Below are 57,671 nucleotides of genomic sequence, written 5' to 3' on the forward strand. Positions count from 1 at the left end.
ACCAGGTGGAGATGGCCGCGGTGCAGTGCCCGGCGGTCAGGATGTACGGCTGCCCGCCCTTGACCACGTTGAACCCGAGCGAGCAGCGCCCACCCGAGCCGCTGATCGCGTCGCCGCCGGCGATGAAGGGCTTGAACTCCCCCTTCGACCGTTTCAGTTCGGCCTTGGCGCCGAGCTTGTCGACAACCGTGCTCAGCTTGGCCCACTCGGCCCCGGACACGGTCTTGTCGGCGGTAACGACGACCTTGTTGCTGACCGGGTCGGTCGCCCACGACGTACCGGCGATGGTCGCGTCCTTCTTCAACACGGTCCGCGCGCCGTCGAGTTCGGCGAGCGAGTTGGTGACGACTCTGGCCTTGACGCCGGCCGCCTCGACGGTCTTCACCGCGCCCTGGTCGAGCACGTTGACGACGAGGTTCCGAGCCTGGGCGTCGTAGTAGCCGCCGGCAGCGTCGGAGCCAAGGCTCTTCAGCAGCGTCGAGGCGAGATTTTCAGCCGCCGGAGCGGACAGAACTCGCGCTTCTGGAGCGGACTTCACTGGTTCACTGGCGTTCGCATTCTGCAAGGTGAGACCTGCGGCGACCAGTGCGGCGATCCCCGCGCCGGCCACGGCAGCCCGCCGCCTGGGTATGCGTCGGTGCTTCAACTCACGTCCTCCTGTGGGGGGTCGGCCCGGGAGCTGTGGGGACTCGGCAGGCCGGAAGGCTGGTTGACGAGCGTCTACTCTCCCGAACAGCACAGGGAGCACACAAGGTCGACTTCAGGACGCACACGGAGAGGGCTTCAAGTACGCCTCCCGGCTTGACCGTTCACGGTCACACCAGGGGATTCGCACCGCAAACACCACGCGCAATCAGCCCACAGCGGAACGCGACGACGGCGCGTGGCTTGTTCTCGCCCCCTCCGGACAAGAAAGAGCCCCCGCACACACCTCGTGTGCGGGGGCTGAAGAAAGCCGAAGCCGCTGAGGCAGCGTGACCCCGAAATAGCTCAACACCTCGGTCACGGAGGGGCTGTGAGGAGTCCGGAGCCGACGTAGCCCAGATCGCCCCTGCCCTCGCGTTCGGCGAAGGCCTTGGGGAAGCCGGAGTGGCGCCAGGCGTGCATGTCGTGGCGGGAGCCCGGCACGGGGTCGGAGACCGCGAACAGGTCCCCGGCGAGAGGGGCGGCGACTTGCAGGGTGAACCCGGTGTCGCGGTGCTTGCCGGAGAACATCGTGGTGCCCTCGCTCGCCCAGTCCCAGGTCGTGACCAGGGTCGTTCCGTCGATCAGGACGACGGCCGGCCGACGCCTCGGCGGGATCGGGAAGGTGAGCGGCCAGGACCTTCTCCACCACCGGCAGCAGGGCCGCCCGCCGCCAGGAGACAGCCGCCTGGAAGACGCCGAACAGATCGGCGGCCGCCTCCTGGACCAGGTTCTGCCGCAGCAGGAACAGCATCAGCACCACCGGCTTGTCCAGCCCCATCGCCCGCATCCGCCTCGGCACCACGGGAGGGTCTGGATCCCCCACGCGCACTTGATGGACCCGTATGACCAGCCCATCAGGTGATCAGCGTCCAGCCGTGTCGTAACGTTCCAGCTCAACGACCTTGCTCCGGTGCTTCACTGACGCTCCCGCAAACGTCACGCTACCGAGCAGGGCCGCCTTCGTGATCAAGAACAGTGAGCCGAAAACCTCCGTGAATCGGGCTCCCGGTCCGTGCGGCTCGGCATTAGTCGCGCACAAGCGGCATCCATTCGTGCGGCAGACCCCTCAGCGTGCGGGCGGCTTGTTGAGGGGAGTACCCGAACGAACGCAAGACGGGCGTCCACGGCCCGAATCCTCGACGTGGCTCTGTGGGGTTGGGGCGTCCTACGCACAGGCGTGCCGATGTGCTGGCTTGCTTCCCGTTCGAGACGAATGTGTCCGTCGATCGCCGGTTTCGAGGCAGCCGACCAGCAACGTCGTTAAACGGTGCTTTGCCTGGCTGTGTTCATGCTTCCGCCGAGCAGGTGCCGGTCCGGGTCACCTCACGCAGCCGGACTTCGGCGTACGCATGGAAGTCAGCGCGGACGTCAATCCCGATCGCCCGGCGGCCCAGGCGCAGGGCGGCTTCAAGCGTGGTGCCTGAGCCGCTGAATGGATCGAGCGTGATGGCGCGGGGTGGGCAGCCGGCAGCGACGCATCGCAGGGCGAGGTCGAGGGGGAAGGCGGCTGTGTGCAAGTGACGGGTGGGTCTGGTCGGGATGGTCCAGACCGTACCCGGGTTACGGCCGTTGCACTGGCGGGCTTCCGGCGGGGGCCAGGTGCCGCGGGCGGTGTTGGGTTTGTTGGCGCTGTGGTGGGCGCGGCGGGACAGGGCACGGTCGCCGGTGTAGGGCTGGCGGATGATGTCGAGGTCGAAGTGGTAGCGGCCAGTCTTCGTGAGGAGAAAGACCTGCTCGTGTCGGCGAGCGAGGCGGTCGCGGCAGGACTCCGGGATTGCATTCGGTTTGGCCCACACCACCTCGTTGCGGATCAGCCAGCCGTCCTCCTGGAGGGCGAGCATGAGTCTCCAGGGCAGCCCCAGCAGCGATTTGACCGCGACCGGCGGCTGTCCCAGGACGGTGATGCGGCGTGCTGCGGGGCCGGTGGCGTACACGTCGGCGATGTTGACGAAGCAGGTGCCGTCGTCGCGCAGCACGCGGTGAACTTCATGGAAGACCGTGCGCAGGGCGTCGAGGTAGGCGGCGGGGGTGTCCTCCTGGCCGATCTGGCCCGCGCCCCAGTCGCGAGTCGCGTAGTACGGCGGGGACGTGACGACGCAGTCGACGCTGTTCTTCGGGAGCGTGGCGAGGACGGTGGCAGCGTCGCCGAGCAGCAGGGCGACGCGGTCGTCCTGGTACCACGGGGGCAGGTTCATCGTCCGGCCTCCGCGCGATGTGGTGCCTGGGATTCGGTGACGGGTTTGGCCGGGGCGGGCGCGGTTGGCCGTCGTGCGACCAGAGCGTCCTCATGCGTGATCACCGCGAGTGGGGTACCGGTGTGGCGGGCGTCGCGGATGTTCTTCATCTGGAAGAAGGAGGGGCGGGCGATGAGCTGTCCGTCGCGGATGCCTGCGAGAAGGGCGATGTTCCGCTCGGCGGGGACGAGCCCCGCCGTCTCGGCGGCGGCCAGCACGGCGGAGGGCAGGTCGATGAGTTCGCCGCGGGTCCGCCAGGGCCGGGCGGTGATCACCGCGTGGCCGCCGGGACGGAGCAGGTGGCGGCACTGGGTGAGGATGTCGGTGAACGCTTGAAGGAGAGTGTCGAGGCCGACGTGGGCCAGATTGCTGGGGTCGTGGCTGTAGCGGTAGTGCTTCTTGGTCACGCCGCGTTCGCCGCTCTCGCGGGTGGAGCGGACCTGGCCGTGGACGCTCGCGCCGTACGGGGGCGAGGTGACCACCAGGTCAACCAGGCCGTGAAAGGCAGCGGGCACGAGAGCAGTGAGTTCGCGGGCATCGCCGCAGTAGACGGCTCCCGTGCCGGTGGCACCCTGGGCGTCGGCGCGGCGCAGGTTCCGCTCCGCCACGTGGGCCCATTGAGGCTCGTACTCGGTGCCCAGCGCGTGGCGGCCAAGATGAACGGCCTCGACGAGGGTGGTGCCAATGCCGCACATCGGATCCAGGACCAGGTCGCCGGGCCGGGTGTAGGTGCGGATCGCATGCGCGGCGATCTGCGGGAGCATCTTGGCGGGGTGGGCGGCCGAGCCAGGCACGTAGCGGTCGGCACGCTGAGCGGGTGCGGAGGTCGGCGCGGTGTTCCACACCGAGTCACAGATGTGCACGTCGGACTCCTCTTTACGCGGTGTGGATGGCGGACAACACGAGCAGGTCAGAGTGGATAAGCCCGGGCGGCGCGCCTTCAGGTGGGGCGGGCACGATCCGGTCGTCGACCGCATGGCCGTGAACGACCACGATGTGCTGGAGATAGTGGAACCCCGCGGTGCGGGCGGTGGCGATGAGCAGGCCGAGCGGATCGGTCAGCTGCCCGGTGTCACGACGCTGGCCCGTGGCCAGCAGCAAGAGGCCACCTGTGCGCAGGAGACGGTGGGCGCGGTGGAAGAAGCCGGGCCAGCCGTCATCGATCGCGCCTTGCTCGTCACTGCCATAACCGCTGTGCGGCGCGGCGGTGGGAAGCGTGTCGGGGTGAAGCTCCGCAAGGATCACCGGCGTACGGCGTTCGTTGCCGACACCACGAATGCGGTCCACCGTGCAGGGCGTACGGGCGTCCATGGCGCCATCGGTGTCGCCAATGGCCAGGCGCCACAGCGGGGCATATTCACCGCCCGGCCGGTCCGTGAACTCGGTACGGATCCTGTTGATGGCCCAGTCGGGCAGGACCGCGGGGAAGATGGGCGAGGGGTTCACGTCGTGACGGCCGGGGAGCCAAATGGTGGTGGGCAGGGGTGACGGGCGTGTGTTCGTACGGGAGTTGGTCACGAGTAGGCACGCTGAGCGGGCCGGGCGTCGAAGAGTGCTGACACCCATCTAAGGAGAATTTCCGGGGACGATCGTGCCAGCCAGCCGCGCAAAGGTGACCGCAGGGTAGCGGCCAACGCCGGTATGGGAATCGCCAGGTGCTGGCGCCCTGGCCGTCGCAAGCTCGCCGCTGCTCTCATGCGCGAGTTTCGTAGTGGCCAGCGCTACAAGCGCGGTTCCTGAAGACCGATCGTTCCGGGCCGGTGACGTTCGTCGTCACCGGCGACGCAGGCCAGGCCGCTGAGGACCTGGCCTGCGCTGAGTGTATCGGTCGGCATCTCGCCGGAGGCGATGTCGAGGTGGTCCCGTATCTCCACTGCGCGAGGGCCTCCCGAGCAGCCACCGACCTGCGTTGCCGACGGGGGCGACGCGGATACCAGGGTGTTCATCCCGATGATGTCGACCTCTGCCTGGAGGTCGACACGTTCCCCTTCTCGATCGTCGCCCGCCAGGAAGACTCTCTGACGTCCGGGCTCCTCGGCTGGGCGCGTGGCAACGGCCATGTAATGCTGTCAGTTGGCCTTGTCGTAGGCCTCGCGGACTTCAGCCGGCACCCGACCGCGGCTATTGATCTCGTAGCCGTTCTCCTTCGCCCAGGCCCTGATCGCCGCCGTGTCGGTACGGCCTCCAGAGGCCTTCTGGGCGGTCCTTAGGTGGCCTGCCTTGATGCGACGTCCTGCCTTGGTGAAGGGGGCGACGGCTTCAAGCAGCTTGTCGTAGCTGTCCGGGCCAAGGTCGATCTCGTATCCCACGCCATCGACGACGAGGGTGTGCGTTGCGGCCTCCTGGGTCTCTTCGCCAGTGAGGTCATCGGTGTAGATGGTTACGATCTTCTGAGCCATGAGCGGAGTCTATGGCTGATTGAGGTTTTGAATATCCCGTGCTTTGGACCTTGGCCCTGCTAGATCCGCTGCCACCTTCGGGTCATCGATCTGAGGTCTGCCCACGGAGTCGATGTTCCACTCTCGCCGACTCATACCCTTCGGTCGACGCTGACCGATGGCTGCGGCGCGGACGTCGTCGAGGAACGACTTCGGAACGTCGAACGCGACGATCTGACTTTCCGAGCCGCGGAATGCCTCGGTGTGCTCGATGTTGCCGCTCATATTGACATGGATCATCGCATCACCGCTCGCCGAAACGTTCCCGTCGGCATCAATGTGTATCCGCTCACTATGCCCCCCGGCGCGCTGGGCCCGGTAGACCGTAACGTTGCAATTGTGCACGAGGATCGGGGTGGCGCCTGCGAGCACATAGTACGTGTGCTAAGCGACCCCTCTCTATCTGCGTATTCGCAGATCAGCGGCGGTTTCGGGTTCCGCTGGTGTCCGTGGTTGTGCGGGGAAATCCGTGGGTGTTGCCGTCGCTACTGCCGTCAGGAGCGCGGGGCGCATGGTGCTGCCACTGGTGGGGTGGGCGCAAGGGGACTTTACTGCCAGGCTCCGGGCTCGGCTCGGAGTAGGGCTCGGATGGTCTGCTCGTAGTCCTGGTGACCGGTCTGGGCGCAGTGTCCGGCGATCCAGCGCGTCAGATCGTCCGGGGTGTGCAGGGTGCCGGATGCGGCACCGCAGTTGTGTTCCTCGCCGGTGACGCAGACCGCTGCGAAGGCCGGCAGGGCCAGGGGGTCGGGGACAGTGGTCACGTGGTAGTCGCGGAATCGGTAGCGCCCCCGTGCGGAGTCGCGGACCGGTGCGTCGGTGTCCGCAGAGTCAGGCACTCTCGTCCGCCTCTTCCTCTTCCGGGTCCGGGAGGCGCTGCCCGCGCGAGTCGGCTACGCGGAGCGCGTCCGCCAAAGCCTCGGCCAACCGGCAAGCCAGCCAACGATATTCGGTCGCCGACAGGGTTTTCGCGCCGGGCGCCGAGGCGGCGCGGGCGTACTCCAACACCTCGTGGCCCATGCTGAGCTGTACCGTCTCAATGCTGTCGGCGAGGGCGGACAGGTAGCCCCGGCCATCGGTGCTCAGGTAGCAGGGCTTCCCCTCCGGGCTGGTCCACGGCAGTAAGCGGGGACCTCCCCCACCCGACGCGGCGTCGTGCAACTCTCTGCGACGCATGCGGTCGGCATCGCTCCTGGGCTGGCTCACTGGGCACCCCCGGCCTGGGTTACTGATCGTTGACACAGTGACCGTAGGCACTGACTGATCGTCACCCCAAGCTGTAGCCATGGCAGTTCACGACCCTTGGTTCACGAACTGCCACGCTGTGTGGCAGCTACCCGACAACGCCCAGGTAGTCCGCCATTTCGCGCATCTCCGTTGTGAGGATGCGCTTGCGCTTGCCCAGGATCTCCTGCATGGTCCCGGCGGCCCCGTTCTGGTGCCGCAGCCACTGCGGGGCGGCTTCCCTGGCACGGGTCAACTCGTCCATGACGGCGGACAAGTCGCCGGTCCGGGTGTGGGCGCGCGCCACATCGAGGGTGAAGCGGTTCCCGTCGTTGGTGTTGGGCCTGCCCAAGCGCTTCCACGCCTTGGGCGACAACTCCTCCTGCTCGCCTGCCTTGCGCACCACCGCGCGGGCGTCGCCGATGACCAGGGAGTCTTCGAGTGCCTTGACCGCGACGGTGACCGGCCCGAAGACGGACCAGTGCCGGGAGACATTGCGATGCGCCGTCCCGACTGCGGTTGCCGCGACCCGGGCGGCTTGACGGTACTCCTTCGCCTCGTCGGGACGGTTGTTCCTCGCGGCTGCGGCCGCGGCCTCCATCGCCAGGCCGCCCCACACCGCGTAGTGGTCCGGCTCGGCCCCGGTGATCTTAGGCTCCACCGCATCCATGCTCTGGGCGGCGACCAGTTCCGCCTCGTCCAACCGGCCCTGACGCACCAGCAGCCAGCACATGCAGCCGACGCCGGAGCCCGCCGCGAGCATGTCTCCGGCCTGGCGGGCGTCCATGATGGCGCCGCGCACAGCGGCGTACGCGATGTCCTACTGCCGCACCTGGGTGAGGTAGGTGCTGGCCAGACGCAGCGCCTCGGCGCGGGCCAACAGTGCCTGCCGGTGCTCGTCCCCGCTGTCGTAGTAGGCGACAGCTTGTGCGGCATCGCGCAGCAGGCCCGGCAGTTGAGCCGCGACGCTCTTGTAGCTGTCGGAGAAGTACAGCACCCGTGCGTCTTGCAGCGTCCGCCGGAAGGTGCGCAGGTTCGGTTCCTCGCCACGGCTTCGGCGTCCCGGTCCACAAGCCCGACGGCTGGGGTGAGGGCGGCGCGGAGCTGGATCAGGTTGACGCGGTTCGACTCCTCGGTCCGCCCGACGGGCTCCGGGGCATCGGACGCCATCAACGCGGCGGTGGTCACCCCCAGCGCGGGCGAGCGTATGCAAGGTCTCCATCCGGAGAGTGCCGCCCGGCTCGACCTTGCGTCGCCATCAAGGAGCTGCTGGGCCACGTCCACATCGGCGATACCGCCACGGTGTACGCCAACACGTCCGACTCCGCATCCAACGCGACGCTATCGACCTCCTAGGCAACGCGCTCCGCTACCCGGACACGGGGTCGGCTACCCGTGGCGACGGCGACGACCCACCGAGAAGTGGGATCTTGCTCCCCAGCCGGTGACGTCAACAGGTGACGTCAAACGATCGAGGACCGGGGGCCCGTCGGCCCGGGCAGCGAGGGTGACCTCCTGCCAGAAACCGGCGACAGCGGGGCGTGAGACGACCTGTGAAGGGTCCTCGTACTCCTCCGCCTCGGGCGATCCACCCCACGTGCAGCCCCAGCCGCTCGACGGCGTCGAGGGCCTTCGACGGCCTCTGGCTGGATCTCCGCCGACAGGTGGAAGTCGGTCTCGACCCCCACCCGCTGGGCTGCTCCGCGCTCCAGGACGCACGAGATCCGACTTTCCCGGAGCACTCCGGACCAGCCGCAGAGCGGTCCCCAGGTCGACCGTGCGACCTTCGTGCACGTCGCCCGCCCAGCTCGGTGCCGGCTCATTGAGGATGACGTTCCGCAGCTCGAACGAGCCGGCGCCGACCGCGTGCGAGAGCAACTCCAGGGCCCGGACGTACAGATCCTCTGTCGAACGGTACTCCTCGGCCGTCAGGACCTTGCCGTCGAACGACCTACCGATGTCGTCGAAGGAGGTCCAGGCGTCCAGCTCGCCGGCCCGCGTCGCACTTGGAGTTGAGATAGCAGACGGTCAATCTCGGATCTATTTCAGCACGGGCCTGACACTGAGGGCCCCGCATGGAGTGCGGGGCCCTCAGGCATTCTGCGGCCAAGGGTGCGGCTAGTCGACCACAACCCTGCGGAGACGGCCGTCCCAGCCACCCGGAGTCGCAAGGGTCGGGGACACTTGCTTCACTTCGATTCTCATCTCCATCATCGACTCGTCGGCTTCCACGAGTCGGACAGAGAATTGCCGCTCCGGGAATGCGTCGATAAGTCGCGCATGCCAGGACTTGACGAGAATAGACCCGAGTTCGCGGTGCAGTGAGTCGAAATCCTCACTGTGCACGGGCACCGCGCTGAACAGATGGCCCAGCTCGAACAGGTTGAAACTGTCAACCACCTCCACCCAGGGGATTTCCTCCCTGTCGGGGATCGCACAGCCGGTAGTGGCGGACAGCCTCTCCCGGATCTCCTCCTCGTCATTCCCGCTCAGGCCGAGGAAAACCGCGCCATGGATCTCGGCGAGGCGGGGCCAGTACAGGAACGAGTACATGAGGGCGTTGACCGTGTCGCCCGCCTCGCTCAGATACGAGACTGGGTCATCTGTCTCGACATCCGGAAAGAATCGACGAAGGTAATTGATCAGCATGTGACTACCGTCCTGCCTGCTTGGCCATTTCGAGCTCGTAGCCGAGCGGAATTTCCTCTGGGACCTCGAATCCCTCGAACGCCTTGCCCTTGCCCTTGGGGTACCAGAGCGGAGGGCTCATGTTGTAGTGAATTCCTCCGGTTCCCCTGAAGCGGGGACCCTGCACCCAACCGCCCGGGGCCCGCTCGTTCACCTTGTACGTCTGGTAGCGCGTCACTTTTCCACTGGCGTCACGTTCGAACACCGTGTGATCTCCGGTCGCACTTTCGTCCTTCGGCAGGTCCTGCCCACGCGAACGCTTCGCAGGTGCGGCGTCTGCGCCCGTCTCGGGGCAGTTGTGCACGAGGACCGGCGTGGACCCGGCCAGCACATAGTACGTGTGGAGTTGGTTGACGGTCAGGTTGTGGGTGGTGACGGCGTACTGGTAGTTGCGGACTGCTGCGACCGTGAGGGAGGTTCCGTCGGGCTGGCGGAGGCGTTCGCCAACCTGGAGTTCGCCGGCGTCGATCCACTGGTGGCGGGTTTCGCTCCAGTAGGGGTGGTGGTGGGTGGAGGTGATCTTCGCGGGCGGGCCGCGGGGGTTCGCGTCGTTAGTGAGGGTGAGGTCGGTGAAGTCCTTGTCCTCGGGGGTGGTGATGGTGGCCGTGATGGCTTCAGGTCGAGTTTCGCCGGTTTGCGGGTCGGTGGCCATCACCTTGTCGCCAGAGTGGAGATCTTCCAGCGCCTTGGTCGTGCCGTCTGCCATCAGCACCCGGGTGCCGGTGGGGAAGCTGTTGCATTTGGTGGGAGCGGATTCGCTCTCCTTGCCAGCGCCCTTGGTTTCCGCGTCGTCCGCAGCCTTCGCGGACTTTGACTCCGTACTTGCCGCGTCGCTGGCTGTCTCCTTGGCTGCCTTCTCTTCCGCCGCCTTGGCTGCCGCCTTCTCGGCGGCCTTCGCCTCTTCAGCTGCCCTCTTGGCGCGGGTTACCGCTTCGGCTGCTCTGGCAGCGATGCGTTCGCCCTCACGGATGGCGTCGTAGGCTTTGTCTATTTCCTTGTAGATCTTGAAGGCCTTGATGCCGATCTTGATGGCTTTGAAGATCTTGCCCCAGGGCACGGAGCCGAGAGCTGTGTTGATGCAGGCCATGACGTCGCCCTTGGTGAAGCAGTCGCGGGCGTCGTTGTAGCCGATCAGGTCCCCGATCATGTCGATGACCTGGTGCTTGATGTCGTCGCGCTTCTCTTTGGCCCGAGTGACGGTGGTGGTGGCCTGGTCCAGGGCGGTCTCGGCAGTGGTCACCGCCGCATCCGGTGTCGACGCCTTGTTCTTGTCCGCGTAGTACTGGTTGACCTCATCGCATTCGACAGCGCTGTCGCAGCCCATGCGAAGGCCGTTGGCGTCGGTGCGGTTGACCGGGCTGTTGTCGGCGTAGGCGTACGCGTTCCACTGCTGCGGATCCGAGCCGTCGAGGATGGGGTCGGGGCTGATGAAGCGTGCCGTCTTCGGGTCGTATTCGCGCGCCCCGAGGAGGGTGAGGCCGGTGGCCTTCTCCTTGGTGCCGCCGACGAAGCCCTTGTCGCCCGCCCAGGCGCCATCCGCCGGCTGTGTGCCGCGTTCGTTGCCGAACGGGTCGGTGGGGCGGCGGACCTGGGACAGATCGTAAGCATTGAACTGGACACCGTTGGTGCCGTGCGGGTCGGAGGCCTGGTAGGCGAGGGCCGACTTGCCGTCGGCGATCGTGCGAGTGATGGAGAGGCCGCCTGGGGCCGCGTAGGTGCGGACATCGGTGACCTTGCCGGTGGCGGTGTCCAGAGTCAGCTGGTCGGGGCCGAGGTTGAGGGTGGTCTTGCCCGGGTCGCGGCGGATGAGTTGGTTGCCGCCCGTGTCGTACAGGTAGCTGGTGCCCGCGCTTTCACCGGTGCCGGTGATCTTATCGAGCTTGCCCTGGCCGTTCCAGGTCAAGGTCTTGGTGCCCGGAGTGCTGGTGATCGACGCGGTGTTGCCGGTCGCGTCGTAGGTATAAGAGGTCACCTGCGTACCGGACGGACCGGTCTCGGTCGACGACATCAAGGCGTGCGGGCCGCCGGTGCCGCCACCTGTCTTCGGGTCGGAGGAAGGAGTGTTGAGGCCGGTGCCGAAGGTCTGGTTGACCGTCACGTCCTTGGACGCGTCACCAGTGACATCCTTCTTCACCAACTGCGTGCGGTTGCCGAGCTTGTCGTAGCTGTACTTCTGCCAGTACGGGGCGGGGCCGCCAACGCTCGGCTTGCCCGCGCCGTCGACCGCTGGACCGTCGGTGTTCGTGCAGGTACCGACACCGCGGACGCTCGGTTGCAGAGCGGTGGTCTGGCTACCGGTGTCGGTCCAGGCCTGAGTGAGGCGGCCGAGGTAATCGTGGGTGAAGCACTGCAGGTCGGAAGCCACGCCGTCCTGGGCGTCACGGACGGAGGTGACCTGGCCGAGCGGGTTGTAGGTGTAGTCACTGACGTCGACGCTGGCGGTCGGCGCGTTCTGCTTGTCGAGCGTGGAGCGAATGACCCGGCCGGTGGAGTTGTCGTAGTCCTGGGTGGAAACGATCTGGGCGCCGGTGGTACCGACCGTGGTGCGGATGGCACGCCCGTAGGGGTCATAGCGCAGGTCGACGACGTACGGCGTGCGGGTGAGGCCAGTCTTGCCGTCCAGGGACGTCATGTTGCCGCCGACGTCGACTCCGTAGTACAGAGTTTCGGCCGCCATACCCGCCACCGGCGGCAACTTGGTCGTCTGCAGGTGACCGAGCGCGTCGTAGGTGTTGCTGGTCTCGTAGGTGTTGGCGAGGCCCTTTTCGGAGGTGGGGATGGTGGTCTTGCTGCCGAGCGGACGGTATCCGCCGTCGTACCCCGTCACCTGCGAGACATACGCATCTCCGCTGGCTCCGCCGACGAACCGTGTGGTGGAGGACGGTTTGCCAAGAGCCAGCGTGTCGTAGGTAGTCGCGCCGACCTGCTTGGCCGGGTCGACCGCGTTGCCCTCGTAGGTCGCGGTGGTGCGGCCCAGCAGGTCGACGACGCTGGTAGCGCTCTTGCCCCGGGCATCGGTTGCCGTGACGAGGTTCTTCGTGTCGTCGTATGCGGTCGTGGACGTACCGGCATCCGGATCGGTCGACTTCACCATGCGGCCGAGCAGGTCGTAGGCGAACGTCCATTGATTGCCCGCGGAGTCCTTGCGCCACAGCTCCTTGCCCTGGGCGTTGTGGCCGTAGGTCGTCTCGTCGTAGGCGCCGGTGGGGGTGTTGGACTGGTACTGGCGCAGCGCGACCGTCTGGCCAGTACCGTCGGTGATGGACGCGCTCGCGTAGCCGCCCTTGGGCGGGGTTGAGCGGGTCTCGTCCGCGCCCGGGTATTCGGTCTTCGAGCGCCACTGCTCGACGCCGTAGGACTGGAAGACGGTGTCGGTGGCGCGCCCCAGGCCGTCGTAGACCTGGACGGTCTGGGCCGGGATCTTGCTGTCGGGGTTGACTCCGCCGTTGGGCAGGAACAGCTGCCCGGACGGCGCTGCTTCGTTGTTGTAGTAGGCCGCGCTGGTCTTGGTCTGCCAGCCGTGCGAGTCGAACAGTGCATCGGTGATGGTGCGGCCATACGCACCCGAGGGGGCAGTGGCCTGGGTCTGGCGGATGCGGCCAAGACCGTCATAGATCGTGAAGGTCGAGGTGTAGGTGGGTGCGTCGGCCGTGAGGGCTTGACTCAGCACGGTGGACGGGGCGTTGGTGCCGTTCATCGCGTACGAGAACTTGCGCGTGGCCGCTGCGCCCGCCGCGCGGTTGGCACCGGGCTGCCACACGGCGGTGACTCGGCCGAGTGCGTCGTAGTCCTGCTCGGCGACGTGGTTGTTCTCGTCGGTTTGCTTGACCGGGAGGGCACGGCCGATGTCGAGTGTGGTGGCCGCTTTCCAGCCCAGCGGGTTGGTGTGGACGACCTGGTTCGGGAGCGCTCCAGCGGCCGGGGTGTAGTCGGTCGTGGTGGTCGCACCGTTGGGGTGGCTGGCGTCGGTGCGGGTCGGGTCAGTGGTGCTGGTGACCCGGCCGTAGTCGTCGAAGGTGGCGGTGGCGTTCTTCCGGTATACCGGCTTGCCGTCGGCGTCGTAACGCTCCAGGACATCGGTTGCCGTCTGCTCAGCGGTCGCGCCGGCTTCGCCGAGAGGCTTGTTGTCGAAGTAGGAGTGAGTGTCGGCCACAGTGTTGGCGGCGTTCGGCGTCTGGTCGCAGGCGCCTGAGAGCGTGAGGGTGTGCGAGGCCAGTTCGGTGACGGCGCCACCGGGCCCATTGGCGTAAGTGAACGCGGTGCACAGGCGCTGCTCGGGATGGTCCAGATCGCTCTGGTCATCGACCTGGACCGGGCGGGCGGCGAGGGTCGTGTCGTAGCTGGAGGTGCGCTCGGCGGTGCGCCAGTCGCCGCTGGCCAGCTTGGAGTAGGTGGTGACCTTGCCGGTATTGATGGCCCGGGCGGTGATGGCGGGCATGCCGCCGGACTGGGCACGGGTAGCGGTCACCGCGCCCTGCCACGGGGTGGTGATCTCGCTGCTGACCAGGTCGCCGCCATCACGGTCGTAGGTCTGGGTCTGGCGGACGAAGCCGGACAGCACGTTGTCGTCGGTGATGCTCTGGACCTTGGCTGTGGTTCCCGGTGGAGCCACATTGACGGTGACGCTGCGCTTGGAGCCGTTGGCGATGATGTCGCCGTCCATGCCGCGCAGGTAGGTGCTGACACTCTTGGTGCGCGGGGCCTCGGTCAGGTTGCCGTTGCCGGTGCGGGTGGTGACGGTGGCGTAGCCGCGGAACTGGTCCCAGGTGCGGGTCTTGGCGTCGGTGAGCTCGGAGTCGTTGCGGTGCCAGGCGATACCGCCGCCGTACTCGTAGTCGGTGACCTTGGTGGTCGCGGTGCCGAACGTGTCCTGTTCGGTGACGCTCTGGACGATGGTCTTGTTGAACCAGTCGTCGACCGGATCGGGGTAGGACTGGCCCGGCAGGTACCACTTGACCGGCATGCACGCCATCGTGTTGGTGTCCGCGGAGGACGGCATCGTCTTGTTCGTGCGGGAGCACTCGGCCGGCCGGTAGATCACGTTGATCTTGCCGCCGGTCTCAGTGGTGATGGTCTGGATGCGCGGACGCCGGTAGTCGGGCGCCGAGGCCTCGGTGCCATCCGGGCGCACCACGTTGCCGTCGACCCGGTTCGCGATCTGAAGGGGCTGGAAGGTGACCGCCGGCAGGGTGACCGGGGTCTTGCCGTTGGTACCGGTGCGCTGGATGGAGTCCAGCCACAGGGACGGCGACGTGCCGTCCTTGGGATCCTGGAAGGACTGGTTGAGAGCGAACGAGTCGACGCCACGGTAGTCAGTACCGTCGAGGACCTCGGTGTCGATCCGGGTGAGTTGCTTGGTGGTCCAGAACGTCGGTGACAGATTGAGGCACTGCCCGGTGGCTCCGCAGTTCTGGTCGAGGGGGCTGTCGGGCCAGTACGTCTTGTTGGCCTTGGTGCGCTGGTCATCAGCACACGTGACGCTGCCGCTGGGTACGCAGCGCTCCTTGGTGCGGAACCATACCTGCGCGGCGGGCTTCGCCGCGCCCTTCGCCTTGATCTGGTCGGGCAGGCGCTGGCCGTAGCCGACCCACATCGGGTAGCTGCCGCGCTGGTAGACGGTGGGCGTGCCGTTGCCGTTGTTCTGGCCGCCGCCCTTTCCGTAGTAGTTGTCCTCCTGCGCGTAGCGGTAGGTGATCAGGTTCTGGTGGGCGTCAACGACGTAGTCGAGGTTCCACTGCCAGCCCATCTGCGACCAGGAACCCTTTGCCGGAGAGCCGGAGCCCAGGCAGTTGTCGGCGTCACCGGGCCAGTAGACGGGCACGGTGGAGACGGAGTTGGCGGCCGGGTCGCTGCCGTCGCCTCCGGGCAGGTGGTTGGCACCGAAGTAGAACTGGCTGCCATCGGTGGTGGTGACCTTGAAGCCCTCACCGCTCCAGGCCCCGTTGACCTGGCCGGTCAGTCGCTCGACCCTGGTGCCGTCCTCACCCTGCAGGTGCCACTCACACGACTTGTCGTCGCGTACGAGCTGGCCCGCGTGGCCGGCGAGCGAGAGGTTGAGCAGGTCACCGCCCCAGCACTCGTCACCCGAGTCCTTCACACCGGCACTGTCGCAGCTCTTGTACGTACGGGAGATGGAGCCGGGGTGGTAGTCCCAGCCGTCGCCGATCCAGCTGGCCTGGGCGTTGGTGGAGGCGGTCTTGCCGTCCACGGAGGAGGAGTCGTAGCCGAGCGAGATGCTCGGGGCGGGCCCGGCGATCGCGGAGGGGACCTCGACGGTGTAGCCGTAGGTGAAGTTGCCCGCGTTCGCACCAGCCTGCCAGGACGCTGACGGGTTCAGCGGAGAGGCCTTGTAGTCACCTGTTGAGCCGGACGGCCCCGGCTCGACAGCCAGCACCACACTCTGCGGTGCCGAAACCGCCATCGCCATCGGCGACTTGGCGGTGCCACGCGCCATGCTGAACGGGACCTCCACATCGGCCGTCAACCGGCCAGAGGCATCCCGGTGCGAAGCCACCGGCGTGCGCGTCCTACAACCGGCCGCCTGCGGCGTGGCCAGCGCACAAGCAGGAAGCTGCACGACCCGTGCCCGGTCTCCCCAGTTGGCACCTGCGGTCTTGGCCCAGGCAGAGATGTCCAGGGCGACCTGGACCTTGCCAGGAGCCGAACCGGAGCCGGTGTCACTCAGCGAGACGAGGGCGCCGTAGACGCCGGTGGCTGCGGCCTTGCCCGTGTCCGCCACCTCGACGCGCAGCTTGGCATCAGTCGTGGCCACGGACGTGGAACTTGATGCGAGGCCCGTTCGATTCGGGGCGTGGCTGGGGGCGATCCAGACCGGGAGGCTGCCGGCCTGGGTGGGAGTGGTGGATGTTTTCGACCGGGCAGCAGGTGTATCGACCAGTGGTGCGGTCACCGTGCCTGACGGTGTGTTCGCGCCGGTCGGCGGCGCCCATTTGCTTCCCGTGTCCGCTCTTTTGGCCTGCGGCTTGAGACTGCTGCCCTTGACCGGCGGTGCGTCCGGCAGGGGGGTGTTCGGTGGCGTCCAGACTTTGGGTGGCGCCTCCTTCGCCTCGACGGCCGGGAGCCCAGCCCCGGCGAACAGCACCGAGAGCGCGGCGATCACAGCAATCCGTGATCGCCCGGCACCCGAGCGCATGGCAAACCCACCCCGACGAGACAACTGGATCCCCCCACAGGACACAGAAAAACGAAGAACGCCGGGCCGGTGATCGACCCAGACCCACGGACCCTATGGAGCACACGTTCGATCCGTACAGCAAATTCTGAGAATTTCCTTAAGTGACCAATGTCACTCAGGGTGCGCGCGTCAACACAAGCGACAAATGGGTTGTTCGGCTCAAGAACTTCCTTGACAGTCACGATGACGTGAAGGAAATGTGCGCGTGGTCTCTGTCTGTTCACAGTTCACAGCGAGGACCTCCACCTTGAGGCCATCAACTTCCCTTTCGCGGATACCGAGGCCGGGGGCCTCGCGAAGCCGACGCACCTTCAGATCGTGGTTGCGGCCCGTCGCCGGAGCCGCCGTACTGTCCATGGGGCTCGGCTTCCTGGCCGTGCCGACAGCGGCGGCGGACAGCGGCGGCCACGACTTCGGCCCTGCTGACGCCAGTTGGGCGCCCAGCCCGGTCAAGACGCCCACCGGGAACGAGAAGGCACTTCAGGCTGCACGGGCGCAGGCGAAGAACAGCGGCACACCGGTCGTCGTGGACTACATGACGACAGCTAGTTCGCAGACGGTCGCCAACCCCGACGGCACCCTCACCACGGACAACTCTTCCGCTCCCCAGCGTGTGCGGCGGACCGACGGTTCCTGGCAAAACGTCGACCCCACGCTGCATGCCAATACGGACGGCACGATCACCCCGGTCGCCGTGCCCTCCAGCCTCCAGTTCTCAGGGGGCGGTGACGCCCCGATGGCCACCATGACCACTGCGGACGGCAAGAAGCTCGCCCTCAAGGCGCCCTTCCCCCTGCCCAAACCGGTCCTCGACGGAGACAGCGCTCTCTACAAGGGCGTACTACCCGACGTAGACCTGGAGTTGACTGCCACCGCACTGGGCGGCTGGCGTCAGGTCCTGATCGTGCGTACCGCCCAGGCCGCCGCGAACCCGGCAGTCAAGAAGCTTCACCTCGACGTAGTGGCCGACGGCCTGACGGTGACCGCCGATGCGGCGGGCAACCTCAAGGCCGCCGATGCGGACGGCAAGGCACGCTTCACCGCGCCCAGCCCGGTCATGTGGGACTCGGCCACCACTGCCGCACCTTCCGCACAGCCTAAGCAGCAGAAGGCGTTCAGCAGCCTCGCTGCACAAGCCAGCCCCACCGACGTGCCCGTGATCGGAACCTCCAGCACTGATGGGCCCGGTGCGAGCGCCACGGTTACGAAGGTCGCCGCCACCACCACCGCCCAAGGCATAGATCTCGTTCCCGACAGCAAGGTGCTCGGCCAGGGCCAAGGGCCGTGGTTCATCGACCCGGGCTGGAATCCGCCGTCGACGGACAGCAACGGCGTGCAGGCCTGGGCCCAGGTCCAGGAGGCCTACCCCGATACGAACGAATACAACGGCACGCAGTACGGCCAGGACACCCCTGCCACCGGCTACTGCGGCTACGTGGACACCGAGCATCCTTGCAGTCCTGAGGGGCGCACCCGCGCCTACTTCCAGGTCGGCATCGGCGGCTTCCTCCACAACCAGGGTGCCTACATCATTGAGGCTCGGCTGAAGGCCAGCGTCATCGCCGCTTCCAGCCCTTCCACGAAGACGCCGATGAGCCTGTACAACACGGGCACGATCAGCAATCCGACCAGCTGGAACCAGCAGCCATGCGGCACCAGCTCGGTCATGGCAGGCTGCAAGAACATTGGCACCGTGTGGATGTCGGGATCGGGCGACATCGACTACGGCGTCCGCGACACGATCAGAAGTGCTGTTGCCAATGCCTGGCCCAACTTCACCTTCGGCTTCGCCCCGGACGACGAGTACAACAAGTACTACCGTCAGCGGTTCAGCTCGAAAGCCGGGCAGGCGCCCCACCTCGTCATCACGTACGACATCAAGCCCACCGTCAGCAACCCGCGGACCGGCCCGACACCCGGGTTCGCCAGCACCAGCTCGTACTCCGCGTGCAACTCCTCCTGGGACAACGCCGGCTGGATCGGCGCCAATACCGACACCATGCTGACCATCGGCACCAACTCTCCCACCGGGGCGACTCTCAGCACCAAGTTCAAGCTCTGGGACAACGACAACGGCAACAGCACCACGAACTTCGCCACGGGCTGGGCTTCCGGCGGCGATGCGACCGTCAGCGCCGGCGCCTTGGTCGACGGCCACCGATACGGCTGGCAGGCTCTGACCACGGACGACACCCTCACCAGTGATGTCAGCGGAGCCTGCTACTTCCTGGTCGACCGCACGCCGCCCACCGCCACCGTCACCTCCACCGACTTCCCCGCCTCCGGCACCCTCAACGCTCAGCCGAAGTACGCCGGCCAGCCAGGTGTCTTCACCCTGACCGGCACCGACCCGGTACCCGTATCCGGCGGCCGTAGCTCCGGCCTGGCGTGTGCCCGCTGGACGACCGACCCGGTCAAGGCCGCGGCCACTGGATGGAAGTGCACCGACACCACCGCGGGGATCGTGAAACTCTCGGGCGGCAAGGCCGACGTCACGATCACGCCGCCGCACTGGGGTACCAACTTCGTCTACCTGCAGACCCAGGACGACGCGGGCAACATGTCCCAGCCCGCCGTCTACAGCTACTACGCACCGGTCAATCCGAACGACCCAGTCAAGCCCGTCTTCGGCGATGTCAACGGCGACAAGGTCCCGGACGTCCTGCTGCCCGACTCCGCCGGCGACCTGCGCCGCATCGGTGGCGGGACCGACCCCAACACAGCGCCCAACGCACCGTTCAAGACCGCCGACGACACCGACCCCCGGGCCGGCTTCCACGCTTCGCCCAACGGCAACGGCTGGAAGAACACCCAGACCACCCACCGCGGCAGCCTGGGCTACAAGACTGTCGACGACCTGATCGCCCACCAGCCTGGCGACAACAATCTCTACCTCTACCCCAACGACACGGCAAGCAGCCGCTTCGACGCCCAATTCAAGATCATCATGGCCAAGCCCACCAGCTGCGCCAAGTCCGACGCCTCCACCAGCATTTCCTGCGCCGACTACGGCTACAGCAGCGACTGGTCGAAGGTCACCCAGATTGCGGCGTTCGGCTCCCTGGCGGGCGACTCTGCCCGCCAACTGCCCGGCACCAACCAATACACGCTCAACCAAACCGCGCTGCTCTTCGTGGAAAACGGGCGGCTGTGGCTGGGACCGCCGGGGTCCATCAATCAGGTGGACTCCCCAGCCATCCTGATCTCCGGCAACGACCAGCAGTGGGACAACTATGATCTGATCACCCCGGGCCGGGCCAAGGGCAGCGACCTGCCCACTCTCTGGGCCCGGTCCAAGTCCGACGGCACTATCCGTGCCTTCCCCGTCAAGGGGACCACCGACGCGCCCGACCTGAGCGGATTCACCGCCCCCGGCCTGGGCACAGTCCTCGGCACCGTCGACCCTGCCCGCTACCCGCGCATCGGCTCCGACGGCGACCTCACTGGCGACGGCATCCCGGACCTGTGGGCCGTCGACACCAACCAGCAGCTCGTCTCGTGGAACGGCACCGGCACTGCGCCGACCACCCAAAACCCGCACCCGGACGTCACTGGCCTCTCCCCGGACCTGACGCCGCAGGGCAACCTCAACAGGCCTACAGCGGCCTGGAACCTGACCGGCCCGGCCGCCGACGGCACCGTCCCCAGCAGCACCGGCAGCTACCCCGTCACCCCGGCCAACATCAGCTGGCCGACCGGCATCATCGACGGCCGGCGCACTGACTACGCCGCGTTCAACGGGCCCCAATCGACGATCAGCACCAGCGCCTCCGTCATCGACACCCGCAACAGCTTCACCATCAGCGCCTGGGCGAAGGCCTCTGGCGCCGGCGGCGTGATTGTCAGCCAGGACAACCCTGCGGCCCAGCAGAGTGACTTCCTCCTCTACCCGGACCCCGACGGCAGCACCTGGCGCTTCGCCCTCAGCAACCGCACGAAAATCACGTCCAACTGGCAGTACGACAACACCGACACCGTCAACGCCCAGGCCCGCATCAACCCCAATGTCTGGACCCGGCTCACCGCCGTCTACAACGCGGACACCGGCCGGATGAGCCTGTACGCCAACGCCGTACTCGTGGGCTCCGGCAATCACAACAAGGCCAACAGTCCCGCGCCCACCGGCCCGCTCGTCTTCGGCCGCTACCAGGCCAAGGGCGCGCCCAACTCCATGAGCACAGGGCTGTACGGAGGCGTCAGCAACCTCGCGATCTACCCGTACGCCGCCTCACTCACCACCCCCGACGCCCGCGGCCCCGTCACCGTCACCAGCTCTGCCGCCACCTGCATCGACACCGACGGCGGGCAGAGCACCGACGGCACAAAGGTTCAGATCTACACCTGCAACCAAACTGCCGCCCAGCAGCTCGAGCTCCGCGACGACGGCTCACTGCGCGTCCAGGGAAAGTGCGTCGAGACCGTCAACAGCGGCACCGCCAACGGCACCCTGATCCAGCTCATGACCTGCAAGGGCACCGCGAACCAGCAGTGGCAGGCCCGTGCCGACGGCAGCTACCTCAATGTCAACGCCCAGCGCTGCATCGACCGGAACAACAACACCCTCGCCAACAAAACGCAGCTGCAGCTGTGGGACTGCAAGGGCATCGACTCCCAGACCTGGACCACCCCCAGCCTTGGCACCGCTGCCCTGCCCGCCCCCGCACCGCTGCCCGACAACGGCAAGGCGCCCACGCTGCCGGACAGCGGACTGCTCCACAACGCCAACAGCCGCTCCTGCCTGGAGATCAACAACTCCAGCAAGGACGATGGAGAGGCCGCCCAGCAGTGGGCGTGCAACGGACAGGCCGGCGCCAACTGGCAGTTCCACCCCACCGCCACCGCGGGTGTTTACGAGATCGTCAACGCCAATAGCGGCAAGTGCCTGGAAATCGGCAACGCCAACACGGCCAACGGCGCCCACGCCCAGCAATGGACCTGCGTCCACAACGCCGCACAACAGTGGACCATCCAGCCCATCGACAACACAGGCAACTGGAACATCACCAACCTCAACAGCGGCAAAGCCCTGGAAATCGACAGCTCCAGCAAGGCCGACGGAGCCCCCGCCCAGCAATGGACCCACACCGCCGACCCCAACCAGCCCAACCAGAGCTGGTACCTGTAGCCAGCACCAACTGACATAGCGTCACAGCACCACCTGCACCACCAACGGCCGGCCGCCTACCTCGCCACGGGGAAGGCGGCCGGCCGTCAGTCTGTCGAGCCCCTCCCCCAGGGCACTCCGATCGAGCAAACGGGATGCCGGGTGATCCGGCGGGATGTCAACGTCCATCTTCGGCGCGTCCGCGATGGTAGCGAGGAGCAGGACGCTTCATCAGTACCGCCGCCGCGGGAACGGCCACGACAGCGAGTTGTCGCAACCCAACGGCCCGCCAGAGGGCCAAGCGACGTACCCCGAACCTGCTGGTAGGGCAAACGGCGGACCGTGGCCCTCGCTCTCCAGCCCAAACTGTCCGCCGCTGGGAATCCCATCGTCCGCTCCGGCGCAGCAGGTGCCACGCACAGGAGACGGCGCTGGTCAGGGCCCGATCCGCCAGCAGCAAGCCCACCATACGAAGCAGGGCAGTGACTCGGCGGACACAACTCACTCACGGACACGCCCGCGCAGAACGTCGGCAAGTCCAGGGGGCCTTCTTAAAAATCTTCAGCGAGCTTTCGCGGACTGGGGTGAGAGAAAAAGTGCTGGTCAGCGCCCGATTCGCCCAGGGCTTGGCCGACACACGGCAGGGCTACAGCTCCCTGGCAGCAGACCGGTAGCGACCTGGAGGCAAGGCTGTGACGGGGGCGGCTGGCGCGATGGGCGGCGACCCCATCCGCCGCATCGAGGCTAGGAGCCGCCATGCGCCCCACGTCCCTTCGTCCCCACCGCCCGCTCTCGTTGGTGTCACCCCTGGACCAGGTCGAGTCCGCGTTCCTCTCGCTGGCCGCAGGGGCCAGCCCGCTCTGCGTGCCGGTGGCGCTGTCCGCCGACTCAGACACCGTCAGCTCGCTGTCCGTCGCCCGGGTCCGTGCGCAGATGGTGCACCCCAGCTGCACCGAGCGGGCCCGTGCCGCGGTGTGGAGTGAAATCCTGCGCCGACGGGCGCTGTTCGGGGAGCCGTGGGGCACCGTCGCCGTCGGCCTCACCATCCCCGCGCTGCGGCGCACCTTGTCCCGGCTGCCGCGACTGGTGGAAGTGGAGGCATGTGAGCTGGAGCAGGAGGTCCTGGCGGCGGTCATCGCCGAACTCGCCGTCCTGACCATGGATGAGCCGCAGGCCGGGCTGCGGCTGGTGCGGGCCGGTGACCGGGCCGCGCACCGTCTGCTGTACGCCGCGCAGCGCACACGGCGCATCGAGGCCCTGCCGCTCGATGAGAACGCGGTGCCGCAGCCCCTGGCCGCCCGAGGCATGGCGGAGGTGTTCGCCGTGCTCCTGCGGGCCGTCCGTGCCGGGGTCCTCACCGAGAGGGAGGCTGAACTCATCGCACAGACCAGGCTGGAGCGCCAGGTGATGGCCAAGGCGGCGAGCACGGTGGGTATGAGTGTGCGCGCCGCCTTCCGCCACCGGGGCGCCGCCGAGCGGCGCCTGGCAGGCGCGCTGGCTGCGCAGGAGTTCTGAGGCCCCGGTGGCACGATCGGGCCCCGCTTTTCTCCTTAAGAGAGTGAGAGCACCTACGGAACCCCCAGTGTCGTAGCCACTCTCATCTCCCTCTCGTCCCTGGGAGTTCGGGCACGGCGTCTCGTGCTGACACCCCGAACCCGCCCCTCCCGCATCCAGCGGCTCACCTTGCCTGCAAGGAGGTGAAGCGCTGTCGCGGGCCAGCCTGGACTCCCAGGGACGGAACTCTCATCGCCCCTCTCCTCCTTTCTCGCTCACCTGCTGCCTGCGCCTTCACGAGGAGGTGTGTGTCCGTGCCCGTACTTCTGCGCCCGCTGCGGGCAAGGACCCGCCGACTGACGTGGCGCCAACTGGGCCGTATCGCTGTCCGGGTCCTGTTCATGACGGCATGCGCGCTCGCCGCCCTGCTGGCGCATCCACGGAGCTCGTGGGCCGTCGCGGACGTCCCCACAGTGATCAACAATCTGCGGAACTGGATCCTGGGGCTGCTGACCGGACTGGCCACGCTGTTCCTCACCTTCGGCGGGCTGCGCTACCTGATGGCCGGAGGTGACCCGGGCGAAGTCGAGGCGGCCAAACGGGCCTTGAAGGCCGCGGCCATCGGCTACGGCCTGGCCATCCTCGCCCCCGTCCTGGTCACCGTCCTGCAGAGCATCGTCGGAGCCGGAACATGACGGCCCGCCGCATCCTCGCCTCCGTTGTGGTGACAACCGCGCTGCTGCTTGGCGCGACGGCCCTGGTCTCGCCGCCTGCGCACGCCACTTCGGTCTCCGCCCCGGCCGGGATCCGGTTGGCGCCTGCTGAGCCCGAACCTGTCCCGGCAGCCGCACCTGCGCCGCAACTCACACCGGCCCCAGCGCCCACACCCGGCCCGACCCCGCAACCGACCCCCGCTCCCGCACCGGGGCCGCTCCCGACACCCGGCCCTTCCACACCGCGCCCCCAGCCGTCTCGCCCGCCGGAGCCCGCACCGGGCTTGGTCCCGCCCGCCTGCGAGGTGGCCGGGATCCCCTGTGACAAGGGCAGCACCGGCTTCGGCAGCCTCCTCGATGTCCCCGCCGTGATCGTCAATGCGATCACGGCATTCCTCGGGACACTCGTCGACCAGATCATGAAGCCGCTGCGGGAACTCCTCGGCGCCACCCTGCTGTCCACGCCCGATGTCACCGAGCAGGCCGACATCAAACGCCTGTGGACCGGTTCCCTCGGACTCGCGGGCGGGATCTACGTGCTGTTCGTGACCGCGGGCGGGCTCACGGTCATGGCGCACGAGACCCTGCAGAGCCGCTACGCGCTCAAGCAGATCGCGCCGCGCCTGCTGATCGGGATCATCGCCGCTGCGATCTCGCTGACCGCGACGGGCAAGGCCATCTCCCTGGCCAACGCTCTCTCCCACGCTCTCATGGGTACCGACGCCTCCGACGCCGGCAAGGGACTGATCGAACGGGTCATCCCGTTCGCTCTGTTCGGTGGCCAGGGCTTGGCCCTGTACGTGTTGTTGATCGCGATCCTCATGATCCTTCTGATCCTGGCCGTCCTCGTCGGCTACATCGTCCGGGTCGCGGTCATCGCGGTGATCGCCGTCTCGGGGCCGCTCGCCCTGTCCTGCTACGCGCACCCGGTCACCGACCAGGTGGCCCGGATGTGGTGGCGCGCGCTGGCCGGGTGTCTGACGATCCAGGTCGCCCAGTCCGTCACGCTGATCGTCGCGCTGAAGGTGTTCTTCGCCCCGGGGGCCACCCTGCTCGGCTTCCCCAAGCCGAACCAGCTCGGGACTCTGCTGGCCGGGCTCGCCCTGTTCTGGATCCTGTTCAAGATCCCGGGCTGGTGTGCGCGAGTCGTCTTCCGTTCCACTCCCCTGCACCCCCAACTCCCCGCTCCGCTGCGGATGTTGCAGTCGGTTGCCTTGTGGCGACTGATCAACCGGTACGTTCCCGGCGCCGCGGTGCTGCGCCGTCGCGCCGGGGGTGGCGGTGGTGGGCGGCCTGGCGGACCGGGTGGGCGCGGTAGACCGTCGGGCGGCCCGCGCGGTGGTGGTAGCCGTCCCGGCCGTGCACCGGGCGGTGGGGGTGGTGGCCGGCTCCCGGTGCCGGGCGGCCTCGCCGGACTCGCCCTGCGCCGGGGCAGGGCCCTGGTCGCGAGAGCCCGCTCGCGCGCCAGCAGTCGTGCGCCCGCTGCCACAGCGGCAACCGGAGGCCACGTCGCCACCCCCACCGGCTTGCGCACGGCTCGGCGCGGTGGCGCACCGCCCGGCCCAGCGCGCGGGACCGCAGGCCCCCGCTCGGTCATCCATCCCTCGCAGGCCCGTCGCACCCGGCAGTTGACGCTGCCCATTCCTGCCAAGCGCGTCCCGGCCCGTCCCGGGCGGCCAATCCAGCTGAGCCTGCCGGTCACCGCTCAGCGAGTGCCGCGCAACGCCCGCACCACCTCCAACCCCCTGGCAGGCGCGCCCCCGGCGGCGCCCCGGCCAGCCGCCGTACCGGCGCCGGTACGGCGTGTGCGACAGATGGCGCTCCCGGTACCCGCCGCCCGCGTCCGCACCCGCCCGGTCCGGCCTGTGCAGTTGCGTCTGCCCCTTGAACCACCCGCTCCCCCGTCCCCTTCCCGGAGGTGAACCGCGATGACCGCCGACCTGGACGACGAGCACGTGACCTCGGCCCGGATCCCCGCCGATGTGTCCAAGGCCGACCGCATTCTTGGCCCGTTGACCGCACGTCAGACCGCGATCCTGGCCGTCGCCGGGCTGATGCTGTACGGCGGGTACTGGGCATCTCGCCCGTTCATGCATCCCCTCGCCTATGCGGCGCTGACCGCGCCGGTCGCGGTGGTCGTGACGGTCATCGCGGTGGGGCGGCGGGACGGCATCGGCCTGGACCGTCTCCTGCTCGCCGCCGTCCACTACCACCGCACGCCCAAACGGCGCGTTCCCGCTGCCGAAGGCGTCCAGCCACTCCCGGAGTTCGTTCCCGCAGAGTGGCGGACGCAGGTCGGCCCAGCCCCAGCCGTGCTCGACCTGCCATGCCGGGAGGTATCCGAGACCGGTGTGCTGGGCCTCGCGAGGGATGGGCACAGTGCGCTCGCGGTGTGCTCCACGGTCAATTTCCACCTGCGCACCGGCGGGGAACAGCAGGCGCTGACCGAAGCGTTCGCCCGCTGGCTCAACTCGCTGACCGGTCCGACCCAGGTCCTGGTGCGCGCCCACCGCCTCGACGTCACCCCCCTCGTCGACGAGCTAACCCAGCTCGCACCTACGCTGACGCACCCCGCGCTGGAGCGGGCCGCGCGCGCTCATGGCGGCTTCCTCACCGGGCTCGCCGCGGAACGGGACCTGCTCACCCGCCAGGTCCTGCTGGTGACCCGCGAGCCCGCAGCTTCCAGCGGGGCGCGGGCGAGCCATCGCCTCACCGAAGCCGCGCGCGCTCTGGAAGCCGCCGAGATCACCGTCACACCGCTGGACACGGAGGCAGCCACCGACATGGTCCGTCCCGCCGCCGACCCCGACGCGCTCCCCCTGGCAGGCCTGTGATGCTCCACCGACTCCTTGACCACCGAACTCGTAACTCCAGCCGGGTGGTTGATGCGAGCGCTGAGCTGGCCTTCCTGGGACCGGACGCGATTGAAGTCCATTCCCGCACCCTGGCGGTGGGTAGTCATCTCGCCGCCACGCTGATCGTGACCGGCTATCCGGCCGAGGTCGTTCCCGGCTGGCTTGATCCGCTGCTGACCTACCCCGGCCGCCTCGACATCGCCCTGCACATCGAACCGACTCCCAGCCCTTTGGCCGCGCAGCAGCTCAAGAAGCAGCGGGCCCGCCTGGAATCCTCGCGCCGCACCGACTGGGGCCACGGGCGCCTGGACGACCCGGACACCGAGGCAGCCGCCCAGGACGCAGCCGACCTCGCGTACCGCATCGCCCGCGGCGAGGGGAAACTCTTCCAGCTCGGCCTGTACATGACCGTCTACGGCCAGGACGAGGAGCACCTGGCGGACGAGGTGGCACAGGTCCGTGCGATCGCCGAGTCCCTGCTGGTGTCGACCGCGCCTGCCACCTACCGGGCGTTGCCCGGCTGGCTGGCCACCCTCCCCTTCGGCCTGGACACGCTGAAGGTGCGGCGCACCTTCGACACCGAGGCGCTGGCCGCCTGTTTCCCCTTCGCCTCTCCCGACCTGCCCGCGAGCGCCGCGATGTCGCCGGGCGGTGTGCTGTACGGGGTCAATACGGCCAGTGGGTCGCTGGTGTTGTGGGACCGCTTCGCCCAGGACAACTACAACTCGATCCTGTTGGCGCGGTCCGGGGCCGGCAAGTCGTATCTGACGAAGCTGGAGCTGCTGCGGCTGCTGTTCACCGGTACCGAGGCGATGGTCATCGACCCCGAGGACGAGTACGTACGCCTGGCCGAGGCGGTCGGTGGCAGCGTCATCCGCCTCGGTGACCCCGATGTGCGGCTCAACCCCTTCGACCTGCCCCCGAGGGGTGAGGAGGGCGAGGATGTCCTGACCCGGCGGGTGCTGTTCCTGCACACCTTCCTGGCCGTCCTGCTCGGCAGTGAACTCTCCGCCACCGAACGGGCCGTGCTGGACAAGGCGGTGCTGGCCACCTACCGCGCGGCCGGGATCACTGCCGATCCGGCCACGTGGACGCGCCCGGCGCCGCGGCTGGGCGATCTCGCCGCCCAGCTGACGGCCTTGCCGGATCCGGCAGCGGGCACCCTGGCCGCGCGTCTGGACCCGTACGTGGCCGGTTCGCACCGGCAGTTGTTCGCGGGTCCCACCACGACCCGGCCCGCCGGGCACCTGGTCGTCTTCTCCCTTCGGGAGATCCCCGAGGAGCTGAAGAGTGCGGGCATGCTGCTGGCTCTTGATGCGATCTGGCAGCAGGTGGCCCACACCGGTGCGCGCCGCAGGCGTCTGATCGTGGTCGACGAGGCGTGGCTCTTGATGCGGGACGGCCACGGGGCACGGTTCCTGTTCAAGATGGCCAAGGCGGCGCGCAAGTACTGGACGGGCCTTGCGGTGGTCACCCAGGACGCCGACGACGTCCTGGCGTCCGATCTCGGGAGGGCGATTGTCAGCAACGCGGCCACCCAGCTGCTGATGCGTCAGGCCCCGCAGGCCATCGACCAGATCGGAGGCGCCTTCCGTCTCTCCCGGGGCGAGCGTCATCATCTGCTGTCTGCGCCCCGGGGCTGTGCTCTCCTGCTGTCGGGCCGTACGAAGATCTCGTTCAGCCCTCTCGCCTCCCCCGACGAACACGACCTCATCACCACGGACCCGGTCGAGCTCCAGGCCCGCGAGCAGGATCCGCAGGACGAGGCGGACGACCCGTACGGGCTGCCGGACCTGACAGGCCTCGAACCATGAGCGCCCAGGGTCCGGGCGGACTGCTCGGCGACTTCCTGACCGACCCCAACCGCCTGGTCCCTGCGCTGATTGACGCCAGTGTTGGCTATCTCGCGGGCTCCTGGCCGTGGCTGGCTCCGATCGCCGTGCTGGCGGCCGCCGCCACAGTCGCCGGGCGCACCACACTCCTGCGGCGGCGCCAGCGGGTGCTCGGCGACGGGGCGCGCCTGGTGACCGTGCTCGCCCCGCCCACCGTGCCCGCTGGGGGCGGCGAAGTGCTCTGGGCCCAGCTGTCGGGCCTGCTCAGACCCTGGTACCAGCGCCTGCTGCACGGTCAGCCGCACGTCGGCTTCGAATACGCCTGGAGCAGCGGCGGGTTGTCCGTGCGGCTGTGGCTGCCCGGCAGTATCGCCACCGCGCTCGTGCGCCGCGCTGTCGAGGCCGCCTGGCCCGGCGCCCACACCACCCTCACCGATGCCACCGCCCCGTTCCCCGCGACGCACGAGTGCACGGCTGGGCGTCTACGGCTGGCCCGCCCGGAGATCCTGCCGCTCCGCACCGACCACAAGAGTGATCCGCTGCGCGCGCTGCTCCAGGCCGCGACCGGTATGGCCGACGGCGAACACGCCCTCGTGCAGGTGCTGGCCCGCCCCGCGACCGGAGCCCGGCTGCGCCGCGCCCAACGCCAGGCCCGCCGCCTGAAAGCCGGCCGCACCGCACCCCGCCCATCGTCGGTCTTCCGGCTGTTCGCCCACACCCCGCAGCGCACCACCCCGGCCGCCACCGACCCCTCCCACGGCACCGAGGTACGCCAGAGCGTCAATAAACTCACCGGCCCCCAGTGGGAGGTCCAACTCCGCTACGCCGCAGCCCTCCCCTCCACAACCGCCTCTCCCGACGACCTCCGGGCCCGACTGCGCGGCCGGGCCCACGCCCTCGCCTCCGCGTTCTCGCTGTACGCGGCCCGCAACTGGCTCTCCCGCCACCGCCTGCCCGCCCCGCACCCGGCCTTGAGCAGCCGCCACTTCCTGGGGCGCGGCGATTTGCTGTCGGTGCCCGAACTCGCCGCCCTCGCCCACCTTCCCGTCGACGCCGACGCCCCCGGCCTGGCCCGCGCGGGCGCCCGCTCCATCGCACCGCCCCCGACCGTCCCCCGCCCCGGGCCTGGCATCAGACCGCTCGGCTGCGCGGACACCGGCAATCGCCGCGCCGTCGGGCTCACGGTGCCCGATGCCCGCCATCACCTCCACCTCATGGGCGCCACCGGCTCCGGGAAATCCACGCTGGTCGGCAACCTCGTCCTCGACGACGTCGACGCGGGCCGCGGCGCGATCGTCATCGACCCCAAGGGCGACCTCGTCGCCGACCTCCTGCACCGCCTACCGAACTCGTGCGCCGAGCGGCTCGTGGTGATCGACCCCGACGATGTCCACGTCCCGCCCTGCCTGAACGTGCTGGACGGCACGGACATCGACGTCGTCGTCGACAACATCACCGGCATCTTCCGCCGCATCTTCTCCGCGTTCTGGGGCCCGCGGACCGACGACATCATGCGGGCGGCCTGCCTCACCCTGCTGCGCCACGCGGCGGCCACCCAGCGTCTGGTCACCCTCGCCGACATCCCGCGCCTGCTCGGCGAACCCGCCTACCGCCTCCGCATGGTCCCCACCGTCAAGGACCCCGTCCTCAAAGGGTTCTGGATGTGGTACGAGTCGCTATCCGAGCCCTCCCGCGCAGCGGTGGTCGGACCGGTGATGAACAAACTCCGCGCGTTCCTGCTGCGCTCCTTCGCCCGAGCGGCCATCGCCTCCGGAGAGTCCACCTTCCACCTGCCCGACGTCCTGGACGGCGGCATCCTCCTGGCCCGCCTCCCCAAAGGCGCCCTGGGGGAGGAAACCTGCCGGCTGCTCGGCTCCTTCATCGTCGCCAAGACCTGGCAGGCCGCCGCCGCCCGCGCCCGCACCCCCGAAACCGACCGCATCGACGCCTCCCTCTACATCGACGAGGCCCACAACTTCCTCACCCTCCCCTACCCGCTGGAGGACATGCTCGCCGAGGCCCGCGGCTACCGGCTGTCCATGGTCCTGGCCCACCAGCACCTCGCCCAGCTCCCCCGCGACCTGCGCGAAGGGATCTCCGCCAACGCCCGCAACAAGATCTTCTTCAACACCTCCCCCGAAGACGCTGCCCAGCTGGAGCGGCACACCCTGCCCACCCTTGGCGCCCACGACCTGGCCCACCTCGGCCCCTACCAGGCCGCCGCCCACCTCCTGGCCGGCGGCGCCAAAGCCGCAGCGTTCACCCTCACCACCCGCCCCCTGACCCCGGCCGTGCCCGGGCGCTCGGCCGAACTGCGGGCCGCAGCCGCCCGCCGGGTCGGCGGCACCACCAGCCGCTCGCCCCACCTGCCCCTCTAGGCCCCCTACCGCAGGAGAAGGTCATGCCCACGACCAGCCCGAACCCCGGCTACGTCCCCCGCGCCGCGTCCCGTCGACGCCGCCCCGCCCAACCAGCCCGGACCCGAACCGACTTGGCTCATCTGGCCACCCGCCTCACCAGCCGCGATGTATGGCTCATCGAGATGCTCCACGAGCACAGGGTCCTCACCTCCCACCACATCACCGCCCTCGCCTTCACCGGGCACCGCACCGCCAACCGCCGCCTGCGCGAGCTGTACTTCCTCGGTGTCCTCGACTCCTTCCGCCCCTTGCGTCAGACCGGCTCCGCCCCCGAGCACTACACCCTCGGCAAGGCCGGGGCCGAACTCCTCGCCGCCCGCGCCGGCACCGACCTCCCAGCCACCGGCTGGCGCAAAGACACCTGCGCCCGCATCGCCTTCTCCCCCACCCTGGAACACACCCTCGGCGTCAACACCCTCCTCGTCCACTTCGCCGCCACCGGACAACTGCCGGTGTGGCTGTCCGAACGCTCCGCCACCCGGCTGTGGGGCGACTGGATCCACCCCGACGCCTACGCCCACCAAACAGTCGCCACCGGTCAACTCCTGCCGTTCTTCCTGGAGTACGACACCGGCTCCTACAACCTCGCCCGACTCGAAGCAAAACTCCCCGGCTACGCGGCACTGGCCACCACCACCGCCACCCGCACCCCACTGCTCATCCACACCGCCACCGCAGCCCGCGAAGCCGCCCTGCGCCGCCGCCTCACCGACACCGCCGACCGCCTCGACCTGCCCGTCGCCACCGCCAACGCCCAGCTCGCCGAACCGACCGGCGCCGCCTGGCTGCCCCTGGGCCCCACCCCAGGCAAGAGGCTCATGCCCGCCGAACTCGCCACCCACTGGCATGACCTCATCCCCGCACTCACCCCGGAAACAGCGATGCCGCAGCCCGCCCGTCACACCACCCTGCCGTGGCACCCCGTCCCACCCCAGCCCCCAACAGCGGGTGCGTGAGCGTGAGCGCGCTCGCCAAGACCGCGGGCGGGGTGGGCTGCACCATCCTCGCCCTCCCCCTCCTCGCCGCCCTCACCATCGCCGCGCTACTCAACTCACTCGCCCCCGGCGGCGGCGCGGCCGCCGCGCCCAGCAGCCGCGCACTCAGGGACATTCCCCCGACCATGCTGGCCCTCTATCAGCGGGCAGCCCCCGCATGCCCGGGCCTGTCCTGGACCATCCTGGCCGCCATCGGCAAGGTCGAGACCGACCACGCCCGCCACCCCACCATGATCTCCACGGCAGGTGCCGTCGGACCGATGCAATTCCTCCCGACCACCTTCGCGGCATACGCCTACCCGGTCCCGCCCGGCGGGGAGAACCCGCCCACCCCCTGGGACCCGGTCGACGCCGTCTACGCCGCCGCCCGCATGCTGTGCGCCAACGGAGCTCGCGGCGGCACCAACCTGCACCGGGCTGTACTCGCCTACAATCACTCCGAGCAGTACGTAGCCGAAGTCCTGCGCATCGCCGGTCAGTACGCAGTCACTGTTCCGGCTCCCAGCGGGGCCGCAGCCACCGCGGTGTCCTTTGCGCGCCGCCAGATCGGCGCCCCGTACGTGTGGGGCGGCAACGGACCCGCCGACGGCGGCTTCGACTGCTCCGGACTGACCCAAGCCGCCTACCACGCCGCCGGCCTCACCATCCCCCGCGTGGCACAAGCCCAGTACAGCGCCGGACCCCGCATCCCCGCCAACTCCCCACTCGCGCCAGGTGACTTGCTGTTCTTCGGCACCAGCCCCAGCAACATCACCCACGTCGGCATCTACAGTCAGCCCGGCCTCATGATCGACGCACCCCACCCCGGAGCAGTAGTCCGCGAACGCCCCATCGACATCAGCCGCCGGACCGACTTCCAAGGTGCCACCCGGCCCGCCAGCCACGGCAGTACCCGATGACACCTCCCACCCCGGCCGAGGCCCATTCCCTGCTGACCGCGCTGACTCGGGCCCTGGCCACCGTCGGCGTCCTCGCACTCATCTTCACCGCCGTCAACGTCACCCTGTTCGCTACCAGCCGCGGCGTGGCCCCCGCCATCGCCCTCCTGCTCGACCCCATGGTCGCCCTCGCACTCGCCGCGATCCTCTACGCCGATGCCCGCCTCGCCGCCTGGGGCATCCGCCCACCACCCTGGTCAGCAACGCTGCGCTGGTTCACCGCCATCACCGCCACCCTGATGAACACCTGGGACTCGATCTGGCCCGCCCCACAGATCGGCACACCGATCCACCCCGATCCGGCCAGCGTTGTCCTGCACGGCGTCCCGACCATCCTGCTGATCCTGCTCACTGAGACCATCGCCGCCTACCGGCGCACCATCACCCCGCTCCTGAAACCGATCGACCCCGCCGATCCCACCCCCGAACCACCCAAGCCGGAAGAACGACCCGACAGACCCGACCGATCCCGTGAATCGGCAACACACCCAACCGGGTTGAAGCCGCTGCCCATCCACCAGCACCAAGTCATCGCCGGTGCCGGGCCCCACGTCGCCGACAGTCCGCCCCTCAGATCGCCCCGGGCACCCACAGACCCCGGCGGCGCGGTGGGCGCAGCAACCGTCGCCCAGTGGGCCCACGCAACGGCCCTTGACGACGCCGTACGCGCCACGACCGGACGGCCGGCCAGCGTATGGCGACTACGCACCGAGCTGCGCCTCGGCCCCGACCGGGCCCAGCAGATCCACGCCCAGCTCCTCCAGCGCCGCCCCCACGGCGCGCCACCATCCTCGTGAACAGCGCGGATCGGCACCCGATCGGCGCTCTTCGCCATCGGCCCGAACAGCAGCATGAGCAGCTTGACTTCAGCGGCGAGCGGAGCGTCCATGGTGGTCCGCCCCGATGCGCTTGGGATCACAGATCCCCAAGCCCGACGGGCGGACCGGCGGGACAGCTCCGCGCTGCGCACGCGGCCCGCCGAACCCGCAACCGCCCAGCGGTCGCACCCCGGCCGGGGACCTCACCCAACCATCGCCATCGTGGAACGAGGCCCCACCATGTCCAACGACTCCGACACCACCACCCACACACGAACGCTGCACACCGCCTCCGAGCCCGAACCGCTCACCGGTCTCACCGGCGCCCCCGCCGCCGTCTACACCGAACTCGTCGCCCTCACGGAACCGGCCACCGCCGCCGAACTCGCCCTCGCCGCAGGCCTCGGCCGCTCCACCACCAGCAAAGCCCTCACCGCCCTCGAACAGCACGGACTGGCCCTCCGCGAACCCGGCGGACACGACGGACCCCGCCGCACCCCCGACCGCTGGCACTGCATCCACACCGTCCCCACCCCCGTCCCTGACGTCGAGGACACGGTGAACGTGGAGCCCGTGAACGACAGCCCAGACCTGGCGCAGGACACGACGGACACCACCCCGGAGGCAGCCCCGCACGCCGCCGCCCCCACGGCCGACACGCCCGCCACCGACACCGTTGCCTCCCCGGCGCCCAGCATGAGCGACACAGCCGAAGGATCCCCGGAGAGTGATACACCGGCGGATGGGACGGCCATGCCCCCGGCAAAACAGCCCACTCCCGCCTTGGGCCAGAAGGTACGGCTCGCACCGGGCGGACTGCGGCAGATGGTCATCGCCCACCTGACAGCCCACCCGGACGAGGCCTTCACGGCGACCCGCATCAGCCGGGCCATCGAGAAGAGCTCGGGCGCTATCGCCAACTGCCTGGCCACCCTGGTCAAGCAGCAGATCGCCCAGCAGGTGAGCGGGACACCTCGCACCTATCAGCTCACCACCCCGGCCCCTGACAGCAAGTAGCGTCTGCACGACGGCAGTCGGGCCGCCCCTTCCCGGAGCGGCCCGACTGCCGTCGTGCGAACATGCAGCTGGTCACGGCCCGGTTTTGGTCAGTTCCTCTTTGCCCCAGGCCACCAGCGACGAGTGCACGTATCCCGTCACACCGGTGCGCTTCATCGTGCCCCTCACCCACACGCCGTCGCCGTTTGCCCAGCCGTGCGCCACACACGAATCCCCCTGCTCCGCGGTCCCCAGAGCTGTCGCCTGCCGACGGGGCTCGGCACGGACCGTCGCCGACGAGCCAGTGATCCGGCAGAAGTCCGCACTGGCCACAGACGCGCTGGCGGTATGCCGCGGCGCAGCGCCAACCGCGGGAGCGGACATCGCCATCAGCGGAACAGCAAGCATGCCCGGGGGCAAGCAGTAGAACGTGGCGGCGGGTCAACCGGAGCTCCTTGCAGAGAGGTTCAGCCCGCTAAGGGCTGGAGATGCCGCCAGCCTGTCCCCTGCCACACCTCCCCGCTCCTCTTCCGACCAGTTTCCACCGTCGGGTGATCCTGCCTCGTGTGCAGCATGTCCGGCGTGCCCGCCAGAGCGATTCTGGCTGCGGCCTTGAGCTCGGCCCCGCCGGTGTTGAGAAGAAGTTCATTGCCGCTCTCGAAGACTTCCTGAAGAACCCGGAGAACGTTCAGGTCGCTGGCGACTACCGCGGCACTCCTGCCAGGCACTACGTGAACCTCAGGACCGGGCAACATGTTTCGATGGATCTGGCGGAGATGCTGGCTTCGTTCAAGAGCGATCCCATCAAGGACCGGGATCAGCTCTGGTATCTAGCCATGCATGGAAAGCTCTGAGACGCCGCACATAGAAAAGCCCTAGCGGTCGGCTGCCGCTAAAGGGACGGCAGAACGGGTGGGGCCTGACGGATGTGAGGCCCCACCCGAAGCGAACGGAAATGCTGATGGAAGATAACAAGAACACTCAGTACATCGAGATCCGCCTCACAGTCGACGAGGCTCTGGTCCTGTCAGACTGGCTGGAGCGACTTCAAATGACCGACCTTTCGCGGATCGTGGACGAAGACGACAGGGCGCTATGGGCTCCAATCCACAAGATTGCCGGGAAACTCGACAAGTCCCTCCCAGGAATCTTTGCTTCCAACTATGCAGAACTCCTGGAAGCAGCAAAGAAGCGCCTGCGGCCGGTCGACCTGAGCGACGAGGAATAGAGGCGGGCGACAGTTGGGCGCAGCTTCAAACCCGCACCGCCCGCAGCGAGAACGGGTGCAAGTAGGGCTTGGTAGTCGGATGGCGGTGCGGGCGTGCGCTTCACCCCGGTAGGGGCCCTCACTGCCTTTCACGCCGCAGATGAGGACGGGTACGAGGGCTCCGCCCGCGCGCAGACACCCTTCCCTGCCCACCGCCGTACTCCTACCGGGTGGGTGGGGACCGGACGGTGCCTGGCGTGCGGCGGGGCGGGCGCGTTCGGCCGGTCGGTGGCGGGACCGCTCCTCACCGCGCTCTCCTGCGCCGCGCTCATCGCCACCACCGGGCCCCGCCCGGAGGTGGTGGTCTGGCTGTTCTTGCGTTCTTCGCCCCCCGGTACCAGCAACGGCCGGAGCGATCAACGGGCACGTCGCGCACCTCCGCGGTTCCGCCCAAGGTCGCTGCTCCGACGGCTCCACCGGGGTAACAACGGCAGCGTTGACCCTCGTCCGCTCGATCTGCCCCTTCGCGTTGGTGCTACTCATCCCGGCACCGGTTCGGGGAATCGCCGGGAGGTCGTCCGTGGCGCCTTCTGCGCTGCTTACCGATACCCGCCCGAGCCCGCCTCCTTCTGCAGGAGCATCCTGGAGGAGGAAGCGTTGTCAGTGGCGGGTGCCAGACTGCAGTCATGACTGACACCGTGAAGGGCCCGGCCAGCTATTTTCCGTCGATCGAGGCGAAGTACGGCCGGTCGATAGCCGAGTGGAACGAGCTCATCCGTACGTCGCCGTTGACCAAGCACATGGAGCTGGTCGGCTGGCTCAAGTCCGAACACGGCCTGGGGCACGGCCACGCGAATGCCCTCGTCGCCCACACCCTCGCGCAGACCGGCAGTAAGTAGACACTGGGGGCCAGATCCGACGTCAGCCCTGGATCCGCATCAGTATGCGGCGAGGTGGATGACGGCCTGAGAAGCAATGGCCGGTTTATCGGGGCACATAGCGAGGCAGCGCTCCTGCCGCTTGGGCTGCTGGAAGATCAGTGCGCCAAGGAAGCGGTGGTCGTGATGACTACCAGCCGTGGGCGCCTCGTTCACGACCCCCGGCAGGGGGACATGGCTCAACTTCGTGGCCTTGGCTCGGAACCGCGTTGCGTCTGCAACGCCCGTTCGATAGAAAGTGACCTGGTCCGGTGGGGCGTATGAGGCGCAGGGGACAGCTCATGGAAGCCCGGCCCGCTGGAGATGACTACAGGGGTGTGTGCGTGAAGTTCGACATGGGGTCCACGACTCTGTCCGATCTGGGGAAGAGCACGGACGGTTCGAGTTCTGATCTAGGCGCGCTGATCCGTCAGTTGGTGGCGGCGGCGGAGCCGCTGGAGGGGAAGTTCAACGGGGCGGGGAAGTCCGCGTTCGACACGTTCAAGGCGCACGCGGATGAGATCACCAATGACCTGAACGGGTCGTTGCAGGACATTCTGGGCGGGCAGTCCGGGATGGACTCCGCGTTCGGGACCGGTGATCACGAGCAGGAATCCAACGCGCACCAGAACATGTCGTCGGCGAACTTCGACGCCGCTCGCTTCGGCGCGCGCCACTAACGACGGGGGGGAGCACAGATCATGGGTCAGAACCAGGACCGGCGTAGTTACGACACCGGCGCTTCGACCGAGGTGCAGGGTGGTCTCGCGGGGATCATCGGGCATCTTGAGCGGGTTCTCAACGACCGTGACCGTGCGGTGAAGGCCGCGATGGCCGAGTTCACCGCCGACGGTGTTTCGGATGAGTACCACGGCAAGGAACTGCGCTGGAACAAGGCCGCGAACGAGGTCCGGGACATCATCCGGCTCGTGCGCGGGACGCTGGAGCTCAATGACGGCACCGCGCATTCGACGCTGTCGAAGGCGAAGGCCGCGGTCGACGCGATCGGCTGAGGCGGCACCAACGTATGTGCAGATAGGACGGGCCTTTCGGGGCGCGGGGGTTGGGACAACGGGGCGTGGGGAGTTTGCGGTGACGGGGTGGGACGTGAGTCCGTCCGGCGTTCAGGGTGCGTTGAAGAAGACGGCGGTGTCGGCTGGGGAGTTGTCGACGGCGGGGACGAATCTGAGTGACACGTTGCCGCGGACGGCGACGGCTGCGGGCACGGTCGCGTCCGGGTATACCGGGCCGGCGCTGGCGACGGGTCCGGTGGCGGCGGCGCTGGGTGAGTTCATGCAGCACTGGCAGAAGGACCTGCGCTACGTCGTGGAACGCACGGGCAAGTCGTTGACCGGGGCAGCCGATGCGACGAATGAGTACGTCAAGGGTGATCTGACCATGGCCGCGCAGGCGCAGCATGCGGCAGTCCAGGAGCCGATACCGGCGCCGCCGGGGTTCTCGGGCAGGCGGCCCGTCAGTGAGTGAGCCCGAATCGATCGTGCCGTCGGGTATCCCCCAGTTCACCGGTGACCTGGACAGCCTCGACCATGACACCGCGCTCCTGACCACGGAAGCCGGCTCATTCCGTGATGCCGGTGCGGGTATCCACTCCAACTTCCAGGGCGTGGCGGCTTTTTACAAGGCGCCGGAGGCGGAGCAGTTGTTCGCCACGACCGCGCCGGTGGCCGCGAAGACCGCCACGTTCGCGGACAACCTGGAGAAGGTGTCCGCTGCTCTGAGCACCTACAGCCAGGAAGTGCGGCCGCTGGCGAAGAAGCTCGAAGACCTGCAACGCCAGGCGTTCGCGTTCACCGCGAGCATTGCGGGCGATGACCACTGGCAGCGTGACGAGAAGAAGCGGGACCGCAACGACGGCCTGAAGAACGAGGTCCAGGCCACGTTGCAGGCGTTCTACGAGGCGGAGATCGCCTGCCACAACAAGATCACCGCGCTGGTCGGCGGAACCACCCTGGTCCTGGGCAGCTACGGCGAGCAGAAGATCGTGCGCATGGGCACGGTGGAGTACGGGGCCAGGGCAGAAGACCTCAGCCACATGGACAAGTTGCCCTGGGGCAACTACGCGGAACCCGAATACACCGGCCTCAACTGGTGGTGGCACCAGGGCAAGAGTCTCGTGTGGGACGGCTTCATCGTCGACGGCATCTGGGGCACCGTCACCGGCATCGACATCCTGCTCGGCTGTGATGGCTGGGACTCGGCCTGGGGGGCCTGGAAGGGCCTGGCCAAGGTCGCCACCGGCCTGGCCATCATGATCACCCCGGGCGCCAACGGCATGTTCCTGGCCACACCCGCCAGCATGATGCCCAAGTGGTTCCGCGAGTCACGCACCGCGCTCAAGGAAACCGGCAAAGCCCTGATCGCCTACGACCAGTGGGGCAAGAACCCGGCACGCGCCGCCGGCGGGGTCACCTTCAACGTCCTGACCACCATCTTCACCGGCGGCGCCGGCACCGCGGCCAAGGGCGGCGCGGTCGCCAAAACCGTCTCCGTCCTGGGCAAAGTCGGACGCGCCGTCGACCCCATGACCTACGTCTTCAAGGCGGGCAAATTCGGCGTCGGGAAGGTTGGTGACCTGTTCGCCACCCTCAAGAGCCTCAACTCCGGCGCCTCCACGGACATCCTCTCCAGCGCCGGACACCTCCAGACCGACGGCACCTACGTCAAATTCGCCGACGACGTACCCGTCATCAAGGGCGACACGCTCGAATGGCCCGGCGGCGCCCGCCTGAACCTCAAAGAGGGCACAGTCACCCTCGCCGACGGCACGAAGTCCGCAGCCCACATCGAACTCTCGGCCGCCGATCGGGCTGCGCTGGAGAACTCTCTGCCGCACGCGGCAGAGGCCTCCCTCCCCGGTACCAAAGCGCCCGTGCTCGTTGCCGCTGCCGAACGGGCCGGCCACGGAACGCTGGACAACGCCACCCGCGACTCGATCGCGGGCCCAACCGCAGCGCATGAGCCACCTGCGGGCCGCGGAGGCGACAGCCTCGCTACCCACGACAACGGCGGCGGGGGCCGCTCCTCCCATACGGCCCATCCCGCCAGTGCCGACGGAATGACCTCCGGCTCTGGGACAGGCCGAGGACATTCGCCCAGCGGCCACGGTTCAGGCAGCGGCAGCCATGGAACCGGCGGCACCGGGCACGACGGGAGCGGCGGCGAACGGGAGTTGAGCACCGCCGAGCGCAAGGCCATTCAAGATGAGCACGTCCGCAAGGCCAACGAAGATCCTGCCTGGTACGCGAAGCACTACGACATCATCGGCAGGCGGAGAAAACACATCGGGAAGGTAGATGGAGTTGACCTCCCCCAGCTCGCGAAGGATGCTCAGGGCGACTGGATCGCCAAGCACGACATGCCGAGCGGCCCATCTGAAACCCGGTTCGGCGCGAAGCCGCTCGGACGAGAGACCGCACCGGATCACGTGCTGCCGACGCTCGACAGGTCAACAGCGGATCGTCAGGCCTATCGAGAGCTCATGAATGCACAGTCAGCATTCGAGAAGACACCCTCCGTTCCTCATCAGGAGGCCCTCGACGCTGCCCAAAAGGCCTACACTAAGCAGCTTGTTGACGTACCGCCCAACAGTAAGATTTCCGAGAAGTTGGGAGAACTTGCATCCCAGCTTCACGTGATTCCTCATGAGTTCACCATCCGTGAGGCAATTGACCTCCCGAAGACGACCAACGGCGCCCACACGTTCGACGGGGCCTACAGAATCAATAAGGATGAAATCCTGATCGCCGAGGACAAGGCGCCCGGGAACGATCTCGACTGGCGCCAGGGGCGCGCCGACCCTGAGGACCCTAAAAATCCGCACCTGGGCGACAATGGCGGAGCTGCGGGCATGAGGGTGAAGCAGGGAACGCCGCCATACCTCCGAACCATTTTCGCGGAGATGACAAGGCGTGGCGGTCGTGATGCTGAGCTTGCGCGCGAGTTCCGGAATGCATACAAGGCCGGAAAGCTGAAGTATGTCCTGGTCAAAGTGATAGAGCCCGACGGTAACCGCTATGCTGGAGCCGTGCTGGAACACATGAAAATCTACTCAGAGGGTGGGCCACATGGTCGTCCGAATTCCCCGTCATGACTTCCCTGTGAACAACGCGGCTGAGGCCATGGCGCCGATCATTGAGAGCACTGAAGAGGCGCTGGCTGAACTTGAGACCTCGGAGTTCGACCGCTACGACGCCCTGGACTATGCACTCACTGTTGCCAAGTGGAATTGCCTGACGGATCCGGCGGCGAAAGAGTTCTCGACGTGGGAAGCGTGGGTCACTGCGATGCAGGTCGGCTCAGGCCTGTTTATCTCGGCGGCATCTCCGGAGGGAACTGTGCCGTGCCATATCGGGAGCAAGGGCGAGATCAAGAATCTCCCCGCGACTGGACCGCAAGAGTACCTGCATGCGGGTAACTGGCTCGTCGCCTACTACCTGGCGGTGATCTGCCGAGAGAACGAGCGGCTTGACCAACTAGCCCGAGTGCCAGTCTCATTTCTTCGCGCGTCCGGTGCAGAGTTTGACGACTACATCTACGCATGGGTGGAGACCCTGCAGAATGCCTGGTTCGGTCGCCAGGAGACCTGGGACACACTAGTCACAGCTATTAACGGGACGGATCCCGCAGCTCCCCATATTGCTAGTGCTGAGCTCATGCTGAAGATCCTCTATCCGCCGCTGGAAGTGTTTCATCGCTACCAGCGGCAAGAGCCGGACCGGTTCAACGACGCTCTAGCGGAATCTCTCACCTGGCACCGCGAGTACTGGACTGGCAATGAGGCACGATCCAAGAGCAGTGAGGGGCTGGTGGCCCTCGGTGCTCTGGCTATCGCCTGCATGGCCTTCGACGCCGACCTCCCAGTCGAGGTGGAGTCCGAATACCTGCCCAAGCACCTCTTGGAGCGCACATGGGTCGGTGAGTACGAGACGTGACCGACGCGCGGTGTCATGGCAGCCAGGGCTACGGTGCCTGACCCACCAGGTCCGACAGCAACCCGCGCCTGCGCAGGAGATATAACGGTAACAATCAGCCGCCACTCTCTGGTCTCAGAGGAGGCCACTCGCGATTTCCTGGAGAGGCTGTCAGGCCTTGCGCAGGAAATGCTTGATCGGATTGAAGCATCCGATTTTGAGCGTTTCGATGTGCTGGCTTTTCATTTGGCGGTTGCGAAGGCTCGCTGCGGTATCGACCCCAAAGTCTCCGATTTTTGGACCTGGGAGCCCTGGGTCAAGGCGACGCAGCTCGGCTCGGCGCTGCTCTCTGCCGGTGTAGCTCCCCAGGGGGAGTCGGTGCATTTCCGTGTCGGGAGGGAGGAGAAGACACTGCCCGCCCTCGGCCCACGCGACTACCTCACCGCAGAAAACTGGCTGGACGCCTTCTACCTGACGGCCATCTGCCGAGAGAGCGACCGGCTTCGATCCCCATGCCGTTCCTGCGCGCGGAGGAAGCCGGCGTCAAGGAATACCTCTTCTTGTGGGTGGAGGCATTGCGAATCGGCATCCACAAGGATAGCGAGAAAATGTGGAATTCTCTGCTCGCCGCCGCTAGGCAAAGTGCGCCCGAAGGGCTTCCCGAGGCTGAACGCACAAAAGCTCTGGAGCTCTTCTCCCCGCTGGTTGAGATGTTCCGGTACCTCATGGAGCGGGATGCCAACGGGTTCAACTCTGCCCTGGAGAAGGCTCTCAACTGGCACAAGGCGTACTGGTCGGAGAACGATCCAGCGAGTGTCGATGGTCTCGTCGCTTTGGCTCCACTCGCGCTCGCCTGCATCGCTCACGACGCCGGCATGGACATTGAGGTCGAGTCAGAATATATGCCGCAAGGCCTGCTGATCCCGGAATGGGTCGGCGAGAGGAACACCGGGCGGCACAGGCCGTCGTCGGCGTCGAACAGGGACAGCTGGGCGCCGGATGCGGGCGTTCACGCCGCACGATGATCCGGGTGCTGGCCAGATCGGCCAGATCGATCATGCCGGGCAGCTCGGCGACCTCGGCTCCATCGCACAGGCTGCTGTCCTGGTCTAGGGCCGGATGCCAGAGCCGGTTGGGAACGGTGCGAATCGCCCGGCAAATCGGCTCGGTGACCGCATGGCCGACGGAGAAGAACGTACGGATCCCGCGCTCACGCGGGCTGCGGGTATCAGCGAGGAACAACTTCGCGGAGCCCGCACTGTCGGTGCGAACGAGCCTGGCGAGTTGCTCGTGCAGCCTTGCTGCGGGCGGTTCAGGTGGGGCTGCCGCGAGACGGGTGGAGAGCCCAGCGAGCAGCAGCTGGGCTGCGGGCTGTAATCGTGGATCCATGGGTCATTCCTCCTGATTGGAGTGCGGCGCTTGGGATGGGCGCTTGGGCCGTCCATCCGGAGGCGGGCGGCCCAATGTTGTGGGTCAGGTGGTTTCGCCGAAGCGGCAGGTGTTCGTGTGGCCGGGGTCGTGGGCGAAGGTTTCGGGGATGGGGCTGTTGCCGTGCAGGGTTGGGCCGGTGGCGAGGTGGGTGCCGAGGTCGGCGAGGTGGCGGATCTCGGCGAGGGGTACGGTGCCGGCGCATTCGGGGCAGGGGCCCAGGAGTTCGAACGGCTCATCGTCGTAGATGGGGTGGCGGGCGAGGAAGATGAACTTTTCGGCGGTGTCGGGGCAGGTGGCGGTGGCCAGGACGGGCTCGCCGGGGGTGGTGCGCCGTCGCAGCCAGTCCGGGACGGTGGTGATCTGGTCGAGGCCGAGTCCGAGGGCGGCGGACAGGCGGATGGCGGTGCGGGCGTGTTCTTCGCCCCGGTAGGGGCCGTGCTGGCTGATGGCTGTGTGGTGGCGGATGTACACGGCGGCGGCGTGAGCGCGTTCAGCGAGCGATGCCATGGGAATTCGGTCTCCTTCACTCAGGGGTGTGCACGGGGTGCCGCCCCGGACTGGACCGGGGCGGTGTGTGGTCACAGGTGGTGGGTGGTGGCCAGGGCTGCGGTGGCGGCCTGGCCGATTGCGGTGGCGGCCTGGGCGGGGTCGGCGAGCTCGATCAGGGTGGTGCCGGGCAGGGGTCGGGGGTCGGGGGCGAAGGCGAGCCACAACACCGCGCAGCCTTCCGTGCGCAGGGCAGTGACGCGCTGGCTTGCTCGAGCGGCTTCGTCGGGGCGGTAGTAGCCGTCCGAGGCGATCACCAGTAGGCGGCCTGCCCCCGAGCGGTCCAGGCCGAGCGCGCCGGTCAGGGCGTCGATGGTCTCGGCGAGGCTGTGGCCCCCGCCCCTGGCTTCAAACTGCGTCACCCGCCCTGGCGGACGGCCGGGTGTGGTGATGGCGGTCACCGATCGGTCGTAGGCCACGGTGGCGCTGTGCGAGTCGGGGTCGGTGAGCGCGGTGGCTTTGGCCATGATCCAGGCGGCCGAGGCGATGGGCGCTGTGGCGATGTCCATGGAGCCCGAGACATCCACCGCGATCCCCACGCGCAGTGGCGGGGTGGGGCTGGGCCGGTAGGTGGTGCGGGTAAAGGGGGTGGCGGTCGGGGTTGCGCCTGCGGCGAGCTGTGCTTCCCGGACGAGGGCCTGACGCATGTTCAGGCGTCCGGGCGGGGCCGCCGACGCGGTCACAGTCGGGGTGCGTTCGCGGTAGGCGGCGGCTCGTAGCGCCCTCGCCAAATGCCCGGCTGCCGCCTTCTCCGCCGGGGTGGCCGGCCGGGTTCCGGACACCGGGGAGCGGCGGCGGCCCGGGGCCGCTTGATTCGGGGTGTAGGGGCGGCCGCCCGGTGCGAAGACCTTCTCGGCCAGTCGCGCGGCTTGGCGTTGCCGGGCTGCGCCGGTGGCCCGGGCTCCGGCTCGCGCCTCGCGGGCGGCATCCACCCGGGCCTGAGCTGCGGCCTGCGCGGCCTCGTTGCTCCGCACCCGGTCCAGGACCGTACCGATCGCCGTGGCCAACTCGTCAGGGGCCATACCGGGTTGGGACTCCGAGGCGGGTTCAGCGGCTGCCGAGTTGGCGCTGAGTGCCTGGCACCAGGCCTCGGCGTGGTTGAGCATGGCTTGTTCGTCGGTGTCGCCGGTGGTGTGGGCGGCGGTCCAAATGGCAGTGAGGGTGGCCAGGAGGTCGGGGCCGAGGATCTGGGTGACGCTGTCGTGGACGGGTTCGGTTTCGTCGGGGTCGAGGATTCCGGCGTCCCGGCGGGCGAGGATCAGAGCGGCTGCCGTGGCGGCCTGCCAGTGGTCGCTGACGCTCTGGGCGGTGCAGTCGGCCAGGATCAGGGTGTGGGCGGCACTGCGCAGGAAGCGACGGTCGCCGGGGCGGCGGTTGAGGTGGGCGTGTTCGGCGCGGGATTCCTCCAGCAACTGGGCTGCCGCGTCCAGGGCTGTGCCGCGAAGCTCGGGTGGGGTGGTCCAGCGGCTGTGGGCGGCGTGCGCGGCCTCGTGGGTGAAGGCGCCCCAGGCCACTGGGTAGTTGTCCTCGTCGCCGGGCTGGGCGGGGTCGATGGTGTGCGGTTGCCGGGGGGCGAAGAGTGCCCGGTCGATTTCCAGCCGGGCCAGGGCTGGGTAGAAGGCGGCCGGGGCGCCGGAACAGGTGGTTTGCTCGCAGGTGACGAGTACGTCCTCGCGTTCTGCGAGTTCGGGGAGCCGGTCGGTCAGGGCGGCGGCGATGCGCAGCCAGTGTCCGGCTTGCGGCCCGGGGGGTGCCTCGTAGATGGGGCCGCCGTCGTCCTCCCAGCGGGCGTGGGCCCATTCGGCCTCGGTCAGGGCAGGCGGGGCGTGCTGGACGTGGGCTTGGGTGTGTGCGGGCATGACGGATCGGATCCCTTCCAAGGGGTGGTGGGTGGCGGTGTTGGCCGAAGGGCCGAAGGGGGTTGAGGCGGGTCAGAGTTGGCGGCCGAGGGCCAGGGCGGTGACCGGGCGGCCGAGGGCTTTGGTGACGATCTCGGCGACCGTGTCGCGGTCTTCCAGGGGCGCGATGCCGACCAGGTTGGCGAAGGCCGTCTCGGCACCGAGGACATCGGCGATCTTCTGGAAGGCGATCAGTTCGCGTAGTTGTGGAGCCCAGCCGACCTCGCCCGCGAGCTGGCTGGTGGCGAGGTGGCGGGCGATCCGCACCGCCGTCCGGTTGATCTTCAAGGCGGCGGCCAGGTCGTAGTCGGAGCCCACCTGGATCTGCACCGAAAACCGGGACGCGAGGGCCTCGGTCAACACCGCGCCGTGGACGCCGGGGTTGTGTCCGGCGATCACGTAGAACCCGTCGGCGGCACAGATCGGCTCGCCCTTGTGGGCCTTGACCTGGATCTGCCTGCGCCCGTCCATCGCCGGATACAGGGCGGCCAGCACCTTCGGGGAGATCAGCGTGGCATCGTCCAGGAGCAGGGCCTTGCCCTCCTGCATGGCGGTGACCAGCGGGCCGTAGATGAACTGGTAGCCGCCGTTCTGGTCCTGGGTGTACTCGCCTACGAGGTCGCCGACCGTGGTGTCGCCGTCCCCGGCGACTGTGATCAGGTCCGGGAAGGCCGCCTCGATCAGTGAGGTCTTGCCCGTGCCCGGCGGCCCGTACAGCAACACCGCCACCTGCGCCTCGCGCAGCCGCCGCAGCGCCTCCACATCCGGCAGCTGGGCCAGCAACCTGGGGTGATACTGCTGCCCGTTCGGCCGGGTGACCGGCTCTGGACGCCCGCCCGGCGGCATGGCAGCCGCCGGGGCGCCCGTGCGCTGGGCCGGTAGCGCCGGGCCCGGTCCGGGCGGCGAGACGGCGCGCTGTGCTGCGGCGCCGGTCTTGGAAGTAGCCCGGTACATGCGCGGGTTGGAGCCGACCCGCTCGGCCTCACCCCGGCACGCCAGCGTCTCGCAGGCGTTGCCGACCGCCCCGCCCGAATGTCCGAGGAGCTTGGCCAGTTCGGTCACGCTGAACTGCACCGTCACATTCGCGGCTAACAGCCCCGCGACCCTCGCCCGCAGCTCGCCCGGCCGGGCCTTGCCACCCACCCCGGACGGCGAACCGGCAGACACCGCTGGAGAGTTCGGCGCGCTGGAGGCGGATGGTCGCGGTGCGCTGGAGGCAGATGGCGGCGATGCGGGGCCGGGAGCTGAGGAGGCGGGCGGGGCGTTACTGGTCATCGCGCAACCTTTCATCGGTCACCGGGGTGGGCGCGGCGCTCTTCGAATTCGAAAGCCTGTTTTTGGCGCACTTCACCCGTTGCCAATATTCGAGTGACTCCCTCGACCGAAATCCACCCGGCCTTTTCGGGAACAATTTAAATATAGCTCGACCAGCGCCCGACCTGAAGTCGGAATTGGGCTTGATAATGCTGGACTTCTCGGGAATTCACGACAGGAATTCAGGAGAATCCCGGAATGCGCGACGCCTTGTGTCGCCTCCGACCGGTTTCGCGACGCGATCGCAGGCGGCCTGCCGGCGCCAACACCCCACCTTCGAGCGCGTGCGCGAATCGGCGGCACGGCCCTGGCGGCACGGCCCTGGCGGCACGGCCCTGGCGGCACGGCCCTGGCGGCACGGCCCTGGCGGCACGGCCCTGGCGGCACGGCCCTGGCGGCACGGCCCTGGCGGCACGGCCCTGGCGGCACGGCCCTGGCGGCACGGCCCTGGCGGCACGGCCCTGGCGGCACGGCCCTGGCGGCACGGCCCTGGCGGCACGGCCCTGGCGGCACGGCCCTGGCGGCACGGCCCTGGCGGCACGGCCCTGGCGGCACGGCCCTGGCGGCACGGCCCTGGCGGCACGGCCCTGGCGGCACGGCCCTGGCGGCACGGCCCTGGCGGCACGGCCCTGGCGGCACGGCGGGCGCCCTCGGCTGCGCCTGGGCACCCGCCTCGCCATGGGGCGCCGGCCAACTGCACTCAAGCAGGGAAAGAGCGAAGGGAGAGAGGAAGAAGGAAGGAGGTGATGAGGCAAGGAGTGACAGCGGGCGAGAGCAGTCAGCTGTACGGAGAGGAGTGTTGGGGCGGGCCGCCGGTGTCAGCAGATCGGGACAGGTGCTTGTACCGATATGCAGGCTGGCCCGGTCCGCGGTGGCGGATCGGGCCGTGGCCTGCGTGTATGGCTGGTGTGGGTGCTCCCGTGCAAGCGGGACTGCGGGGTGGATCCCCGTGACAGGACGCCAGTGGGGACGGGTGGGAGGACTTCAGCGTCGGATCGCGGTGCGGCGTGAGGGAGCCCTGGTGTGGGGCGGGACCTGTCCGAGCAGGGCGAGGATCGCAGGCTCAGGTTCGGCGTCGATACGGGCGAGGCGTTCGGTGAGCAGGGCGAGGGTGCGCTGGGCGGCGTCGTCGCGGCCGAGGGCGAGCTGGAGCTCGATGATGCGTCGGTAGACGCGCTCGTTCTCGGGGTCGAGGTCGGCGGCGCGGTTGAGCAGGGCGAGGGCGGGTTCTGGGTCGGCGGAGCGCTGTCCGGTGTGTTCGGCGAGCAGTATCAGGGCGTCCACGGCGCTGCGGTGCAGCTGGGTGCGCAGGCTGTGGGCCCAGAGGTAATCGGCGCCGTCACACAGCGGTCCGGTGTAGATGTCGGTTGCCTGGCCGAGGATGGCTGCGCGGGTGTAGGGGGAGTCGGCCGTAGCGATCTGTTTGAGGATGCCGGTGAAGCCGGCGATGTCGGTGGAGATGTACTGACGGTCGAGGCGGTGGACCTGGCCGCTGAGGACGACGAAGGCGACCTGCTTCTTTCCCGTGGCGTCGCGGAACACGCGGCGGGCAGCGCGGCGCAGGTTCTCAATGTCGCCTTTCGCCTCAGCCGGGTCGTCGACCAGCTGCATTTTCTCGGCGATTTCCTCGCCGCGCAGACCGTCCGGGTGGGCGGCGAGCAGCGCGATGAATTCCCGGGTCGCTTCTTTCCTGGTGTCGGCAAGTGTGCATTCCTTGCCGTTCACCACCAGTTTGAATCCGCCGAAGAGGCGAATGTGCACCGCCCGGGAGGGTGCCCCATCCGCTCGCGGTTCCTTGGCCGGGGAACTCGTCGCGGCGGGCGGGCTCGCATGCTTCGGCGCCGGGCTGGGGGTGGCTTCGGGTTCGGGGTCTTCTGTCTCGTCGCTCGGGTCCGGACTCGGGCGCCGTCCGTGGGCGGCATACAGGGTGTGCAGGATCTCGGTGGCCGCCGAGGGGGCGAGCAGGAACATCGAGCACTTCTGCAAGGGAGCAAGGGTGCCGGCAGCGGTGCCGTCGGTAGCGACGGTGAGCTGGTGGCGCGTGAAGTCGGCGTGGGCTCCGAGGGTGATCACGGCGAGTTGGCCGGGGGTGGCCCGGGTGGCGAGGGCTGCCAGGCGGGTGGAAACATCGCCGCTCTGATCCAGGAGCAGGACGTGCAGGGCGGGCATGCCGTCTTCCAACGGCCCGGCGTCCAGGTGCTGTTCGTGGCAGGTGTGCTCCAGCAGGGCGTGCTCGGCGGCCTGAAGGGCTGCTGTGGGGGTGTCGGTGACCGTCCAGGCGGGCACGGGCCGGTGGGCGTGGGGAAGCAGGCGGTTCAGGGTGGCCTGGTCGGTGATCAGTTGTACGCGTGGCGGGTTGGGGCGCAGGCGCTGTGCGGCGCAGGCGATGGCGATGGCCAGGTGGCGGGCTGTGTCCTCGGCGCCCGGGCCGGTCAGCTGCACTCCACCGGCTTGGGCGAGGGTGTCGATGCGTACTTCGCGGCCGGCCTGTTCGGCGATGGTGACGGTGCCTGGCTGTCCGGGTTCGGCCGGGGCGGTGCGTCGGGGCAGGGTCTCGGGGTCGTGCTGGCGGGCGGCGCGGGCTTTCAGGTGGGCTTGGTTGCTGCGGCTCAGGGCCTCGCCGAGCTGGCCGTCGTTGTCTTCCAGGGGTGCGGTGAGCGTGTCGAGTGAGGGGGTGCGGCGGCGGGCTGCGTGCCAGCGGGCGAAGCCGAGGGCTGCCGCGATGCCCGCCGCCGTGGTGATCCCGATCGCGGAGGCAGTGCCGAGGGAGATCGTTACCGGGCGAGGCCGCGGTCGGGGCGCAGGCCTTTGCTGCGGAGCCTGGCCGTGTTCGCGGTGGTCTGCCTGTTGCTGCTCGTCGCTGTGGCTGGCGTGCTGCGAAGGCGGCGGCTGGTGGGGCACGGCGGTCGGCGCGGGTGTCCGCGAAGGCGGCGCGGGGGCGGGTGGGGGTGGCGTGTGGGCGGCAGGCGGGTTCGAGGCGGTCAGGTGCAGGCGCCAGCCGGGCAGGATCAGGTCCGGGTCGGAGAGCAGGCCTCCGTCGGATTGCCGGATGGTGCAGGAGAGTTGGTAGATCTGCGGCCACTTGAGCGGGTCGCCGAGATGCCGTTCGGCGATGTCCCACAGAGTGTCGCCCGGCTTCACCGTGTAGGTGATGTGGGTGGGCGCGGGGGTCCGGGCGGACGGCACGTGCTGGGGCGCGGTTGCGGCAACCACCACCGGGGCCGAGGGAGTGGCCGGCGACATGGCGGCGTGCGCGGCGGGCAGGCGCCACATGCCGACCATAGCCAGGAGCAGGGTGCCGACCAGGAGGGCTGCGGCGGCCCGGTGGGCAGGCAGTATCTGGGTGCGCTGGCGAAGGACCGTCGCATCGCGGACGAGGGCGGGCAGACGGGCAAGCAGCCAGAGTGTCTCGCGCGCCAGCACGGCCATGAAGTACGTCCAGCAGGCCCAGCCCGCCAGCGCAATCACCTTGAGTACGAAGGGGTCGCTGACAGGCTGGGCGAGCCGGTTTTCCAAGTCGTTGAGCGAGGTGACCTGCTCGGGCCAGGGCACGCCGATGGTGACGGTCAGGACGTACGGAATGCCGGCCACAGCGACCATGAGCACGCTCACCAGGGTGAGGATGCGCACAGCGGCCGCCAGCCGGTGGACCGGGCGGCGCGCGGGAGGGAGTGTCGCCATCAGGAGCCGCTCTTCTCGTCATCCCAGGGTGTGGTGGCGCCGCGTTCGATGTGTGCGGTGGCGGACGCCGTGGTCGTGAGCGAGCCGAGGCCGACCAGAGACAGGACCTGGGTGTGCTGGACATGGGTGACGGTGACCTGTGTCTGGTCGTCATGCACTTCTACGCGGGCCCGGTCTCCGGCGGCGGCCACCTGGGCACGGGCCGCGGCGCCGGCGGCGCTTACGTCGAGGCGCATGTGGTGGGTGGCGCGCAGATAAGGCAGGTCGACGTGCTGGCAAGCGGCTCGCGCAGCCTCCTGTGCGGTGTCGGCGGCTCGTACCTTGCCGGCCAGGGCGAGTCCGCCGTCGATGACGAGCCCGGCGAACAGGAACAGCCCGGCCAGCGAGACCACCACGACCGCGGTGACCTGCCCCTCATCGCCGCGTAGTGCGCGCCGCCGAGTCTTACGTTGTGCATGTCTCATGACTCGACTCCTCGGTAGAAGTCCACGACGGAGGCAGCCGATGCCGTGACGTCCACGCCGTGCAATCCGGGCACATCCAGGGTGGCGCGGCAGGTAACCGTCACCCGCACCGTGCCGCCGGGATCGAAGCCGCCGAGATTCGGCGCTACTCGGGGGCTGGTGCAGGAGGATCCTGCCTCGGCCAGGCTGCGCTGTGCTGCCGCTTCGGCGTCGGTCCGCGCCTGGCCAGGGGTGCGGGCCAGGGAGGCGGCGCGGGCTGCCTGGTGGGCGGCTTCGTCGGCGTCCAGGCGGGCGCCGGCGAGCTTGCCGAAGGCTACGGCGACCAGGGCCAGCAGAATTAACAGCGGTGTGACCAGGACGAGTTCGGTCGTGGCCGCCCCGCCATCCGCCGAGCCGTGACGGAAGCGGAGCAGCCGCTTGGTCACCGTGTCCATCGCTCACTCGGCCCCGCGGCATGCCCGGCCACGCTCAGGTGCAGGCCGGGCACAACCATCAGGACGCCGCCGTGCACCTCGACCGCGACACTCCTCGCACCGCGTGCGACGTTCACGGTGGGCTGGGTGAGAACCCGGCCGCCCAGCAGATGCAGGGTGGCTGCTGCTCGCGCGTGACCGGCCGCGGCGCTGCCGTCCTGCGCGCGAGCAGCAGCCAGTGCGCGTGAGGCGGCGGTCTGCGCGATGTGCTGGGCATGGGCCGCGAGCGCGAACTGCACGATGCACAGCAGCAGGACCATCAGCAGCGGCACCACCAGGACCAGTTCGGCGGTGGCGGCGCCCCGGTCCGTCCACCGTCTCCGCAACCGGCTAGCCAAGGTCGATTCCCTTTGCCTTGCTCAGGACCTTGGAGGCGATGACGCCGACGACCGCGATGCCCATGAGAACAAGCAGGGCGGTGACGATGACGGCCTCCGTGGAGTACCCGCCATCCTGGGTCATCCCTCGTGTGACGCGCCCGGCCCAGGCGCGGGTGCGGGCGGTGATCGAGCGGACGTGTACGTGCACGGCAAGCTCCCTTCCGTAGCAGGGGGTTGGTGGGATCTACAGTCCGGCGAGGACGTTCTGCAGCGCCGGGTAGCCGATGAAGACGAGAAAGCCCGCGAAGAAGACGACGACGGGCAGGGACATCCGTTCGGTCGCGGACTGCGCGGCGCCGTCAGCCTCGGCCAGGCTGCGGCTGCGCATCGCGGCGGCCTTGGCCTCCAGCGAGATACGGATCTTGGCGCCCTCGCTGCCGGCAAGCGAGACGGTCGCCGCGAGTTCGGCCAGCTCCCGCACCCCGGTGCGGGCGCCCAGAGCGCCCAGCTCATGCCAGACGTTCCTGCGGCCCACTTCGGCGGCGGTCAGGGCGCGGCGCAGTTGGGCCGCGCCCCATCCTTGCGGGCCTGCCCCGGCGTCCGTGAGGGCCTGGTGGATGCCGGCGCCGCCGGCCAGGGCGATGACGACCAGGTTCAGGAAGACCGACAGGGTGTGTCGCAGTTCCTTGCGGCGCAGCTTCGCGGTGGAGCGTACCGAGAGGTCTGGGGCGAAGAACAGCGCCATCCCCACCGCGAGCGAGCCCAGGGCTGTCAGTTGTACGTCCAGTTCGTTGCCGGTCAGTGCCCACCACAGCAGCGAGGCGATACTCGGTGCGAGGAGCCCGGCCAGGAAAGCCGTGGCCTTCTCTGCCAGGAAGCGCTCGACGGGCACCTCGGCAACGTTCAGGTCCCGGCGCAGGCCAGCGGTGGGCAGCCCGAGCACCGTCAGGGCGGGTACGGCGTGCCGCCCGATCCGCGCCGCCCAGCCCTCATGTCCATCGGCCCCGGCGGGCTGTGCCGCCACGGCCGCCGCCACCGGCGGCTTGCTGATCTTGGCCAGGGTGTCGGCGAGGGAGGCTCGGGGCGGATGGATGCCGTAGAGCATCAGCGCCAGGAAGCCTCCGAGACCGAGCCCGAGGAGGATCGCCGTCATCGGGCCGTCACCTCCCCCAGGGTGAGGGGTGCGGCTTTGAGTACGCGGGGCTCTTCCTCCATCGTGGCGATCTTCATCAGCCACCAGTAGGCGAGCGCGAACAGGGCACCCACCAGGGCCAGGACGAGCTGTCCCTCAGCGCTCGTGTAGGGGTCCAGGTAAGGGCGGTTGAGGACGACCAGGCCGGCGGCCATGCCCAGGGTCGTGCACGTGATGACGCGGACCGATGTGCGCACCCGGCCGCGTCCGGCCTCGGTCTTCAGCCGCATGGTTACCTGCTCCCGGGTCGCTGCCGCCAACTGGCCGAGCAGAGGGGCGAGTTGGCGGGCCTGGCGTTCGGCGGCCATCACCAGCGCGGCGGTGACCATGTCACAGGTCGCCTCGTCCACTTCGTCGGCGAAGGCACGCAACGCGCCACCCAGCGGCTGCCCCTCGGCGATACGGGCCGCCAGGCGGGCGGTCTCCGCATGCAGGGCGGGCGGGGCGACGGGTGCCGTGGCCAGGATCGCCTGCTCCAGGCCGGCCGCCGCCGACAGGGTGTCGCGCAGCATCTCCGCCCACACCGCGACAGCTTCCAGCCTGGCGGTCCGGGCTGCGGCCTGGCGGTCCGGGCCCAGCAGCCGGGGCAGGGTCAGGACGGCAACCAGGGTGAGCAGTCCTGCCACCGGCCAGCCGGTGACCGCACCGGTCAGGACTGCGGCCACGACAGCCGTCAGCCACTTCCGCCCGCTGGCCTGCACGGGCAACCTCCACCGCCGCCAGGCAAGTTGACCGTCCTGCGGGCGCGACACAGCTCCGTAGGCGATGAGCGCCACGCAAGATGTGAACCCAGCGCCCAGCATCAGGCCGGTGAGTGCGCTGTGGGTCATGAGCTCCCCCATCGGCCGCCGCGCATCAGCGCCACATCGAGGCCCGCCGCGATGAGTTCCTCGAAGGTCTCGGTGCGCAGCGGCGCACTGGGTGCGGCCCGCCCGTCGGGGCCGGGTTTGTAGACCTCGTTGGAGATGATCTGGGCCCCGTCCGCGTCGACGACTTCGCGGATGGAGTCGATCGCCCGCCGCCCCTGGGCGTCCCAGCCCACATGGACCACGAAGTGCACGGCGGAGGCGACCAGCAGGTTCGTGGCCTCCAGGGAGAGCCGCTCGGGTGACTGGGCGGCGTAGGCGGCGAGTTTGGTGAACACCCCGCGCGAGGTGGAGGCATGGATGGTGGAGAGCGAGCCGTCGTTGCCCTGGGACATGGCGTTGCACATCGGCACCACCTCGGGCCCCCGGATCTCCCCGACGATCACCCGGTCCGGTGACATGCGCAGCCCCCAGCGCACCAACTCCGCCTGATCGACGGCGCCTTCGCCTTCCAGGTTGGCCTCGCGGGCCTGCAGGGCCATCACATTGGGGTGTGCCGCAGTGTCTTCGTGCAGGCCGAGCTCGAAGGTGTCCTCGATCGTGACCAGCCGTTCCTGCGGTGCGATCACTGAGGCCAGGCCGCGGGCCAGGGTGGTCTTGCCGACATTGGTGCCCCCGCCGACGATGATGTTCTTGCGGGCCCGCACCAGTGCGGTCAAGAACGCGGCCAGGCCCCGGTCGCAGACCCCGAGACGGTCCACCAGGTCGTCCATCGTCACGCGCTTGAAGCGGTGCCGGCGGATCGTCAGACCCACCCGGTGCGAGAGCGCCATCACCGCAAACAGACGCGAGCCGTCGGGCAGGCAGATGTTCAGGCTGGGCGAGCCCCGGTCGAAGCGGCGCTCCTCCAGACCGGAGCGGGCCGCGATCTGCCGTACCAGATCAACGAGTGCACCGTCGGATGCGGCCACCGGTGCGCGCTGTTCCTCGGTGCCGTCGGCGTAGCGGACGAAGACCTGGTCCGCGCCGTTGATCTGGATGTTCTCGATCCGCTCGTCCTCCAGCAATTCCTGGAGCGAGCCCAGACCGAACAGCGCCTCCATCACCTGCCGTTCGATCCCCTCGCGCTCACCACCGCTCAACGCGGGCCGGCCCGACTGAAGCCGCCCCTGGTTATGGGAGGCGACCTCGTCCGCGAGCAGCCTCTTAGCCAGCGTGCGCCGCTCCCCGCTGCTCTGGACCGGCAGTCCGGCCTCGCTGCGGGAATGCGCGAACCCGGTCAGGGCAGCCGCGATGTTCTCCCGGAACTTCTCAGCGGCCGACGGCTCCACGACCGTGTACTCCGTCACCGGGAACCTCCCTCCCCGGCCGGTCCCAGCGCCGGGTGGGGCACGACCCGTGGGACAAGCTGCGCCAGCTCACCGACCAGACCCGCGCGCTCCCGGCTGTCATCGGCGCCGGACAGATACCGGGCCAGCCGGGAAGCGGAGTGGGCCAGCGGTGAGCGCCGCCACCGCCGCTCCCCCAGCCGCCGTTCACCACCCAGCGCGGCACCGGCCGACGGGTCCCACGGCACCCTGTGGATCCGGCCCTCATCCACCCGCAGAGCCTTGGCGATCTCGGAGGCGGCATAGCGGCACTCGCCCACCACGACCAGCTCCCACCAGACGCCGTCCAGCCACTCGGGCCGCGCCGCAACATGCGCCAGAGCGTCCATGCCGCCCCGGGCCACCAGCACCAGCCGGTCCGACGCCCGCGCCAGCTCCCGCGACGCCACACCCCCCAGCTGCCCAAGATCGAGCAGCACCGCCCCCGTACTCCGGCCGCCGCGCAGGACGGACGGGCACGCCGCGATCTCAGCGACACACGGTGCGGCCTGGACCGCCCCCGTCGGCCCCACTACCACGCGCACGTCCCCGGCCGCCTGCTGCACGCATCCGTCCAGGGCCGCACCGTCACCGCCGGGCCGCGCCCCGGCCGCCAGGGCAAGCAACCCTGCCATGTCGGAGAGTCCGAACCGGACCGCGAGATCGCCACCCGAGGCGTCCGCCTCCACCACCACCGGCCGCACCTCACCCACACAGGGCCAGGCAGCAGCCAGGGCCAGAGCAAGCGTGCTCACCCCGGGCGCCCCCTTGAGCGAACCCAAAGCCACGACCTGCCGCATCACGACACCTCCTTCACCGACGCTCCCAAGACCGCGATCCGCGGATCACTCATCTGCGCCGCCCGGCGGACCGCCGCCGCATCCACCAGCACGGTCACCGCTCCCTTGCCGGACGCCGACTCCGGACCGTTCACCGCGCTCACCACACCCAGCACCGGATCCGGCGTCTTCGACTCCGTCTCACTCCCCGCACGCCCGCCCGGCGCGATACCCGGCACCACCGCGATGCGCTGCCCGGCCGCCAGCCCCACAGGCAACATCCCCGCCTCCACACCGACCACGACCAGCGCCCGCCCCTGAGGAGGAAACTCCGCCGCATCCCCCACCTGCCCAGGTGCCAGCAACTGCCCGGCCAGCAACGGCACTACGGCCCGCCGCCCCACCACCGCGGCCCGCTCCCGAGCCGGGACGATCTGCGTCGCGTCATCAACGCCCAGCCGCACCACACCTACATCCCGCGCCTCGATCACCTCACCGGCAGCGACCGGCCGCACCACCGACAACACCGGCTCACGCTTCCCAGCGCTGCCCACCGTCCACGCCACCCCGCCCGCGCACGCAATCGCCCCGGCCACACCGAGCGCGACCAGCCCCGGACGCCACCGCCGCCGCGCTCCCACCGGCCCGCCACCCACCAGCGGATCCTCAGCCGACTGCCGCGGCGGTCGCAGCCGCCCACCGTTCACACCCGTCGTCTTCGAAGAAGACATGGGGATACCCACACTCCACCTCACTCGATCAAGAAGAAGCCGGTGCCATGCCCGGCACCCGACAGCCCGCCCGCGCAGCGGGTCAGGACACGACCAGCGCCTGCGCCTCCGCCACCCGCAGCGGCACCTGCGCCCGCGTCACCAGCCCCGGGACAACACCCCGCCGGCCACCGCCATGCCACTCCACATCCCACGTAACACTCACCGAGACGGTGTACGCCTCACCCGGCAGCCCCGCCGACGAACGCAGATACGTGTGCCCGCAGTCCGGGGAAGCCGAATCCGCCGCGTAGGTAGCCACATACGGTGTCCCGGCACCCGCACACACCACCGTCGCACCGTCACCCATGACCCACGCCGCCGTCCGCGGTATCGCCGTGGCCGTCACCGACACCCCCGGCACCGACACGGTCTTCGACACCGGCTGCCACATCCCCCGGTCAAGCCACATCCACGTCGGCACCCGCACCAACTGCGCATGCCCCTGATCCGGATTCATCCGAATCACCGGATCCGGCAGCACCAACTCCTGCACCGCCTGCTGCGCCACCACCGCCGGCGCCGGACCAGCGTCACCGCCCTTCCCCGGTACCTCACCCGCAGGTTCGGGAAAATCCTGCATCGGTAGCGGAACACCACGAGGGCCGTACATCTGACCTGGCTGACGGTCCCAGTCCATGACGCTCCCGGAACCTGAACCCCTGCCCGTAGAGATCTCTCGTGAGGTCGTAACTCCCGGCCGCCCACCGCCCGACGGTCTCGCTTCACTGCGCGCACCGACATCGCACCGCCCGGGCTGGCTGCACTTCACTCCGGCGACGACGCCCATGGCCGAGCCTCCATCATCCGCCTGGCTCGGACCAGCCAGAGGCCCGAGCACTGACAGGGCAGCAGAGAGGACGACAACACCACACCTGGTGGAATGGCGTGGCATCAGTTCATGCATGAACCGGCCTCCCCCCAAGAGAGCTCGGAAACCTTCCACT

At 68.8% G+C, this 57,671-nt stretch carries 48 protein-coding genes and 1 pseudogene (2 of these 49 cut by a window edge); 20 read left to right on the forward strand and 29 right to left on the reverse strand.

The features are described 5' to 3' along the window. Both OG522_RS06735 and OG522_RS06740 read right to left on the reverse strand, forming a co-directional pair. Positions 1–646: the 5' portion of a S1 family peptidase gene (locus OG522_RS06735; RefSeq protein WP_329462022.1), read on the reverse strand. It extends 437 nt beyond the left edge of the window; the window shows 646 of its 1,083 coding nt (coding positions 1–646); it begins with the start codon at positions 644–646; its stop codon lies off the left edge, out of view. A 356-nt stretch (positions 647–1,002) separates the two neighbouring features. Further along, positions 1,003–1,215 carry a transposase family protein gene (locus tag OG522_RS06740; RefSeq protein ID WP_329462023.1) on the reverse strand — a complete coding sequence of 71 codons (213 nt, stop codon included), beginning with the start codon at positions 1,213–1,215 and terminating at the stop codon, positions 1,003–1,005. Between OG522_RS06740 and OG522_RS06745 the strand changes: the two genes are divergently transcribed. After that, on the forward strand, positions 1,202–1,549 hold the full coding sequence (locus OG522_RS06745; protein WP_329462024.1) for a hypothetical protein: 348 nt from the start codon (positions 1,202–1,204) through the stop codon (positions 1,547–1,549). The genes OG522_RS06740 and OG522_RS06745 overlap by 14 nt on opposite strands. Before the next feature lie 424 nt (positions 1,550–1,973). On the opposite strand, the gene OG522_RS06750 is transcribed toward OG522_RS06745, so the two are convergent. From OG522_RS06750 to OG522_RS06800, 11 genes are all read right to left on the reverse strand, one after another. Then, entirely contained in the window at positions 1,974–2,882 is a 909-nt protein-coding gene (locus tag OG522_RS06750) for a DNA-methyltransferase (protein ID WP_329462025.1), read from the reverse strand. Next, on the reverse strand, positions 2,879–3,784 hold the full coding sequence (locus tag OG522_RS06755) for a TRM11 family SAM-dependent methyltransferase (protein WP_329462026.1): 906 nt from the start codon (positions 3,782–3,784) through the stop codon (positions 2,879–2,881). The genes OG522_RS06750 and OG522_RS06755 overlap by 4 nt, the downstream gene beginning before the upstream one ends. Before the next feature lie 13 nt (positions 3,785–3,797). Next, entirely contained in the window at positions 3,798–4,367 is a 570-nt protein-coding gene (locus tag OG522_RS06760; protein ID WP_329462027.1) for a hypothetical protein, read from the reverse strand. A gap of 623 nt (positions 4,368–4,990) precedes the next feature. Beyond that, positions 4,991–5,320 (reverse strand): histone-like nucleoid-structuring protein Lsr2, encoded by a 330-nt coding sequence (locus OG522_RS06765; RefSeq protein WP_329462028.1) that lies wholly within the window; start codon positions 5,318–5,320, stop codon positions 4,991–4,993. Positions 5,321–5,329: 9 nt separating this feature from the next. Continuing rightward, complete coding sequence (locus OG522_RS06770) at positions 5,330–5,731, reverse strand: hypothetical protein (RefSeq protein ID WP_329462029.1); 402 nt, start codon at positions 5,729–5,731, stop codon at positions 5,330–5,332. Positions 5,732–5,907: 176 nt separating this feature from the next. Next, a complete protein-coding gene (locus OG522_RS06775) occupies positions 5,908–6,195 on the reverse strand; it encodes a DUF7848 domain-containing protein (RefSeq protein WP_329462030.1) in 288 nt (95 codons plus the stop codon). Further along, the gene (locus tag OG522_RS06780; protein WP_329462031.1) at positions 6,188–6,532 is read right to left on the reverse strand and encodes a hypothetical protein; all 345 of its coding nucleotides are present in this window, start codon (positions 6,530–6,532) and stop codon (positions 6,188–6,190) included. The genes OG522_RS06775 and OG522_RS06780 overlap by 8 nt, the downstream gene beginning before the upstream one ends. Positions 6,533–6,689: 157 nt before the next feature. Continuing rightward, positions 6,690–7,382: a hypothetical protein gene (locus OG522_RS06785; protein ID WP_329462032.1), complete on the reverse strand. Its 693-nt coding sequence runs from the start codon at positions 7,380–7,382 to the stop codon at positions 6,690–6,692. An 18-nt stretch (positions 7,383–7,400) separates the two neighbouring features. Further along, the gene (locus OG522_RS06790) at positions 7,401–7,577 is read right to left on the reverse strand and encodes a hypothetical protein (protein WP_329462033.1); all 177 of its coding nucleotides are present in this window, start codon (positions 7,575–7,577) and stop codon (positions 7,401–7,403) included. A 1,121-nt stretch (positions 7,578–8,698) separates the two neighbouring features. Continuing rightward, the gene (locus tag OG522_RS06795) at positions 8,699–9,229 is read right to left on the reverse strand and encodes a hypothetical protein (RefSeq protein ID WP_329462034.1); all 531 of its coding nucleotides are present in this window, start codon (positions 9,227–9,229) and stop codon (positions 8,699–8,701) included. A gap of 4 nt (positions 9,230–9,233) precedes the next feature. Beyond that, entirely contained in the window at positions 9,234–16,040 is a 6,807-nt protein-coding gene (locus OG522_RS06800; RefSeq protein ID WP_329462035.1) for a polymorphic toxin-type HINT domain-containing protein, read from the reverse strand. A gap of 745 nt (positions 16,041–16,785) precedes the next feature. Between OG522_RS06800 and OG522_RS06805 the strand changes: the two genes are divergently transcribed. The 11 genes from OG522_RS06805 (at position 16,786) to OG522_RS06855 (ending at position 34,649) form a co-directional block, all read left to right on the forward strand. Continuing rightward, a complete protein-coding gene (locus tag OG522_RS06805; RefSeq protein ID WP_329462036.1) occupies positions 16,786–21,588 on the forward strand; it encodes an RICIN domain-containing protein in 4,803 nt (1,600 codons plus the stop codon). 735 nt (positions 21,589–22,323) lie between these two features. Continuing rightward, positions 22,324–23,082 carry a hypothetical protein gene (locus OG522_RS06810; protein WP_329462037.1) on the forward strand — a complete coding sequence of 253 codons (759 nt, stop codon included), beginning with the start codon at positions 22,324–22,326 and terminating at the stop codon, positions 23,080–23,082. Between the two features lie 380 nt (positions 23,083–23,462). Continuing rightward, complete coding sequence (locus OG522_RS06815) at positions 23,463–23,756, forward strand: pilin (RefSeq protein WP_329467507.1); 294 nt, start codon at positions 23,463–23,465, stop codon at positions 23,754–23,756. Positions 23,757–24,058: 302 nt separating this feature from the next. Next, entirely contained in the window at positions 24,059–25,696 is a 1,638-nt protein-coding gene (locus tag OG522_RS06820) for a hypothetical protein (RefSeq protein WP_329462038.1), read from the forward strand. Positions 25,697–25,702: 6 nt separating this feature from the next. Further along, complete coding sequence (locus tag OG522_RS06825; protein ID WP_329462039.1) at positions 25,703–26,608, forward strand: PrgI family protein; 906 nt, start codon at positions 25,703–25,705, stop codon at positions 26,606–26,608. A 44-nt stretch (positions 26,609–26,652) separates the two neighbouring features. Then, a complete protein-coding gene (locus tag OG522_RS06830; RefSeq protein WP_443074666.1) occupies positions 26,653–28,443 on the forward strand; it encodes a VirB4 family type IV secretion system protein in 1,791 nt (596 codons plus the stop codon). Further along, a complete protein-coding gene (locus OG522_RS06835) occupies positions 28,440–30,839 on the forward strand; it encodes a type IV secretory system conjugative DNA transfer family protein (protein WP_329462041.1) in 2,400 nt (799 codons plus the stop codon). The genes OG522_RS06830 and OG522_RS06835 overlap by 4 nt, the downstream gene beginning before the upstream one ends. Positions 30,840–30,862: 23 nt before the next feature. After that, entirely contained in the window at positions 30,863–31,837 is a 975-nt protein-coding gene (locus tag OG522_RS06840) for a replication-relaxation family protein (protein WP_329462042.1), read from the forward strand. Continuing rightward, positions 31,834–32,775 carry a C40 family peptidase gene (locus OG522_RS06845; RefSeq protein ID WP_329462043.1) on the forward strand — a complete coding sequence of 314 codons (942 nt, stop codon included), beginning with the start codon at positions 31,834–31,836 and terminating at the stop codon, positions 32,773–32,775. Before OG522_RS06840 ends, OG522_RS06845 begins: the two co-directional genes overlap by 4 nt. After that, positions 32,772–33,611 carry an extensin gene (locus tag OG522_RS06850; RefSeq protein ID WP_329462044.1) on the forward strand — a complete coding sequence of 280 codons (840 nt, stop codon included), beginning with the start codon at positions 32,772–32,774 and terminating at the stop codon, positions 33,609–33,611. Before OG522_RS06845 ends, OG522_RS06850 begins: the two co-directional genes overlap by 4 nt. Positions 33,612–33,872: 261 nt before the next feature. Then, the gene (locus OG522_RS06855) at positions 33,873–34,649 is read left to right on the forward strand and encodes a helix-turn-helix domain-containing protein (protein WP_329462045.1); all 777 of its coding nucleotides are present in this window, start codon (positions 33,873–33,875) and stop codon (positions 34,647–34,649) included. A 446-nt stretch (positions 34,650–35,095) separates the two neighbouring features. Here the strand turns inward: OG522_RS06855 and OG522_RS41205 are convergent, their stop codons facing one another. Next, positions 35,096–35,383, reverse strand: coding sequence for an ALF repeat-containing protein (locus OG522_RS41205; RefSeq protein WP_443074667.1), 288 nt, complete (start codon positions 35,381–35,383; stop codon positions 35,096–35,098). Positions 35,384–35,589: 206 nt separating this feature from the next. Between OG522_RS41205 and OG522_RS06865 the strand changes: the two genes are divergently transcribed. The 8 genes and pseudogenes from OG522_RS06865 to OG522_RS06900 all read left to right on the forward strand — a co-directional run bounded on the left by OG522_RS06865 (position 35,590) and on the right by OG522_RS06900 (position 42,708). After that, positions 35,590–35,856 (forward strand): hypothetical protein, encoded by a 267-nt coding sequence (locus tag OG522_RS06865; protein ID WP_443074668.1) that lies wholly within the window; start codon positions 35,590–35,592, stop codon positions 35,854–35,856. A 665-nt stretch (positions 35,857–36,521) separates the two neighbouring features. Then, positions 36,522–36,734, forward strand: coding sequence for a DUF4287 domain-containing protein (locus OG522_RS06870; protein ID WP_329462048.1), 213 nt, complete (start codon positions 36,522–36,524; stop codon positions 36,732–36,734). 362 nt (positions 36,735–37,096) lie between these two features. Continuing rightward, complete coding sequence (locus tag OG522_RS06875) at positions 37,097–37,432, forward strand: hypothetical protein (protein ID WP_329462049.1); 336 nt, start codon at positions 37,097–37,099, stop codon at positions 37,430–37,432. Between the two features lie 21 nt (positions 37,433–37,453). Continuing rightward, positions 37,454–37,765, forward strand: coding sequence for a pore-forming ESAT-6 family protein (locus OG522_RS06880; RefSeq protein ID WP_329460909.1), 312 nt, complete (start codon positions 37,454–37,456; stop codon positions 37,763–37,765). A 79-nt stretch (positions 37,766–37,844) separates the two neighbouring features. Next, entirely contained in the window at positions 37,845–38,237 is a 393-nt protein-coding gene (locus OG522_RS06885) for a DUF6507 family protein (protein ID WP_329462050.1), read from the forward strand. Continuing rightward, positions 38,230–40,863 carry a hypothetical protein gene (locus OG522_RS06890; RefSeq protein ID WP_329462051.1) on the forward strand — a complete coding sequence of 878 codons (2,634 nt, stop codon included), beginning with the start codon at positions 38,230–38,232 and terminating at the stop codon, positions 40,861–40,863. The genes OG522_RS06885 and OG522_RS06890 overlap by 8 nt, the downstream gene beginning before the upstream one ends. Further along, on the forward strand, positions 40,838–41,704 hold the full coding sequence (locus tag OG522_RS06895) for an immunity 49 family protein (RefSeq protein ID WP_329462052.1): 867 nt from the start codon (positions 40,838–40,840) through the stop codon (positions 41,702–41,704). The genes OG522_RS06890 and OG522_RS06895 overlap by 26 nt, the downstream gene beginning before the upstream one ends. Positions 41,705–41,872: 168 nt before the next feature. Further along, positions 41,873–42,708 (forward strand): annotated as a pseudogene (locus OG522_RS06900) (immunity 49 family protein). Positions 42,709–43,156: 448 nt separating this feature from the next. Here OG522_RS06900 and OG522_RS06905 read toward each other — a convergent pair. The 15 genes from OG522_RS06905 to OG522_RS06975 all read right to left on the reverse strand — a co-directional run. After that, a complete protein-coding gene (locus tag OG522_RS06905) occupies positions 43,157–43,621 on the reverse strand; it encodes a hypothetical protein (protein ID WP_329462053.1) in 465 nt (154 codons plus the stop codon). Positions 43,622–43,692: 71 nt separating this feature from the next. After that, positions 43,693–45,519, reverse strand: coding sequence for a VWA domain-containing protein (locus tag OG522_RS06910; protein ID WP_329462054.1), 1,827 nt, complete (start codon positions 45,517–45,519; stop codon positions 43,693–43,695). A gap of 72 nt (positions 45,520–45,591) precedes the next feature. Continuing rightward, positions 45,592–46,674: an AAA family ATPase gene (locus OG522_RS06915; RefSeq protein ID WP_443074817.1), complete on the reverse strand. Its 1,083-nt coding sequence runs from the start codon at positions 46,672–46,674 to the stop codon at positions 45,592–45,594. 1,182 nt (positions 46,675–47,856) lie between these two features. After that, on the reverse strand, positions 47,857–50,553 hold the full coding sequence (locus OG522_RS06920) for a BTAD domain-containing putative transcriptional regulator (RefSeq protein WP_329462055.1): 2,697 nt from the start codon (positions 50,551–50,553) through the stop codon (positions 47,857–47,859). After that, positions 50,553–51,017: a TadE/TadG family type IV pilus assembly protein gene (locus tag OG522_RS06925; RefSeq protein WP_329462056.1), complete on the reverse strand. Its 465-nt coding sequence runs from the start codon at positions 51,015–51,017 to the stop codon at positions 50,553–50,555. The genes OG522_RS06920 and OG522_RS06925 overlap by 1 nt, the downstream gene beginning before the upstream one ends. After that, a complete protein-coding gene (locus OG522_RS06930) occupies positions 51,014–51,451 on the reverse strand; it encodes a TadE/TadG family type IV pilus assembly protein (protein WP_329462057.1) in 438 nt (145 codons plus the stop codon). The genes OG522_RS06925 and OG522_RS06930 overlap by 4 nt, the downstream gene beginning before the upstream one ends. Continuing rightward, positions 51,439–51,828, reverse strand: coding sequence for a TadE/TadG family type IV pilus assembly protein (locus OG522_RS06935; RefSeq protein WP_329462058.1), 390 nt, complete (start codon positions 51,826–51,828; stop codon positions 51,439–51,441). Before OG522_RS06935 ends, OG522_RS06930 begins: the two co-directional genes overlap by 13 nt. Further along, complete coding sequence (locus OG522_RS06940; RefSeq protein ID WP_329462059.1) at positions 51,821–52,018, reverse strand: hypothetical protein; 198 nt, start codon at positions 52,016–52,018, stop codon at positions 51,821–51,823. The genes OG522_RS06935 and OG522_RS06940 overlap by 8 nt, the downstream gene beginning before the upstream one ends. A 36-nt stretch (positions 52,019–52,054) precedes the next feature. Next, a complete protein-coding gene (locus OG522_RS06945) occupies positions 52,055–52,963 on the reverse strand; it encodes a type II secretion system F family protein (protein ID WP_329462060.1) in 909 nt (302 codons plus the stop codon). Then, complete coding sequence (locus tag OG522_RS06950; protein ID WP_329462061.1) at positions 52,960–53,832, reverse strand: type II secretion system F family protein; 873 nt, start codon at positions 53,830–53,832, stop codon at positions 52,960–52,962. Before OG522_RS06950 ends, OG522_RS06945 begins: the two co-directional genes overlap by 4 nt. Further along, positions 53,829–55,157 (reverse strand): CpaF family protein, encoded by a 1,329-nt coding sequence (locus OG522_RS06955; RefSeq protein WP_329462062.1) that lies wholly within the window; start codon positions 55,155–55,157, stop codon positions 53,829–53,831. Before OG522_RS06955 ends, OG522_RS06950 begins: the two co-directional genes overlap by 4 nt. Beyond that, complete coding sequence (locus OG522_RS06960; protein ID WP_329462063.1) at positions 55,154–55,930, reverse strand: hypothetical protein; 777 nt, start codon at positions 55,928–55,930, stop codon at positions 55,154–55,156. The genes OG522_RS06955 and OG522_RS06960 overlap by 4 nt, the downstream gene beginning before the upstream one ends. A 44-nt stretch (positions 55,931–55,974) precedes the next feature. Beyond that, complete coding sequence (locus OG522_RS06965; RefSeq protein ID WP_329462064.1) at positions 55,975–56,697, reverse strand: SAF domain-containing protein; 723 nt, start codon at positions 56,695–56,697, stop codon at positions 55,975–55,977. Positions 56,698–56,767: 70 nt separating this feature from the next. Further along, complete coding sequence (locus tag OG522_RS06970; RefSeq protein WP_329462065.1) at positions 56,768–57,364, reverse strand: hypothetical protein; 597 nt, start codon at positions 57,362–57,364, stop codon at positions 56,768–56,770. Between the two features lie 254 nt (positions 57,365–57,618). Continuing rightward, positions 57,619–57,671: the 3' end of a hypothetical protein gene (locus OG522_RS06975; protein ID WP_329462066.1), read on the reverse strand. Its footprint extends 340 nt past the window's final position; 53 of the gene's 393 nt are visible here — the last part of the coding sequence; its start codon lies off the right edge, out of view; its stop codon occupies positions 57,619–57,621.

This window comes from Streptomyces sp. NBC_01431, assembly GCF_036231355.1.
Classification (GTDB): domain Bacteria; phylum Actinomycetota; class Actinomycetes; order Streptomycetales; family Streptomycetaceae; genus Streptomyces.

Excerpts from the sequence above, each read along its gene's own strand:
- OG522_RS06825 (WP_329462039.1), top strand. The coding sequence starts at position 25,703 with ATGACCGCCGACCTGGACGACGAGCACGTGACCTCGGCCCGGATCCCC.
- OG522_RS06850 (WP_329462044.1), top strand. The coding sequence starts at position 32,772 with ATGACACCTCCCACCCCGGCCGAGGCCCATTCCCTGCTGACCGCGCTG.
- OG522_RS06880 (WP_329460909.1), top strand. The coding sequence starts at position 37,454 with ATGGGTCAGAACCAGGACCGGCGTAGTTACGACACCGGCGCTTCGACC.
- OG522_RS06855 (WP_329462045.1), top strand. The coding sequence starts at position 33,873 with ATGTCCAACGACTCCGACACCACCACCCACACACGAACGCTGCACACC.
- OG522_RS06870 (WP_329462048.1), top strand. The coding sequence starts at position 36,522 with ATGACTGACACCGTGAAGGGCCCGGCCAGCTATTTTCCGTCGATCGAG.
- OG522_RS06835 (WP_329462041.1), top strand. The coding sequence starts at position 28,440 with ATGAGCGCCCAGGGTCCGGGCGGACTGCTCGGCGACTTCCTGACCGAC.
- OG522_RS06910 (WP_329462054.1), bottom strand. The coding sequence starts at position 45,519 with ATGCCCGCACACACCCAAGCCCACGTCCAGCACGCCCCGCCTGCCCTG.
- OG522_RS06925 (WP_329462056.1), bottom strand. The coding sequence starts at position 51,017 with ATGAGACATGCACAACGTAAGACTCGGCGGCGCGCACTACGCGGCGAT.
- OG522_RS06865 (WP_443074668.1), top strand. The coding sequence starts at position 35,590 with ATGGAAGATAACAAGAACACTCAGTACATCGAGATCCGCCTCACAGTC.
- OG522_RS06815 (WP_329467507.1), top strand. The coding sequence starts at position 23,463 with ATGACGGCATGCGCGCTCGCCGCCCTGCTGGCGCATCCACGGAGCTCG.
- OG522_RS41205 (WP_443074667.1), bottom strand. The coding sequence starts at position 35,383 with ATGTTGCCCGGTCCTGAGGTTCACGTAGTGCCTGGCAGGAGTGCCGCG.
- OG522_RS06905 (WP_329462053.1), bottom strand. The coding sequence starts at position 43,621 with ATGGCATCGCTCGCTGAACGCGCTCACGCCGCCGCCGTGTACATCCGC.
- OG522_RS06930 (WP_329462057.1), bottom strand. The coding sequence starts at position 51,451 with ATGGACACGGTGACCAAGCGGCTGCTCCGCTTCCGTCACGGCTCGGCG.
- OG522_RS06970 (WP_329462065.1), bottom strand. The coding sequence starts at position 57,364 with ATGGACTGGGACCGTCAGCCAGGTCAGATGTACGGCCCTCGTGGTGTT.
- OG522_RS06895 (WP_329462052.1), top strand. The coding sequence starts at position 40,838 with ATGGTCGTCCGAATTCCCCGTCATGACTTCCCTGTGAACAACGCGGCT.
- OG522_RS06740 (WP_329462023.1), bottom strand. The coding sequence starts at position 1,215 with ATGTTCTCCGGCAAGCACCGCGACACCGGGTTCACCCTGCAAGTCGCC.
- OG522_RS06920 (WP_329462055.1), bottom strand. The coding sequence starts at position 50,553 with ATGGCGACACTCCCTCCCGCGCGCCGCCCGGTCCACCGGCTGGCGGCC.
- OG522_RS06950 (WP_329462061.1), bottom strand. The coding sequence starts at position 53,832 with ATGACCCACAGCGCACTCACCGGCCTGATGCTGGGCGCTGGGTTCACA.
- OG522_RS06780 (WP_329462031.1), bottom strand. The coding sequence starts at position 6,532 with ATGCGTCGCAGAGAGTTGCACGACGCCGCGTCGGGTGGGGGAGGTCCC.
- OG522_RS06765 (WP_329462028.1), bottom strand. The coding sequence starts at position 5,320 with ATGGCTCAGAAGATCGTAACCATCTACACCGATGACCTCACTGGCGAA.
- OG522_RS06945 (WP_329462060.1), bottom strand. The coding sequence starts at position 52,963 with ATGACGGCGATCCTCCTCGGGCTCGGTCTCGGAGGCTTCCTGGCGCTG.
- OG522_RS06750 (WP_329462025.1), bottom strand. The coding sequence starts at position 2,882 with ATGAACCTGCCCCCGTGGTACCAGGACGACCGCGTCGCCCTGCTGCTC.
- OG522_RS06840 (WP_329462042.1), top strand. The coding sequence starts at position 30,863 with ATGCCCACGACCAGCCCGAACCCCGGCTACGTCCCCCGCGCCGCGTCC.
- OG522_RS06795 (WP_329462034.1), bottom strand. The coding sequence starts at position 9,229 with ATGCTGATCAATTACCTTCGTCGATTCTTTCCGGATGTCGAGACAGAT.
- OG522_RS06810 (WP_329462037.1), top strand. The coding sequence starts at position 22,324 with ATGCGCCCCACGTCCCTTCGTCCCCACCGCCCGCTCTCGTTGGTGTCA.